This is a genomic window from Klebsiella sp. CN_Kp091 (assembly GCF_040065095.1).
Classification (GTDB): Bacteria; Pseudomonadota; Gammaproteobacteria; order Enterobacterales; family Enterobacteriaceae; genus Klebsiella; species Klebsiella aerogenes.
On record NZ_JBEAIO010000006.1, the window covers coordinates 224,805 to 282,475 of the forward strand.

A 57,671-nucleotide genomic window follows, 5' to 3' on the forward strand; every position below is an offset into this window, starting at 1 on the left:
CGTGCCTCGATGGTGCGGGATATGACGAATGCACGGCAAAACTCATCCTCATGTATGCCGCTGCGCTCATGGCGACGTCTTCCGGTGCCAGGCGAATAAAATCGCAGGGAGCGCCATCAGGAGCGTCACGTTCGTTCGATTATGGCAATGACAGCATCACCTGGTTGCGCGACTCGCTGGCCCGGCTTGATACCAGTGGCTGCACCGGTGAGTTGCCGATCAGCGCCGGTAATAGCGTCGGCCTGTTCATGGTGGTCGGAGGCTGCTGATGAAATGGATATCCGTCAAAGATCGCCATCCGCGGTCATTCGTCCGTGTCTGGGTGATGACCGATACCGGACAGCAAACGACGGCGTACGTGAAAAGCAATGGTGAGTGGTATATCAACTGCGACCGCATACGCGCCACAGGTGCCGTTGTGCTGCGATGGAGGGATGGTTGATGTCTTCGGTTGCCAATTGGTCTTATACCGCGACAGCGACAATCTGGCGGCGCATACGCGATGCTGACGGTAGTGATACTGACGGCGGAGGTCAGCCGTACGGATGGGAAGCGCCGAACGCTATTCTCTGCGACTACCAGGGCGGGCTATCCGCGAAAATCGGTGACCTCGGTCGGGAGATCGTGGTTAAAAACACGATATGGACCGAGTATGCAATGGCGCGGGAGGGCGATTACATCCTGATTGGCGCGTCAACCGATGCGGCGCCACCTGATGAAGCTGATGAGATACGGCAGATCATCCAGTTCGCCGACACCTTCGAGCGGCTGGCGGACGATTTCGCACTGATTACGGGAGTCTGATTATGGGCCTGAAAGTGAGAGGAATCCGCCAGGCCAAGGCCAACCTCGATCGCATCATCAAAGACGTCCAGGGGCGTAAGGCCGTGCGCGCAATCCAGTCGGCGATGCTTATCGGTAGCGCGCAGGCGGCGCTTTATACCCCAATCGACACATCGACGCTGCTTAACAGCCAGTACCGGGAAATCATTGCTCGGGGTGTTCGTGTTACTGGACGCGTCGGCTATACAGCAAACTATGCGGTGTTCGTTCATGACCCGGCAGTGCAACAGACCTTCAGACGTTCAACGGCGAGAAAAGAGTTCTTAACGAAGGGTTTCGAAGACACCCGCAGCCAAATCGACGCCGCGGTTAAGAAGGAGTTGTCCCTATGAATCGAACTATCCATTTCGCCGGAGATGGCCTTGGCCCTCGCAAAGTATTTGTGAATGGTAACGTAATCGAAGGGGGTTTTTTTGCTGATATCCAACGCGGCATTGTCCGATACTACCCAAAGCCACTCAGGGCTCACAAGTGCCGAGAAAACGAGCTCTACGCCCGTACATTAAAGGGATGTGTTGAAGTCGTTCCTTGTGGAGAAGGCCAATGACACCTCCGATGTATATGCGCCTGAAGGATCTGTTTGAGAGCGAAGGTATGACTGCTGGCTTTAAGGTTCAATGGCGGCAGTGGCGTGACACCGGGAAAGATGCTGACCAGTTCATCGTATTCCGGCCTTCCGGCGGCACCGATATTACTTATGACCTCGGCGGCGACTGGTATGTGATGGTCGACGTAATCTCTTCGAAAGCTGATCCGGATGCCGCTGACTCCGTGGTAAACGCCATCGTTGAATATATTAGCGCGCAATCTGGAGCTGATGAGTGCGTCGGCGCGCTTCGGCTTGTCGGCAATGTTCCGGCGGCTATACCAACTGAAGAGGGCCGGTTAGTAACCCGGCTGCTTGTTTCATGTACATACGGCGAGTGATCGCCAGATTCACCCATCAGGCTGCCTTCTGGCGGCCTTTTTTATTTGAGAGGTACACATGCAGGGCTGCCAGAATGATACCGGTAAGCTAATCGGTAAGGTTGCGGTGCTACGTATGGCCTATGGCTGTGCTGACACCGTTCCGGCGCTTTCCGAATGGAAGCGTCTCGGGGCTATGACCACAAAAGGCTTTGACTACTCCATGAATACCGTCAACTCGGAAGCTGACGATACGAAAGGATTGGTTGAGAACCTGGTGAATAACATGGACTTCACCATCTCCGGTGAAGGTGAATTCCGTAAACAGGACAAAACAACTGAGATCGGCGCTATCGCTATTTCGAAATATATTTTCGACGAAGTGCAGGCTGGCCGGCAGCCGACGATTTGGGTGCGCTTTGACTTCACCGGTGAAGACGCAGGCACTTATATCATGGGTTACTTCAACACCACTTCATGGTCTGGCGACTTCGGAACTTCAGATATTTCCACCTTCTCAGGGGAGTGGAAAGTCTACGATGCCGATACTGTCGTCTTTGAGGTTGCTGGCCCGGCGTTGGCTTTCACAACCAACCTGACTGCAACGAAAACGGTCACCGCGGGATCTGCGCTTAATATGTCAGTAGCGGTTGAGGGTGGAACTGCTCCGTACACTTACCTATGGAAAAAAGACGGTTCTGCTGTAAGTGGCCAGACTACAGCGACCTTCAACAAAGCCAGTGCAGCAGCCGGCGATGCTGGGGTTTATACCTGTGAGGTGACTGATTCGGCAGCGACGCCGGCGAAGATCACTTCCACCGCCTGCACAGTGACAATTAACTAAGCGAAAGCCAGTTCGTGAATAGTACAAAGGGCGTTTATGCGCCCTTGATACTGTTTATGGAGCGACTATGACCCCCATTAAAGAATTAGGCGAATGTGTCATCGGCACTGATACCCATGAATACTTCTTTCGCCCTTCCTTCCGAAATATGGCGCGCATCGGCGAGCCGGACGAAATCGTCCAGACGTTCTATGACCTGTGTAACGATGAGGTGACGCCGTTAATTCAACTGGCGGCCCAGGCATATATAAGCGATGAATACAGTCGTCTGCCTGATTGCGTTCTGCGATACATCCAGAGCGGACTTCTTAACCGTAAAGCAGTTATGGCTGCTCATGCCGTTCTTACTGCTTGTTGCGATGACGATATCGGGGAACTGGTCGGATGGATGAAGCCGGGTAAATCACGCAAGCGCGGATTTATGTGGCGGCCTGGCACGATGCCTGCGTCGGAAATGATCATTGTTGCTCAAAATCTGATGATGCATGGAATCATTGGCAAGGCGAAAGTGCGCAAGCTGCAGCGCTACGAGTCGAATGAAACCACATCAGAATTTCGCGCGACAGATTACATCATGGCCGCGCGCAATCATTTCGGTATAAGTCGGGAAGAGGCTGAAAACCTCACAATGACTGAGTTTGCCTTAATGCTTAATGCGAAGTACCCGAACCAGAAAGGTTTTACCCGGGAAGAGTACGATGCAGTTATGGATGATGACGATCGGCGCTGGCAGGCAATGATGCAGCGGGAGTCTCATCGGTAGCACTTAGCTTCTCCTAACTAACAGTGATGATCCCGCCAGGGAAAAGTAGGTCAGTTGTCATCTTTATTTCCAGTCTCAAGATATTTTTTCTTATAGCTGTCACTTAATGGAGTGGATTTTTCAACCATGCCAATAAGCTTATCAACTTGTTTTTTCTGCTTATCGATTATCTCAAACAGTTGAATCATTTGTTTTTTTTGCGATTCAACAATTTCAATCAAATGAGTTGATATCTCAGTCCCCAAACCCGAATCTTGACTATCACCTGAGAGGTAATCCTCTAGTGCTTGGATGATTTCAGAGTTCATTGATCTGCCGTTCTGCTTCGCTCTTTCGGCAATAGCATCACGCATCCCATCCGGGAAGCGGAGCATAAATTTATCGTAATCACGAACCTGTTTTTCTGACATAAGCACCTCTAAATTTTCTTGATGCTATCACATTGACATTATCCGTAAATTGAGTCACAGTGATATCATGTCACGGTGACATTGTTGATAAGGATTGATATGGATACTTTATATACACAGAGAAAAAGCTATAGCTTCCAATTGCGCCTTCCAGAAAGCATGAAGGAAGAGATACGCCGTATGGCTGAAATGGATGGGATTTCGATTAACTCTGCAATTGTGCAGCGTTTGGCAAAAAGCCTGCGTGAGGAGCGTATGAATGGGCAGTAAAAACAGTGAAGCCCCATTGGCGGCAACCTATGGGGCTTCTATCGAAAATAACCGCGAAGGAAATATCGACATGCACAGTGTACAGAACAAAGAAATAAGTTTCCACAATACCAATTTTGCTTACATGGAAATGGGCGGTCAGGTCTGGCTTACGGCTACCGAGGTTGGTCAGGCACTGGAGTATGCCGACGATAAAGCAGTTCAACGTATTTACTCTCGGCATGCTGATGAATTTACAGCGCAAATGACAGGGGTGGTCAAACTGACCACCCCTTCAGGAAAGCAGGAATCACGCGTTTTCTCTCTGCGTGGCGCCCACCTTGTTGCGATGTTTGCTCGCACGCCAAAGGCAAAAGAGTTCCGCCGCTGGGTGCTGGATATTCTGGATCGTGAAGTGGCTCATTCGCCGATTGCGAAGCAGTTCAGTGACGATGAACTTTGCTCTTTGGCATGGTTATGGCGGGCCAGCGACGTCATGCTCAAAGCCTGCAATAGCGTCACACCTTTACTGAGGGTGGCAGAGCATCGCCAGGCAGGACATTTTCATTCGATCGGTCAGGAGTATCCGAGATCGATTAACAAGGCAAGAGAAGTAATTAAGCGCGAGACAGCGCATATCGAATTTCACCCATGGAAGGATGATAACTGGAGCAGGGTATTACCGCACCTGCGTCAGGAGATGTTGCAATGATGCATAAATAGAAAAGCCGACAGTTCGCAGCTGCCGGCTATCCATAAATCTGTCATAAGGGTCCAACCAATGACTTCATTAAATTTACCACCAAAAAGCAGTGTTGTCACCGATAAAACCATTGACAGCCAGTCTTTGCTGATGATGGTTAATCAGGCTCGCAAGCAGTGCGGGGAGCCAGAAGTACGCAACAATAAGTTCATTGAAAAAGTAGTCGACGAACTTGATGGGGAGTTTTACACAAAAAGTGTAAAACCCTCCGGCGCCAATGGCGGCCGTCCTGTTGAGGTAATTGACATGACGATCAAGCAGGCCCTTCGCGTGGCGGCCCGTGAGTCTAAAGCTGTTCGCCGCTCTTTGGTTGATAAGCTGGAAGACATGCAGGCTATCCAGGTGCCGACCAAAAGCACCTCAGGGCTTACTGAATATCGGCTTGCCAAAGCTGAACAACTCAAAGCTCAGGCGCTGGAGAAAAACATCGCATCGGCCCGCGAGCTGATGTCAATGTTCCCGCGGCTTGGTGAATCGGCTAACCAGGTGATCGTAGCCACCCTTGTTAACCCACTTCTCGGTCACGAAGTTGTGCCACTGCCAGCGATTGAAGAGCATTACTCAACGGCGGGTGAAGTAGCGGCGCAGCTCGGTTGTACTGCGAACAAGATCGGTCGCGTGTCTAATAAGCACAACCTCAAAACTGAGCAGTACGGCAAGTTCTTTCTGGATAAGTCGAGACACTCAGATAAGCAGGTTGAAGCGTTCCGCTACAATGCAGAAGGCGTGAAAGCGCTACGCCACCTGATTCACGGCGCTGATGTGGCATAACTCATTGTATTGAAGGCAGAGTGCAAAATTGCATTCTGGTAATTAAACCCGCTTAACTGCGGGTTTTTTGTTAGATGCGAACATCTTCGCATCGTGGTATCCGCTGCTAATATCGTAGCGCTGGTTTTGTCGTTACCCTCTATCCCTGCTAGGATTTGTCCAAACTAATCAATGGGGATAGGGATATGAAAAAAGTAGCGCTGGCATTAATTGCAATTGTTTCTTTTGGTGCTTTTGCATCTGAAGTAATGAAAATTCCCTCAGATCCAAAAGGTACATATACCATTCTTGAAAAAGATATGAATGGCAACATGGCCACTATCGTCACCAAAAGAGAGGGGCCTGCGGGAACTACTTACTCTAAGCGCCTCTATGATTGTTCATCATGGACGGTTAAATATTTAGGGACTGGAGAGTCGTTAGAGCAAATGAACTCCTCAGAGGCGGATAAAGGGATGTCACCGATTGGTGATGAGACAATAGCTTATTATGTCGGGCGAAGAGCCTGCAATTAACATAACCCGCTCCGGCGGGTTTTTTTACGTCCGGAGTAAATGATGTCAGAGAAAGCAGGTGAAATTTATTATGACATAGAGGCTGATGTTTCTGGTCTGATTCAGGCGCAGCAGCAAGTTAATAAACGCCTCGATCAGATGGATGCCAAATTCGAGCAATCATCGAGATCTGTTGGGAGATTCGAAGGCGCACTCAACAAAGTCGGCGTTGCAATAGCTGCCGCTTTTACGATTGATGCCGCGAAAAGACTGATTGCCATTGGCGACGAAATGGTCACTCTCCAAGCGCGCATTACACGATTGAGCCCAAGTATTGATGTAGCAAAAGAAACATTAGCGGCTCTTTCTGCTATAGCGTCACAAACGGGTAATAGCCTGTCAGAGACGGAGCGCCTTTGGGAGTCGTTAACTACAGCATTAAAAGAAACAGGCGCAACAAATTCCCAGATTTTGGGGCTAACCTCAACTTTGCAGAAGATCGGAACCATAGGTGCGTCTTCGACAGAGGAAATGGCGAATGCTTTAAGGCAATTTGGACAGTCAATCTCTGGCGGTATCGTTCGCGCGGAAGAGTTTAACTCTATTCTTGAACAAATGCCTGAACTTGCAAGGCAGATTGCTACCGGACTTGGCATTTCCATAGGGGATCTTCGCAAGAGAATGCTGGAGGGCAAGCTCACAGCGCAGGATGCTTTGAATGCCATTCAGAAGCAGTCTCAATCGGTAAATGAAGAGTTTGACAAGATGCCGGTCAGTATTGACCGTGCAAAAAACAGTCTTGATGTCGCGTTTAAAAATGCCATAAATGACCTGAACCAAGCTATTGGATTGACGTCAACACTGGCAGGTTTGATGCAGACAGTTGCTGACAATCTTAATTACTACAATAACAACGTTGGTGATTCATCCCGAATGCCAAAGTTGATTAAGTTACAGCAAGAACTTAATGGTGAATTAAAGGACAGTCAGCGCTGGTATGAGTCTGATTCTGTCTTCCAGGCTCGTCGTGCTCAAGCAGCTGTGCAGCTTAAACAAATTGAAGGAGAAATTGCGCATATTCGAGCGAAAGCGAAGAATGACGCTAGCAATAACCAGTTCAATGCTCCACCGACAAAAGGCGATGATGCTGCAACGAAAAAGCTTGTTCAAAATTCCGAGCGCCGACTCGCTCTTGCCAAACTAGAGGGAGAGGCCAGGGCTCGCCTACAAGCTCAATATGATGCCGCCGATGCCGGGGTGACTGACCAGAAGCGGATTAAAGCCCTTCAGGATGAGTATGCTGAAACCTACCGAGTCACAGAGGCCAGAAAGGAAAGCAATAAGGCAGGTAAGCAGTCAGAAACTCAGGCTGATTCGATTGCGCAGAAATTAGCGAGCTTGAAACAGGAGTCCGCACTTGCCGCAGACTCTACAGCTGAGTTAAGCCGTGAACAGGCGATCCTCAATGCTCAGCTTTCTCTTGGCAAAGGCGCTACGCAGGAACAAATAGCGCTGGCTGGGCAGTATGCTGCTAAAAAGTGGGATACGGCCAACGCTATCAAGGCGCAAGCCGCGGCTGAGAAACTTCTCCCTGAAGCGCGCGAGAATGCAAGTTACAGGCAGGATGTGCAGGATTTAAATACTGCACTGGCAGCGAAGAAAATCAGCCAGGAGCAATATAACGAGACCTCTGAGAGACTGGAGGCAACTCACCAGGCCAATCTTGCGAAAATCCGCGCGCAACAGGCTGTTACTCCACAGCAGCAGGCGGCCGGCGATGTGGATCCGGTGCAGAACCTGGCTAACCAGCATACCCAGCAGTTGGCACTAATCCAGCAGTACGAACAGCAGGGGGTTATCGCCCATAATCAGTCCTTAGCACTAAAAAAAGCCGCTGATACTCAGTATGAGCAGGAACGAACGGATGCTATGTGGGCATTGTTCACGCAACAGAGCGTAGGGTATCAGGCTCTTGGCGCCGCGGTTGACGCATTCGGCAATCAGGCTTCCAATGCATTAACCGGCATCATTACCGGCAGCATGTCAGCCTCAGATGCATTGCAGTCTATCGGTAACACCATTCTAAACGACGTTATTAATACGTTCGTGCAAATGGGCATCCAGCAAGCCAAATCTGCAATAATGGGCGCAAGTGTACAGCAAGCTACCATCGCAGCCACAACGGCAACCCAGGTGGGAGCCATTGCCACAACGACAGCAGCAAGTACAGCATCTGCAGGGACTACATTAGCGGCATGGCTTCCGGCTGCACTGGTTGCATCCGTTGGTTCGTTTGGCGCTGCCGCTATCATCGGTGGCGCTGCGCTTGTTGGTGCGTTTGCTTTGTCTAAGACGCTCGCTGGCGGCAGGAAAAACGGTGGTCCGGTATCGGCGGGCTCAATGTACCAGGTAGGTGAGGGCGGCATGCCTGAAATCTACCGTGCCAGTAATGGCAGTCAGTACATGATCCCGGGTGATAACGGTTCTGTCATCAGCAATAAGGATTTGCAGGGCAGTGGCGGCGGAGCCCTGCAGGTCGTGAACAACGTTTACAACTATGCAAATGGCGTCAATGTCGATACCCGCAGCAGCCAGAACGGCGGGCAACTGGTTATCGAGACCTTTATCACGGATATGCAGAACGGCGGCCCGATGTCGTCTCAGATGCAGGACACATTCGGACTTCGCCGGCAGGCCAATGGCGATTACTAAAACCAACCCGCTCCGGCGGGTTTTTTATAGGTGGGAATTATGAAAGTAGCGATCGAAGTAAACGGCGAGGTTATATGGTTCCGGAATGGTGAAACACTCGAGGGAATGGCTTGCACCTCTTACGTGAAGGACGGTACACAGCAGAAAATCATTACCGCCCTGGATGATGCCTTAACTCAGGCAAAGAGTGAGATGCTAGTATTTGATAATGTTGATTGAGTATTGAATATTAGCTCGATGTCCAGCAGGAAGAGCTAATACGACATTCCAGTTACCTGAGTGTGGAATGGCGATATTTGCGGGAAACCTTGTATAGAACCCACCGTAATACGTGCATTGTCGCCCAGAGCGATATTTTGAATAGTTAATGTCATCCAACACTAAGACGTTAATTTGATGTGAGCAATTAACGCTAACGACATCACCTTGATCAGCATGTTCTCTGCTGTGAATGTGTGACATAGAAACCCTCTTGCTGTGTGTGGAAAACACACAATATCAGCGAGACGTATCCAGAAACATCCTGATAAAAGATCAGTGCCGCATACGCGGCCTTTTTTATGCCCGGAGGAAACGTGGCAACAGTTTCATACCCGGAGTTTCTACCTCTTCCGCAGCGTCCCAGCCAGAACATGACGCAGGATACCGGCTGGCAGACAACGCAGCCGGCAGTCGGGCCAGCAATATTCACCCCGTTTACAACGGACCTGAAAACGACATGGACGCTTCAGTGGATATTCACTCTTAAACAGGCGGAAGTGTTTAAGTCCTGGCTGCGGTCGCCGACGTACTGTGACCGCGGACGTAACTGGTTCCAGATGAGGATAGACCTTGGCGACACTTACGGGCCGCAGCTACAGACGCTTCACTTCGTCAACATGCCGGTGCAAACCAGCAAAAATGGCGGGGTGGTGACCTGGACGGCGACGGTTTTGTCGAATGGCATGAGCGACTATACCGAGCAATACGACGACTGGATCGTCGGGATGGCTCCTGGTACCGAGTATCTCTATGACCTGCTCGTTACGGAGGTCATGCCGAAATATCCATGGGGGAATTCATGACGACATTGCGCGAATGGAAGGAGCGGCGGCCGGCAAGCGATATCAAACAGACCATCGAGTTCTATCACCCGGCGTTTGGTTATTACCGCGTGGTGAACAAGTTGTTTCGTGAAGCGACGTTCGGCGGAAATCTGTATCAACCTGCTGCGTTTGATATCACCGAGCCCACGCAGAACGGGGCTGCCATCATCACTATGGGGATCACCTTCCTGCAGGGGGCAGAAGAGGTCAGAAACACACTAAAAGCGTGGACAGGTGCCGCCCGGATGACGGCTATCACGTGTAAGTATCAACAATGGAATGCGATCGGTGATGCCGAGCCTCTGAAGACCTGGTCACTGTTTGTGAAGGATGTCGGCGCCGACGGTACAAACGTCACCGTTAATTCCGGCAAGACCAATCCGCTGACGCTGGCCAATCCCATCATTTACACCACGAAAGACTATCCCGGACTGATTACCGTATGACGCAGAACGAATTTATCCGGCTTGTGAATGGCAAGCCGTGGGTTAACCGTGCCTGTTGTTTTGAGCAAATGGATTGCTGGGGGCTGGTGGTGCTGTATTACCGGCATGTGCTCGGTCTGGAGCTGCATCATATCCCCGGCTACGAATCGGGCGCCGACTTCATCACCTGCTACTCAGCGGAATCAGCTCACTGGCGAGCGGTGCCGGTGGCGTCGCCTGGCTGCCTGGCCGTGTTTTATTACGCTGATCGTCCTGTTCACGTGGGCGTAATGCTGGATCCGGTTAAATGCCTGCATTCCCGCGGTGAGTTCGGTTTTGTACGCGCTGACAGCATGGTCATCATGGCGAAGAAATTCAACAAAGTGGAGTATCTGGTTCATGGTTCGATATGAGCTGCAGCGTCTGCCTGGCGCGCCGAAACAGTATGGAACGACGGCACCGGGTACTGAGTTGATAGCATTGCTTGACTCGCTCAGGCTGCACAATAATGTGAAGGTTCGCCTGAATGGACGTGAGCTTAATGATGATTTTGACTTGTCGTTTAAGTTACGCGCCGGCGACGTCGTAGCAGTATTCGACCAGCCTGAAAGCGGCGGACTTTTGAAGACGCTGCTTAATCCTGTAGAGCACCTCAACCCTATCCGTTTTACCAAAAAGGTGATGGCGGGACTCACCGGACAGCAAAATGCATCTGCTCCATCCATTTCGACTGGCGAATCACCGAACAACGACGCCACCGGGCAAACTAACCGCGCGCGCCTGTACAAAGGGCGACCGAACATTTACGGGCAGTGCAGGGTGTTTCCGGATCTGACGCAGCAGGCGTTGTTCGAGTTCATCGACAACAACAAATACATCACTGAATGGTTTGAAGTAGGAATAGGGAAATACACCATTTCCTCTGTCCGGTATTCAGAATCGAATCTGGGTAGTCTGGCCGGCGCCAGTTACCAGATTTTTGAACCGGGCGCGACAATAGGCACCATTGACGTTGGGTATCAGTTCGATGATATCGATAACGAAGAAGTGCCTGGGCTGAATGAGAGTGAGGATTTTCCGGCACAGACAGCGACCACATCCATGCCGACCGCAATAAGCATTGAGAGCAACCAGCTTAAAGCGACGGTACTGTCTAATGACGACAATTTCTCATATTTTGCTGCGCTGGCTGTGCCTCATCCGGTTACATTCGTGATTAATGCAACCTGGAACTCAGGCGGGAGCCCTGTCACCAGGAATGTCACCGGCAGCGGGAATATTGTCTATTCAGAGAGCTTTATTGGCGAGGACACGCAGTCATACACCACGTTTTATCTTGGTGACATGACCGGAGAAATCACCACTTTACCCGTGAATGCGACAATCAATCTGACACTCTTTACACTGAACGATCAGACGCCGCTGGTCATTGGCCCGTCGGTCTCTCCCCTTGAGTCTTCTCAAATCTGGGTTCATGCGATGGTTCAGTTAGGTGCCACGGCGGGTACGACGCGCTATCGGATCCGATTCTGGAAGGTTGACGAGAACAACAACCAGATCCCCGGAACGGCAGAGCAGTATGATTACTTCTTCGATAACGATTATCAGGTCTCGACACGTAACTTCCGAACCACGCATAAATTCACCCCGGCCGCCGGGATAGGGCGCTATGCGGTCACAATTGAGAGGCTGGATAACAGCAACGACAGCAACGTCGTCACGCTGATGGCGATTCACGCGGTAAACACCCGCGTCAATGTTGTATATCCTGACGATACGCTCGCCAGAGTGACCATCAAGGGGAGCAACAACAGTAACAGTAACCGCGAGCAGAAGTACAACATGCTCGCACAGCGCCACACCATCAGCTATGACCGGACGACTGGTCAGGTTGACTACACGCTGCGCCCGAGCCGTTCCTTTGCTGACGCCGTTTTGCATGAATGGGTGGTTATCGGTAAGCAGGATGTGGCCAGCATCGATGTTGCGACGCTTTACGCGATTGCCGACGCGATATCTGTGCCAGAGCTTGGCTATTTCGATTACACCTTTTCAGATGAGAAGTTGTCGCTCGGTGAGCGGATCCGGACTATCTGCAATGCGGCAAGGGTAGATGGAAACAACATCGGCGATGTGTTGACCTTCTGGCGAGATGAAAAGGTCAGCTATCCTGATGCGGTATTTGCGCGCTCAAACATGTTCTTTGACGAATATAAGGTTTCATGGCAGATGTCGCTGCCGGGAGGATATGACGGCGTCACGGTCGATTATGTTGACCCGCTCACCAATAAGAAATCCTATGTTTATCTGCAGATAGACGCCGGCGGCATTCGGGAAGTCGAAGACGCAACGGTTAACGCCAGTAAGATTAGCCTGGATGGTTGCCGCAATCGGGCTCAGGCGTTAGACAGGGCTTGGCTAGAGGCTCAACGTCTTCTGTATTCACGACAGAGCATGACGGTTAAGGTGCTGGAAACTGAACAGGTGGTTCGTGGCGCCGTTGTTCAGTGTCCGGACATGTACGACAACAAGCAGCAGAACGGCTATATCACCGGCCGCAATGGCGACATCTTCACGACTTCAGAGCGCATTGACTTCACTCTTGGCGACATGTGGGTGGTGATGACGGATAACCTTGGAAATTTCCGTGGTCGCTGGCGCGCATATCCTGTAACGGGAAATGCCAAAGCGTTTCAGTCTGCTGCAGATGCCTTTGACCTGAATATCTACAATGGGAGCGATTGCCAGGTTGCCAGCAGGTACTTTATTGCAACTGATTCCGAGCTTAACTCCAGCATCTGGCGTGTAGAAACAGCCAAACCCAATGGCGATTACACCCAGACGCTGACTTTGTCCGAATATTCAGACGCTATTTATCCGTAACACGCAGTAACTCTTCAACCTTCGCGCACACCATCAGATTAACTTCTGAGGCTTTCGTGCGCCATTCATAGGGCGACAAGCACAATGGCAACACCGTTACCGACTCCAACGCAGAATCCCGTTCCAAGTACGGATATCCGGGACGCAGTTTATGCCGGCGCAATGATGGACCTGATTGTTTCCAGTACGGCGAAGATGTACACCGACCGTCTCGGTATTGAGCGTTACACCATTGAAGGCATTCGTCAGAATCTAATCCCTCTTGGGCGCCAGTACATGACGCTGGCTGATGCTCAGGCGGATATTGCCAATATCCCTGATGGTTCTACCACGTATTACCGTAGCCCGGATGATAGCGCACTGGCTATCGAGGTTATCAACAATGCCGGGATGCTTTATGCCACCGGGCGTAGGATGCCTTCACAGGCATTCGTTGCAGGTATCGACCAATTTACCGCAGAGCTTTCTGCACAAATCGCTTCTCTTCAGCTAAAAACAGCAATGCTGTCACAATACAGTTCAGATGAGTGGCAATGGATTTTAACCGGGTTACAGGGGCCATCGGCAACAGCGCTTGCACTGGATAACGATTTCGGGCTATGGCTCGCAGGTCTTAAATCATCAGTGCAGGATTATGTAGAGCAGCTAATCCCCAAACAACAGGCAAATCTTTATCAGGGATTACAACATGTCATTGTGGCCCAAAACGGTGTTGATGGCCTCCTGACTATTAATGACAATGGTGATATACGTATTGTCGGCACTGATGATGTTCTTCAGGACAGGCTTAACGCGCTATGTTCCACTAACTTTTCCCGCACCATTATTGGCTTCCAGCATGTCGTTTTTGCAGCCGATTTAAAAACCGCCATTTTTGCAATAGATGATGATGGCGGGGTGCATATTCCCGGTATCGATGGCCCGTTACAGGACAATCTTGGCGAATCACTGGCGACCATTAAAACCGTTGGCGGTGTACCTGCAGCAGCATGGCGCGGAGAGGTGGTCTGGTCAGAACGTCCCGTACTGACTACGCAAAAACTGACGCCTTCCGGTTTCGTTTTCAGTTATCTACCTGGCGGAGAGGCAGTATCTGGTTCCGGGGTGATGTATGTACCGTCAATACGTGAAATGCCGCTTGATGCACCTGAAATTCAGGGGGGCGGTTCAAGTGGACAGTCTCTGAACATGGAAGCGGATCATGTCGGACAGAATATTGTTAACCGTAATCCCATTTATCGCGGGCGGTTATTGGCCGGGATGAACGGACGGCCTGAAGGTAAAAATATACAGGCGGTGAATGAGGATGACGTATCCACATTGAACGATATGAATTATCCATCATACCGGCAGGGTAATATTTTACCTATGTACGATGTCCTGATGGATAAGGGGGTAGGAAATACCATATTCATTCATGCGCCTTTTGCAGCAGGTGGTCGTTCATTTAAACAAATCAGCAAAGGGACAATCCCATATCAGAACGGGCAGAAATTTGTGCAGATGGGTAAAGATGCCGCTGATGGTGTTGGTAAGCCGTATACATTCCGGTTTCTGACGTTTGAGCACGGTGAAACAGACTCCGATAATGGCGACAATCTTTTACCTGGTGATTACCTTACCAAAGCAAACACCTATTTCTCCGGTCTCCAGTCTGATTTCAAGGCTATTTCCGGACAGACGACCGATTTCGCTGTCATCATCGGTCAGGTGGGAAGCCGATTTTATACAAGGTCACAGCCAGTAGATGAAGCCGGTAATGCCCAGGGGGACCCTGTAATCGTTCAGCCTTACTCTATCCCCGCGGTGGATCAGCTGACTTATGTCCGTCAGAATCCGGATACGGCAATCATGTACGGGCCAAAATACCCGCTTAATTGGCTATATAGCGACGGGTCACTCAGCCACATCAATGCAAAAGGCAAGGTGTTACAGGGTGAATATACCGCGCAGGCAATCTACTGGCATCTGTACGATACCGAAAAGAAAGGAACATGGACGGGATGTAAAATCAGGGATATTACATTAACAGGAAACCTTTTAGAGCTTGCCTGTGATGTCCCATTTCCGCCACTGATCATCGATACAGATTTTATTGCCAACTGTCCGAACTACGGGATAAGCCTGGAGAAAAACTCAGCCACGGTACAGGCTGTTTCTGTTATCAATGGGAACACAATTCACGTTGAACTGAACCAGCCTCCCGCACCTGATGACGTCCTGTTAATCGGATTTACTAATACCACACCACATACCAATGGAAATCTGTATCCGCTGAGCTGTTTCAGGGATTCTTCACAGACCGTGTCACGCTGGGTGACGCTCAATGGCGCACCTTTCCCTCTGTATAACTGGTTATGTCTGGATCGTCTTCCTCTCACTGGAGAAATGTAATGGTTGCTGCAATTAATACAGGTAAAGTCTATTCCGGCGCGCGAGCCGCCCTTGACCTTTCTTCCTCAATCCTTGATCCCGTAGTTCTTTTTCAAAACTATAAAGCACGCATAACTGCTGACGGTGGTCATATTCCTGACGAGGCTGGCTGTCTTGAGCGTTTTCGCTTTTTATTGCTGAATGGCATGTATGAGCGAACAGCCGTTTCTGTCACTCCCGCTTTTGGTATCAAAACCGATGGAAGTGGAAATGTGCAGACCATTTATAACCTGACCGGGGAAAATGGCGATCTTCTGGCCGTTGCTAATGGCGTACCGCCTGAGCAGATGTTATACAACCCGACATCACGCTCGGTTAACGTTCGTATCTCCTCTGCCGGTGGGAACAGGCTACTGAGCCGCGGGCAAATCACGGTACAAAAATCATCAAGCTACCTTATCGCTGGATGTATGAGCGATACCAACAGGACGGACGGCAATGGTTTAACGCTTGGTTATGCTGTAAATGGTTTGGCAATGGCTTATATGCGGACAATGATAGTCAACAATGAAACGACTGCAGAATCCTGGCGTTTTGGTACCCGTGATTCAGGCTGGCCTGCAGGAAATGGCGGTGCTGTACTGGTTAATTCAAATCACTATGAGGATTACGTACCCGCCGCAGGGTTATTTAAAGTTGCTGCCGGCAAAGTTGAAGGTTACGAGAGAGGTAAACTGTCCATGACTGCCAGTTCCGTCACGGGATCTCTTGCGGACCTGAGAGGACGTCAGTTCCAGCTTGTTATAGGTATCGTAGGAAGCGGAAGTGTCGGATGTGAAGGAACGTTCAGAGATGTACTTCAACTGCATACGGCTTCTGAAGCTGATGGGGTACTGACCTCTCGAATTGGAATGTAAAGAAAGAAGTTCGCTTTCATTTTATATTTGTGGATGTACTCAAGATGAAACCCATCCGGTAGCCATATGTAAGAGTTACCGTGTGGGTAATTGCAAATGTTCATGCCAGTGATGGCACTAATATCACGCGGGATGCGTTGATGGGAAGTTACGTAGATACGCGTAGCGATAACATTCACTGGGATCAGTGGGGGCGGCAGTATATGGCCTGGAACTGTCTATACCCTTCTATATCTTGGCCTGCGCTCAGTAACGTATGCACAAGGATGTGCAATTTCATCTGGTTACGTCGATGCATAAAATTGATAGGCGACAGCACTATTGATCGCCACCTCAGATAAAACTACTGTATATAAAAACAGTGTTATTTAGGAGGCGGTTATGCTTCAAAAACCACCAATCTACGAAGCAACCGGCATAAGCCAGTATGCAACATTCGTTGACACACAACGTGGTATCGCCGTAGTAGAGCGCTCATCAGCACCGCTAGCAACCGCAGTATTGCTTATCTCATATTGCGGGGTGCAGCAGTTTGCACGCTTCCTTGGTGGGTCGCTCATTACGGAAGATGGGGAATCCATAGAGGGTGATGTGCTCGCAGATGTTGAGTTGATAGGTGTGGTTACTCACATCATCAGTAAAGCTGGCTTTGATGACTGCCCGGTGATGTGATGTTTGCTTTGGTTGATGTGAACAGCTTCTATGCGAGCTGCGAAACCATTTTCAGGCCGGATCTGAGAGGGAAGCCGGTTGTCGTATTGTCCAATAACGATGGGTGCGTGATAGCGCGTTCTGCCGAAGCCAAGAAACTTGGCATCAAGATGGGGGATCCGTACTTCAAATGCAAAGACCATTTCCGCCGGCATGGAGTGGTTTGCTTCAGTTCGAACTATGAACTCTACGCGGATATGAGCAACCGGGTCATGACGACACTGGAGGAAATGTGCCCTCGGGTAGAAATCTACAGCATCGACGAGGCTTTTTGCGACCTCACAGGTGTGCGTAATTGCCGTGTGCTGGAAGAGTTCGGGCATGAGTTAAAAGATACCGTTTACCGTAATACCAGACTACCGGTCGGGGTGGGGATCGCACAAACAAAGACGCTGGCAAAACTCGCCAATCATGCGGCGAAAACATGGAAAGCCACTGGCGGGGTAGTTGACCTGTCGAATGTGGAGCGGCAGCGCAAACTGATGGCTTTACTTCCGGTTGATGAGGTGTGGGGTGTTGGTCGCCGTATCAGCAAAAAGCTTGAAGCTATGGGGATAAAAACTGTCCTGCAGCTAGCTGATACGGATATCCGCTTTATCCGCAAACACTTCAACGTGGTGCTTGAGAGAACCGTCCGGGAGCTTCGTGGCGAGCCGTGTCTTGAGCTGGAAGAGTTTGCTCCAGTGAAACAGGAAATTGTCTGCAGCCGGTCGTTCGGGGAGCGCATTACCACCTATGAACAAATGCGCCAGGCCATCTGTTCATATGCTGCCAGAGGCGCAGAGAAACTTCGTGGGGAGCATCAATACTGCCGACACATATCGGCGTTCGTGAAGACGTCGCCGTTTGCGCTGAACGAAAAATACTACGGTAACAGCGGATCCATTAAGTTACTGACGCCCACGCAGGATAGCCGGGATATCATCAATGCCGTGGTAAAGTGTCTGGATGCGATATGGGTCGATGGACACCGGTATCAGAAGGCGGGGATCATGCTCGGTGATTTCTATAGCCAGGGCGTCGCGCAGCTGAACCTGTTTGATGACAATGCGCCACGGCAGAACAGCGAGAAACTGATGGAAGTTCTTGACCACCTCAACGCAAAGGACGGGAGGGGGACCCTGTATTTTGCCGGGCAAGGTATACAGCAGCAATGGCAGATGAAGCGTGAAATGCTTTCTCCACGATATACTACGAGATTTGAGGACTTGTTGGTAATTAAGTAAAGTTATTGAAACTGTTCTATTGTGATTGCTTAATAAAAGGAAACGAGAGCCTTAGTAAAAGCCCTCGCTGAGAAATGCTACAATAGAGCAATTTTATTTATGGGATTAGGTCATCAATTAAATCATTGAAACCCGAACCTTGCCGTGAAACAATCTCATATAAATTTATTAAAGTGGAGTCGCAATACCTGCTTTTCCAAAGAACTTCATAATTATCAGTGACTATCGCAAGTTGGGGTTCTTCGGTCCATGCCCACTCCACATCATCAAAGAAATGTTTATATTTTCTCAGGTAGATAGCAAGTTTTTTCCCTTTGTAATCGCAAGTATAAACCGCGCCGATACGATCCTCGTTCGCCTCAGTAAGCGCGATAAAAGTTTTTGAAAGTACAATTTTCCATACAAGTTTATCTTCCGATGTTTCCCTGCTTAATTTGACATAAAGCTTATTTAAATCATTGTCTTTAAACATTAATCCCACCTCATGTCTTTCATTATTTGATCTAAATGTACTGTTAATGAAGATAAATCTTGGTATATATCCCACGCTTTATCTTTATTGCTAATTCTTATTACTTTTCGTCTTCCGAAGAAGCGAGTTTTTGGAGCAATCAAATCTAAAATGTTTATAACCGCATTTTTTTGGTCGTTTTCAACTTTACTTAGCAAATTATCAATTACTGGGTAGCAAGTCTTAACCTCCATAGAAAACCTTCGATTAAACTCAATCCAGTTATTATCAAGTTCACGGCTTGTTAATATGCTAAATATTTTATTGGTAGTTTGAGAAATTTCAGTCTTAATTTCAGGGAGCCTGCCTTTGTTTTTGAATTTTTTTTTCAAGAAATTAGTCGTTCTGATAACCCATAATGTCATGAAAAAACTTACGATGGTTAAAATGGTTGCCGCATCCGTAATCGATTGTGATATATGGAAACCCATACTGCTGCTCCTATGAACATCCCAAGCATATTATGTATAAGATTCATCAAATTGCAATCATTACATAGAGTACATAATGACCATGGTTTGAAGTTACAGCATTTGTTCGTACTAAGTAGGATTTTGTAGTCAATGCAAAATTATCTTGACTTTGCTGTTATTAGAAGGGAAATGGTTCATTCGTTTGCTTATTATATGGATTCTGCAACAAATGTAGCTTCACTTTTGGTAGCATACCATTATCGCTTTGGTCAAGTATCAACCGTTAATTTTCGCGTTTCCTACAAAATTATACGGATGCCACAAGAAATGATCTCCTAGGCTAAAAGTTTGTAAACTATCTCCTTTGGTTCTTTCCCGACCATATTCTGCCGCATCAAATCACGCTCCGCTTCACAAGTTAGCACAACTAGACGTTGACAGCATATCATCAAGATCTTTATCAGCCGCAGATGTGACTAGATGAAAGCCTTCTGCTTAATAACCACGTTTAAACGGCGCGCTTTCCCCAGAGAACAGGATCGATATGCAATTGTTCGTCGCGTTCGCTCAGAAGCAAAACTTTGGTACCGGGCGCGACGTTGTATCTACCAATCGGCTCCGGGTCATATGCGATGTCTCGATCGGCTTCATCGGCAAGATAGGAAAGATAATCTTCACGGGTCATTGACTGGGAAAAGCGTCCGCACATATCAACCTCCAGTGGTCAGACTGAAAGTATAGGCGTCACAAATGAGTCCTGGACGAAGCCGTAAGCTTAAAAAAGAGAGGAATCACGAAAGAGTGGTGCGCACCGAAAATCCATGATTAACGCGAAAGAGGATGCCATGTGATGGGGGGAGAGGTAAACGGCGTTGCTTTTAATCTGGAAAGCTGCTCGCAGAATTTTTAATGGGGCATGTATGGGGCAAAAAATTAGCGCAAAACAACTCAAAACCTCATAAGGCATCGATTCGTCTTGCGCTAATGCATTGCTTACACACTACATCCGCATTACTTCAACGCACCTTGCTTTTAAACTGATGCCTGTTTTAAACAAACCAGACTGGGCGCAGTAAACCCGTCAAAACACTGAACCGGGCATTCCCTGCCTGCGCGGCCCGGTTCTTTATTCGCATTAATATCCCATCATTCTCAATGCCAGCCAGATAATTCCTGCCCACAATAAAGCGCATGGAAAAATAACAACACTAAGAGAACGCCAGCCGTTTCTACTCATCGGAAACCCCACATTTAAGTCATCATCACCAGGTGCGTTTGGCATTTCATCATCGGCGCGGGGGCGGGGAACTTTAGGAATATTTGTAAAGCAGATGTAGATAAAAATAGACCCGGCACGATGGCCGGGCTGAGGGGGCGTTGACGAGCTGCCAGGTCTCCCCGGCGCGATGGCTGCTTGCGGCGATCAGATGGGCAGGAAACTCATCATTAAATACGCTACGACAATGCAGATTAGCGTCATATACCAGACTATGCTCATGGTGACTTATCCCATTTCAGACTCAAGAAAGACGAGCCTTTCGGGTAACGACTTTAAACATCCGGATGTCGATGATCAACCGCTTGCGCATCAGGGGATTAGCTTTTCTTTGCGTGGAACAGGCCGTCTTCGCCGTGGGCTTCATCTTCAACCCAGAAGTTAATGTTGAACTGGGCATCATCGCTGAGCTCGATACGATGCCAATATTGCGGCGGGCTGGTGGCGAACTGACCGGCGTTAATGACGACTTTCACCTCCGGCTCGGTAGCCTGCTCGTCATGAAAACCGTAGTAGGTTACCGTTCCTTCCATAACGCACAGCTGGCCGAAAACGTTAGCGGCAGTATTGTGATGGGTGAGCAGAGCCGCCGGAACATTTTCTTTAGTGAAGAACGGAGTGGAGCGTTTAACTTTCCAGTTAGCTGGGATTCGCAGATGAGACATGGTGAGCTCCTTAGTGGATGCAAATAAGATGCATTTAATATGCAACTTTAAAGAAGCGTCGTCAACTTACAGGCATAAAAAAACGCCCCCGGAGGAGCGTTTACCATTTGGCCGGGTCACTTAACGGCCGAAAAGATCGCGTTTTTTAGCTTTAAATGGCTGAGCGATCAACACCAGCAGTCCGATAACCAGATAAGCGGCAAAGATGCCTACCAGCCACTGCGGCATTTCCAGCGTCAGGAATTCCCACTGGCGCACGGAACAGTCGCCGGTGGCGACGAATACCTGCGGCAACCATTTATCCAGCGGCAGCCACGTCGGGAAACGCGCAGCGAAATCGCAGGTCTGGAACGGGGAAGGATGCAGCTGAATCATGGTGTGCTCCCATGCTAGCTGCAGACCGCGCAGGGCGCTGTACAGCCAGATCAGCAGCGCGACGTAGCGCAGCGGGGTTTTCGGCGCGATAGCGCCCACCAGACCGGCGCCCATGATGCCAAACAGGGCGCAGCGTTCATAAATACACAACACGCAGGGCTGCAGCAGCATCACGTGCTGGAACCACAGCGCCACTAATTCAAGTATAAAAGCGGTTAACGCCATCAAGAGCCAGGCGCCGCGTCCCCTTGAGCACTGGTTTAAGTATTGCAACATAATCATTTCCCTGGAACATGCTAAATCATGGCAGTGTAAACGAAAACTACCGCGACGCCATCCGCTAGTCGGAAAATATTACGTAAATGAATATTCGTTACCCGGGCGAACCCGGGTAACGGGCCGGGCAATTACGGCAGTATCGGCGTGGTCAACCAGCCGTGGCTGAGCATCCACTGGGTGGCCGGCATTAACAGGGTTTCGACGCACAGCAGGCCGACCAGCGTTAGCACGATGGTATAAGGCAGCGCCATCCACACCATTCTGCCATAAGAGAGGCGGATCAGCGGCGCCAGCGCCGAGGTCAACAGGAACAGAAACGCGGCCTGGCCGTTGGGAGTGGCGACGGAAGGCAGGTTGGTACCAGTGTTAATGGCGACCGCCAGCATTTCAAACTGCTGCAGGCTGATAACGCCATGTTCCAGCGCCGCTTTTGCTTCGTTGATATACACCGTACCGACAAAGACGTTATCGGAGATTGACGACAGCAGGCCGTTAAACAGATAGAACAGCGATAGCTGGGCATGCGGCGATGCCTGCAGGACGAACTCAATCACTGGGGCAAACAGATGCTGATCGATAATCACCGCCACAATAGCAAAAAAGACCGTCAGCAGAGCGGTAAATGGCAGCGCTTCGGTAAAGGCTTTACCGATGGCGTGTTCGTCGGTCACACCGGAGAAGGTGGTTGCCAGCACAATGACAGAGAGGCCAATCAGGCCAACTTCCGCCAGATGCAGGGCGAGGGCGGTAATCAGCCACACGCCGATGATCCCTTGAGCGATAAGGCGCATCCGATCCTGACGGCTGCGGCTTTGGCGGCTACGGTCGTCGAAATCCTGCAGGACTTTGCGTACCGGGACTGGCAGCGGCTCGCCGTAGCCAAACAGGCGGAATTTTTCCAGCAGCAGGCAGGTCAACAGGCCGCATGCCAGTACCGGCAGCGTGACCGGCGACATGCGAATGAAAAATTCGCCGAAGTGCCAGCCGGCGGCTTTGGCGATAATCAGGTTCTGCGGCTCGCCGACCATGGTCATCACGCCGCCGAGCGCGGTACCGACGCCGGCGTGCATCATCAGGCTGCGTAAAAAGCTGCGGAACTGTTCGAGCACGTCGCGGTAATGCTGATCGATATGGCTGTCATCAAGCATGTCGTTATCATCAGGGCGCGCGGAGGCGACGCGATGATAGATACCATAGAAACCGACCGCCACGCTAATGACTACCGCCACGACGGTGAGCGCGTCGAGGAAGGCGGAGAGAAACGCGGCGGCAACGCAGAAGGCCAGCGACAGCAGCATCTTGCTGCGGATCCCCAGCAAAAGGCGGGTAAAAATAAACAGCAAGAGCTGCTTCATGAAATAGATCCCGGCCACCATAAACATCAGCAGCAGCAGGACTTCGAGATTATTGGCTATTTCTTCGCGAATATGTTCGGGGCTGGTCATACCGATCACCACCGCTTCTATCGCCAGCAGGCCGCCTGGTAGAAGAGGGTAGCATTTGAGCGCCATCGCCAGGGTAAAGATAAACTCCACCACTAACAGCCAACCGGCCACAAACGGTTGAAGATAAAACGCCAGCGGGTTAACCACCAGGAAGATAATCAGGAGAAGCTTGTACCAGTCTGGCGACTGGCCAAGAAAATTGCGCCACAGGGCGCGGCCATAAGACATTTCCACGACAGAGGTCCTTCCGTCAAACAACATGATTTTATGCGTAACTATTGCAAGATTACCAGTTGAGTAAAAAGGGAAGCAACTTTCTTCGCGGCGCATTACAGGTAATGGAAGGCGTTAAGCAAAAGCTGAAAATGAAACGGCGATCCCCTTTTAATTACTTTCAGATGCTATCTGGCGTATGGCTGCTCTGGTATGATGAGTGCAAATTGCAACGCTGTGTAATGGAAATCTTACTATGGTCATTAAGGCGCAAAGCCCTGCGGGTTTCGCGGAAGAGTACATCATTGAAAGTATCTGGAATAACCGTTTCCCGCCTGGATCCATTCTCCCTGCTGAACGTGAACTTTCTGAACTGATTGGTGTGACCCGAACCACTCTGCGCGAAGTGTTGCAACGTCTGGCCCGTGATGGCTGGTTGACTATCCAGCACGGTAAACCGACGAAAGTGAACAACTTCTGGGAAACCTCCGGACTGAATATCCTTGAGACGCTGGCGCGCCTCGACCACGATAGCGTGCCGCAGCTGATTGATAACTTGCTGTCGGTGCGTACCAATATCTCAACGATTTTTATTCGTACCGCCTTCCGCCAGCACCCGGACAAAGCGCTGGAGGTACTGGCTACCGCGCGTGAAGTTGAAGACCATGCCGATGCTTTCGCCGAACTGGACTACAACATCTTCCGTGGTCTGGCGTTTGCCTCCGGCAACCCGATCTACGGTCTGATCCTCAACGGCATGAAGGGGCTATATACCCGCATCGGCCGTCACTATTTTGCTAACCCGGAAGCGCGGAGCCTGGCGCTGGGCTTCTATCACCAGTTGGCGAAAGTGTGTGAAGAGAGTCAGCACGATAAAGTGTACGAAATCGTCCGTGCCTATGGCCACAACAGCGGCGAGATCTGGCACCGGATGCAAAAAACGCTGCCCGGCGATTTAGCCATCAATATGCGCTAAGCACGGCCCATAATATAAAAATGCCCGGATAATCCGGGCATTTTTTTCAGCCTTACAGCGCGTTCTGCCGCGGCGGCGTGCGATCTAAAAGCTCAACGCTGCCATCGGCATTCTGTTGTTCAAGGATCACGTCAAAGCCCCACAGGCGGTGAACGTGTTTGAGCACTTCGCGGCGGCTCTTATCCAGCGGCACGCGGTTATGCGGCACATAGCGCAGCGTCAGCGAACGATCGCCGCGCAGGTCAACGTTCCAGACCTGAATATTCGGTTCGAGGTTGCTGAGGTTATACTGCGCCGACAGCTTAGAACGAATTTCCCGATAGCCTTCCTCATTATGAATGGCGGAAATCTCCAGGTAATTATTGTGGTCGTCGTCGAGTACGGTGAACAAGCGGAAATCGCGCATCACCTTCGGTGACAGAAACTGGCTGATAAAACTCTCATCTTTAAAATCGCGCATGGCGAAATGCAGCGTCTCCAGCCAATCGGAACCGGCGATATCCGGGAACCAGTAGCGATCCTCTTCCGTTGGCGACTGGCAGATACGTTTAATATCCTGGAACATGGCGAAACCCAGCGCGTAGGGGTTGATCCCGCTGTACCACGGGCTGTTGTAGGGCGGCTGGAACACCACGTTGGTGTGGCTGTGCAGAAACTCCAGCATAAAGCGCTCTGTCACTTTTCCTTCGTCATACAGATGATTGAGGATGGTGTAGTGCCAGAACGTCGCCCAACCCTCGTTCATCACCTGAGTCTGCTTCTGCGGATAAAAATACTGGCTCACCTTACGCACGATCCGCAGGATCTCGCGCTGCCAGGACTCAAGCAGCGGCGCGTTCTTCTCCATGAAGTACAACAGGTTCTCTTGCGGTTCGGAAGGATAGCGGCGGCTCGCCTCGATGGCTTTTTCCTCTTCCCGTTTTGGCAGGGTGCGCCACAGCATGTTCACCTGGCTTTGCAGATACTCTTCTCGGCTTTTCTGCCGTGCCTTCTCCTCCTGCAGCGAAATTTTCTGCGGACGTTTGTAGCGGTCGACGCCGTAGTTCATCAGCGCATGGCAGGAGTCGAGCAATTTTTCGACTTCATCGACGCCGTAGCGCTCTTCACATTCGGTAATGTATTTACGCGCGAATATAAGGTAGTCGATGATTGAGCTGGCATCGGTCCAACTGCGGAACAGATAGTTGTTTTTAAAGAAGGAGTTATGCCCATAACAGGCGTGCGCCATCACCAGCGCCTGCATGGTAATCGTGTTCTCCTCCATTAAATAAGCGATACAAGGGTTGGAGTTAATGACTATCTCATAGGCCAGACCTTGCTGGCCGTGTTTATACGCCTGCTCGGTTTCGATAAATTTTTTGCCGAACGACCAGTGCGGATAATTGATCGGCATCCCGACGCTGGAATAGGCGTCCATCATCTGTTCGGAGGTTATCACCTCGATTTGATGCGGATAGGTATCGAGACGATACAGTTTCGCCACCCGATCGACCTCGGCGAGATAGGTTTCCAGCAGTTCAAAAGTCCAGTCGGGTCCATCGCTTAACCGGGTGGTGTCCCTGTTCATGGAATCAATCGTAGCCATTAGCGCGCCCTCGTTGTTGGTGGTTCTCTCTTTGTGGAGAACCTCTTATCAAGCATAGAACACGCCATAACAAACTGCGTCTGCGGGTAATTTCTTTTCTTCGCGATTTCGCAATCCTAAAGGCCTGAATTTAACATTTACTTAGCATTTTATGCTGAGGAAAAATAAAGCGCAGCACGAGATCGTAAATCTCTGGTGTCAGTGCTGGTGCGGTTTGGTGTGAGATAAGTCACCATAAATAAAGCGTATGTTGAATAATATTTTCATCTGGGTTATCAATTTGTAATTAGATGATTGTTCTTTAACTATTACGGAGTGGCTATGCGAGTCGTCATACTGGGAAGTGGGGTGGTTGGGGTAGCGAGCGCCTGGTATTTAAGCCAGGCGGGACATGAGGTGACGGTTATCGACCGTCAGCCAGGGCCCGCTGAAGAAACCAGCGCCGCCAACGCCGGGCAGATCTCTCCCGGCTACGCGGCGCCGTGGGCGGCGCCGGGCGTGCCGCTGAAGGCGATTAAATGGATGTTCCAGCGCCATGCGCCATTGGCGATTGGCCTTGACGGCACGCAGTTCCAGCTCAAGTGGATGTGGCAGATGCTGCGTAACTGCGATACCCGCCACTATATGGAAAACAAAGGGCGTATGGTGCGCCTGGCGGAATATAGCCGCGATTGCCTGAAAGCGCTGCGTGAAACCACCGGTATCCAGTATGAAGGCCGCCAGGGGGGCACCCTGCAGCTCTTCCGCACCGAAAAACAGTATGAGAACGCCACTCGTGATATCGCCGTGCTGGAAGAGGCCGGCGTGCCGTATCAACTGCTGGAAGCCAACCGCCTGCTGGAAGTTGAACCGGCGCTGGCGGAAGTCAGTCATAAACTGACCGGCGGCCTGCGCCTGCCAAACGATGAAACCGGCGATTGCCAACTCTTCACCACCCGTCTGGCGGCGATGGCCGAGGCGGCAGGGGTGACTTTCCGCTTTAATACTGCCGTCGATGCGCTTCTTTACGAAGGCGATCAAATCGCCGGTGTGAAATGCGGCGAGGAAATTATTAAGGGCGACGCCTACGTGATGGCGTTTGGTTCTTACTCCACCGCGATGCTCAAAGGGCTGGTGGATATCCCGGTCTATCCGCTGAAAGGCTACTCGTTGACTATTCCGATTGCCGAAGAGAGCGGCGCGCCGGTATCGACTATCCTTGATGAGACTTACAAAATCGCGATTACCCGTTTCGATAAGCGTATTCGCGTTGGCGGGATGGCGGAAATTGTCGGCTTTAATAAAGAGCTGCTGAAGCCGCGCCGCGAGACGCTGGAGATGGTGGTTCGCGATCTGTTCCCGCGCGGCGGCTACGTTGAGCAGGCCACCTTCTGGACCGGCCTGCGGCCGATGACGCCGGACGGTACGCCGGTGGTTGGCCGTACGCCGTACAAAAACCTGTGGCTGAACACCGGGCACGGTACGCTGGGCTGGACCATGGCCTGCGGGTCCGGGCAGCTTCTGAGCGACCTGATCTCCGGGCGTACGCCGGCGATCCCTTATGATGATCTGGCCGTGGCGCGTTACAGCCCGGGCTTTACGCCGGCTCGCGCTCAGCATCTGCACGGCGTGCATAACTAAGGAGCCTCCATGTCTCGTCCGGTAAAAGCCAGCATTGATCTGTCGGCTTTACGTCAGAATTTACAGATTGTTCGCCGCGCCGCCCCTGGGGCGCGCGTTTGGGCGGTGGTGAAGGCGAATGCCTATGGTCACGGCCTGGCGCGGATGTGGCAGGCGCTGAACGCCGCAGATGGATACGCATTGCTCAATCTCGAAGAGGCAATCTTGCTGCGGGAAAAGGGCTGGAAAGGACCGATTCTACTGCTGGAAGGGTTCTTTCACGCCGATGAACTGGCGCTGCTTGATAAGTATCGTCTGACCACCAGCGTACACAGCAACTGGCAAATTAAAGCCCTGCAGCAGGCTAAACTGCATGCGCCGCTGGATATCTATCTTAAAGTGAATAGCGGTATGAATAGGCTGGGCTTTATGCCCGAGCGAGTGCATACCGTCTGGCAACAGCTGCGATCGCTCGCCAACGTCGGTGAAATGACGCTGATGTCGCATTTCGCTGATGCGGAAAACCCGGAGGGCATCGTGGAGCCCATGCGCCGTATCGAGCAGGCGGCGGAGGGGCTGGACTGCCCGCGTTCGTTGTCGAACTCAGCGGCAACGCTGTGGCATCCGGAAGCGCACTTTGATTGGGTGCGTCCGGGAATTGTGCTGTATGGCGCATCGCCGTCGGGTCAGTGGCGAGATATTGCCAATAGCGGCTTGAAAGCGGCGATGACCCTCAGCAGTGAAGTGATTGCCGTACAGACGCTGAAAAGCGGCGAACGGGTGGGCTATGGTGGGCTATATCAGGCATCCGGCGAGCAGCGCATCGGCATTGTCGCCTGCGGTTATGCCGACGGCTATCCGCGCGTCGCCCCGAGCGGCACGCCGGTGCTGGTCGACGGCGTACGCACCACCACCGTCGGGCGTGTTTCGATGGATATGTTGGCGGTAGATCTGACGCCTTGCCCGCACGCGGGTATTGGCGCGCCGGTCGAGTTATGGGGACAGGAGATTAAGATTGACGATGTCGCTGCGGCCAGCGGCACCGTCGGTTATGAATTAATGTGCGCTCTGGCGCCACGCGTGCCGGTAGTGACGGTGTAACTTTGTGTGAGGCGGATCACTCCGCCTCATCTTCCGCGACCCGCACACCCACCTTCAGTACGTGATCGTCCTCTTTTTCGGCGACCGTCCACACCATACCGGCAAACTCCACCTGATCGCCAACGACCGGCGCGGCGCCCAACAGCTGCTGAATCACATCGCCCAGCGACTGCTGATGCTCGCGAAACTCTTCACCGCCGTCGAGGCCATAAATCTGCGCCACATCGGTGAATTTAGCTTCCGCATCGAGGATGAAGTCGCCAAAGAACCGCTGATCGAGCGAGACCGGCGGCGACTGGCTGAACATTTTACCCAGCGCCGGCAGGTCGCGCTCGCGGCCGATAACGCAAAGAATATCGCCATCCATCAGCCGCGTGCTGCCGGTAGGATGCAGCAGTACGTTGTCGCGGAAGAGTGCGGCGATACGCGTCTCCGGCGGCATGTGGAGATCGCGCAACGCTGCGCCAACGCACCATTTATCATCACCCAGCTGGTACACAAATTGCTCCCACGGATTTTCCGGATGGATATCCAAACCGACGCGAGAGATAGGCCAGCCGACCGGCGGTACCACGACCTTCGCTTTTTTCGCCGCCCAGGACAGTGAGGTTCCCTGTAATAGCAGTGAAATCAGCACCACGAAGAAGGCGACGTTAAAGAACAGCCGCGCGTTCTCAAGCCCGGCCATCATCGGGAAAACGGCGAGGATAATCGGCACCGCGCCGCGCAATCCGACCCAGCTGATAAACACCCGCTCACGCAGATTAAAACCGCGGAACGGCAGCAGGCCGGCGAATACCGACAGCGGACGCGCGATGAAGATCATCCACATAGACAGCAGTAGCGCCGGAATCGCGATCGGCCACAGGTCGGACGGCGTCACCAGCAGGCCGAGGACGAGGAACATGGCGATTTGCGCCAGCCACGCCAGGCCGTCAAAGTTTTGCAGAATGCCGTGGCGGTTGCGAATAGGTTTATTACCGAGCAGGAAACCGCAGAGATAGACCGCGAGGATACCGCTCCCATTCAGGGAGGTGGTGACGGCGAAAATCATGATCCCGCCGCTTAGCGCCAGCAGGGGATAGAGCCCGGTAGGCAGGACGATGCGATTAATCATCTGCAGCAGCAGATAACCGCCGCCGAGACCAATAGCGATGCCCAGGCCAAACTGTTGAATGATATGCACCACAAACATCCAGCTCAGTCCTGCTTCGTGCTGTTGGATCATCTCAATCAGGGTAATGGTGAGGAATACCGCCATCGGGTCGTTACTGCCGGATTCAATTTCGAGGGTCGAGCCAACGCGCTCGTTAAGCCCTTTACCGCCGAGCAGCGAGAACACCGCTGCCGCGTCGGTGGAGCCGACAATGGCGCCGATCAGCAGCCCTTCGATTAAATCGAGCTTGAACAGCCATGCCGCCATCATCCCGGTAAGGGCGGAGGTTATCAGCACGCCGACCGTCGCCAGCGATAGCGCTGGCCAGAGCGCCACGCGAAACGAACTGGCCTGGGTGCGCATACCACCGTCCAGCAGGATCACCGCCAGCGCGAGGTTACTCACCATATAGGCGAAGGGATAGTTATCGAAAGGAATGCCGCCGATACCGTCAACGCCTGCCAGCATACCGATAGCGAGGAAGATAACCAGAATCGGGATGCCGAGGCGCGAGGAGAAAGAACTCAATAAAATACTGCAGGTTACTAAAACAGAACCCAGGATAAACAGACTAATGACCGCAGCGGCGTCCAATGTTCACGTACTCCTTGTCAGCGTGAAGGGGTGAAAATTACACCATTTTAACAATCCGCGCGTTTTCAGGATACTCGCGGAGAGGAATTTTTATTCCGTCAGCACCGGATGGCCGCTTATCGTTAACGTTGCGACAGAGGCGTTGTTGACCAGCCGTGCCTGTGCGCCGAGAGGCAAAGTCACGGTGCGTTGTTCATGACCGAATTCGAGTCCGGTCAGCAGCGGGATGGCGAGTTGCTGACGTAGCCACGCGTAGACGGTGGGTAGATCGTAACCGTCGTCGTAGTCGTTGGGCTGCGCGCCGGTAAAGCTGCCGAGCACAATGGCCCGTTGGCGCGCAAGGATCCCGCTGTTGAGCAACTGTAGCAGCATACGCTCTACGCGGAACGGGTGTTCGTTGATATCCTCAAGCACCAGAATACCGCCATCAATCTGCGGTAGCCACGGCGTGCCGATGAGCGACGTGACCATCGCCAGATTGCCGCCCCACAGGGTGCCTTCGGCGCGGCAGGCCGGGCCATCGCTTTGCCATTCGAGGGTAAACTCCGGTTCGCGCAGCGCCTGCCAGAAGTGATGTTCAGTAAACGCATTCAGGGTTTCTGCGCCGAAATTGCCCGCTAACATCGGCCCGCTGAAGCTGATAGCGTTGGCTTTAGCCAACAGTCCCATCTGGATGGCGGTGAAATCACTGTGGCCGCAGATAAGCAGCGGATCCTGACGCTGGCGCGCGGACAAGGCCTGCCAGTCGATATGCGATAGTAACCGGGTGGCGCCATAGCCGCCGCGCACCGCCAGCACGATGCGGTTTTTTCCCTTAAGGACCGCAAGTTGGTTAATATCGGCCAGGCGTTCGCTGTCGCTGCCGGCGAAACGCTGCTGTCGACGGGAGATCGCCTGTTGGTTCAGTACCTGATGACCGGCCTCCTGCAGACGGGCCACGCCAAGGGCCGCAGCCTGTTGATTGATACAGTAACCGGAAGGGGCGACCAGATAAAACTGAGACATGGCAATTCCTTGCAAAGAATGAAAGGGTTATCATGCCGCCTGGAACGTGTATTGTCATCTCCGTGCGGCAAACTTCAGCCAATAAGGATAGATGTGTGAAATTGAGATGGTTTGTTTTTTTATTTGTATTGTTGGCCGGTTGTAGCTCAAAGCACGATTACACCAATCCGCCGTGGAACCCGGAAGTCCCGGTGAAGCGGTCGATGCAGTGGATGCCGATTAGCGAAAAAGCCGGCGCCGCGTGGGGAGTAGACCCGCAGCTGATAACGGCGATCATCGCGATTGAGTCCGGCGGTAATCCCTCGGTGGTCAGTAAATCCGGCGCGGTAGGGCTGATGCAGTTGAAGCCGTCGACCTCCGGGCGCGATGTCTATCAACGGATGGGCTGGCGTGGCCAGCCTTCGGTAAGCGAGCTGAAGAATCCGGAACGCAATATCTCGATGGGCGCCGCTTACCTGAGCATTCTGGAAAACGGCCCGCTGGCGGGAATTAAGGACCCGCAGGTGATGCGCTATGCGGTCGTGGTCTCTTATGCCAACGGCGCGGGCGCGCTGCTGCGCACCTTCTCGTCGAATCGCCAGGACGCCATTGACGAGATTAACGATCTCGATGCCGATGAGTTCTTTGAACACGTGGCGAAAAAGCATCCAGCCCCACAGGCGCCGCGCTATATCTGGAAACTGCAGAAAGCGCTGGACGCGATGTAGCGTCTCCTCTCACCCCGCCGGGCAGGATTCGCCTTGCGGGGTGCCTTTCAGATAATCCTAACTCTCGTGGCGAATTGAACTGATGTAGCTGACGGGACCAATCAAAGCTTTGTAATCCCGGTAACTTTCAGGAAGGGACTCGATACCACTAACCGCCACCGCCAGCATAGCCGTGGCCTCATCCATTTCATCGCCAGTCTGGGCTAATTTTTCGCGTAATAATCCGATAAGCGCATGAGAATTATTATGTGAGACCCCATTAAAATCCAGACGATTATGATCCCAGACGTTGCAACCCCATGCCGTGAACCACAACAGGCTGCCTGTAACCATCAATATCCAACAAAAAGTGTTTTCAGCGACATCGACGTAGATAAATATTCGACAAGCTAATATTGCCGCTAAGATGAGTGAGGGGATACTGAACAACAGAAAATTGCATCGGCGGCGTAGCATACTTAAGGTTAACTCTGGGCTTTTATGCTGATCCTGCCAGATGTTAAGGTTGGAGATATGCAGGCTAGTAGGCAGATCTTCATGACATGGTTTTCGTACCTCAAAATGGTCAAATAAAATTCTTTCAATGACGTTCATTTCATTGCTTGCATAGCGTCCGTTAGCCAACATTTGCCCGGGTTCGGGGATCCACAGATATCCTTTATGTAACAAACTGAACATCGCTAACTGAATGACCCGCGTGCCGCCGCCGTCAACCCAGGCAAGAAGCCATGGGTCGTTCCCGGGCGTTAACTGTTGGGCTTTAGCCGCAGGCCGCGTCAGGGCGATAATGATTCCTATAGAAAGATAAATAGCCGGGACGATAACGATAAAACAGCCGAGAAACAGCAGAGGGTGCATATGCATAATAAGAGTCCACATGATGCGTTTCCCTGTTAATCAAGTTTTACGACTGAGCCGGGATAGTTTACTTGCTTGACGATTTTCACATACTCGCGATATCTTTCAGGCAGCAAATTTGTCCTACCGATGGCGATATAATAATCAGCTGTTTCATCCGTTGTTGTCTCTGCGTCGGCGATAAGGGTGTCCTTTAATTTATCAATATATAAATCAAGTATATTAACCGAGATACCCTCCCGATCCAGACGAGTGGCATTTAACGTGGTTATTATCCACAGCAATAACCACAGGCCGGTACCAATAAACATGGTAAGCCAGCTGAATACTCCGGAGTGAATAATGGTATGGTTATTAAAAAGAACTTTCCACGTATAGGTGGCAATTAAAATAATCGATGGCACGAATATCAGGATCATATTCCACGTGTGTTGTGCCGGACTGAGCATCAGGCCTCTACAGTGGGGATCGTCTGACCAATGGTTTTTATCGGCAACGTAAAGAGAAAGGGGTAAATTCTGGGCGCTGGGTTTTGGCGTAGAAAAATGGTCAAAGAGTATTTTTTCTACACAAGTCATCTTGCACTCCGCATACTGCTGATTGCTGTGCAGTTCAATATTCTCAGCGGAATAAATAATGGTTACGTAGTTTTTTCTTAAAAGCCTGAACATGGCTAATTGAATAACGACGGTGGCTTTTCCCCGTAGCCAGGCGAGAAATGACGGTGATAGGGAGTAAGGTGGTGGTATCGGTGTGTTTTTCTCAGAGGGACGAGTGTTTGAGATAATAATTATCACCAGAATATATATCACTATCGTTGATAATATATGGTAACCCATAAAGGACAACGGGTGTAAATTAGAGATAAAATTGATTATATCTTTCACTTTTTATTCCTTGTGATAACCATGGTGTTATATGCTGAAACTATTTATCAAATGCATGAGATTACTATTTTATTAACTATTGGTATATTCGATGGATTGTGGAAGTTGGATAGTCAACGCTATATTATAGTATTCGCGATACTTGATGGGGAGAGTACCGACCGCATTGACAGCGATACTATAATCGACGAAATTTTCATCTAGGAGAAGTGTACGGCATGTTAACGATTGTTTTAAATGTTCAGTGCAAGCGGTAATTACTTTAACTGAGAATCCTTTCCTGTCCAGATTTGTTTTATCTAAGGTATTTCGCGACATGGCAAACCAGCAACGGCTAGAGATTATAAGCATTAGAAGACAATTTATTGAACCGGCATCTGTTTTTTCAAAGGCATAAAATGCTTTCCATAATAGCAGTATAATTAAAATACATGCGGGTATAACTACCAGAAGTTGGTTTATCCTCTGTTGTACGGAACTTAACATAAAGTTTGTATGGCGCACTTCTGCAACCCAATCGTTTTCTGTTGCACGGTAAAGAGTCATGGGTAAATTTTGATTGCTAATTTTCGGCAAAGTAAAATGGTCAAAAAGTATTTTTTCTATCCGACTCATTTCACATTTATAATGCTGTTGGTTGGCACAAAGTTTAACGTTATGCTCTGTATGTATGATAGTTAAATAATTCATTCTTAACAGGCGAAACACAGCCAGTTGTATAACGCCGTTAGTTCCGTTACGTAACCAGGCGAACAACCAAACTGGTACAGTAAATGGAGAGGGTATCGTTTTCATATTTACAGCAGGGCGAGTTTTGCTGATGAGAACCTCCACTGAAATAAATATTATAATGGTGAATGATACGTAATAAATCATAAAGGGTAATAGGGATAAATCAGAGATAAAGCTGATTAAATTGTTCAATTCTCACTCCCTGTGATAGCCGTAACGTAGCGCGTAGACCTTTATCTAGTTTAATAGTGGAGTTCTGGTTAAACAACAAATTTAGTTTGTCTGGCGGCTTTTATTAAAAAACATTAACCAGCTATTTACGTGACTTATTAAACTAAGCCTCCGAATTATTTCAGGAGGCTTATATTGTTGAGGGAAATTAAAAATCGTAACCCACGGTAGCCGTGACGCTGCGTTCAGCCCCCCAGTAACAGTTGCCGGTGCCGTAGCAGCCGGAAAGATATTCACGATCGCCGATATTATTCGCGTTAACCTGAATGTAGGCGCCTTTCATCGCTGTCGACCACGCTCCGAGGTCGGCGCGCGCCATCGCATCTATCAGGGTGACCGAAGGTAAACGTTCGGTATTGGCGTCATCGGCCCACTGCTTACCGATATAGCGCACGCCCGCGCCAAGGGTAATGCCCGCCGGCAATTGATAGCGCGCCCAGAACGAGGCCATCTGATCTGGCGACAGCTGCGGCGTATTACTATCGGTGCCGTCTTTCGTGTCCTGGAAGCGCAGGCGATTCCAGGTATAAGAGGCAATAGTGCTCAATTGCGGTGTAATTTGATTATGCGCTTCCAGCTCTACGCCCTGCGAATGCACTTTTCCGGCGGGAATATAGGTGGCGGTGGCGATGTTCGGATCGCGGGTGGCGACATCCTTTTGCATCAAGTCGTAAATCGCGATGCTATACAAATCGCTGCTGCCCGGCGGCTGGAATTTCAGGCCGGCTTCCACCTGTTCGGCGGTGGTGGGTTTTAATAACGTGCCGTCGGCACCCGGCAGCATCGCCGGGGTAATCGCCTGGCTGTAGCTTAAGTAGGGCGAAAGACCGTTATCGAGCGCGTACAGCAGCGAGGCGCGGCCGCTGATGTGATCGTCGGAGCGGCGGTTTGACGTGCCTGAGGTGTCGCTTACCTGCTGTGAAACGATGCGGTCGTAGCGCCCGGAAACATCAAGATGCCAGCGGTTCCACACCATTTCATCCTGCAGATAAAGCCCGGTCTGGTAATAACGGCGATTATTATTATCGCTGTAGGTGATGGTATGCCCGGTTTGCGGCGTATAGCCGGTGAACGGATTGAGCGGCGCCGCGCCGCCAGCGCCGGTCCACAAATCGTTGCGGAAGCGATGATACTCAGCGCCGAGGATCAGCGTATGCGCCAGTTCACCGGTGGCGAAATCGGCGCGCAGGCGGTTATCGGTTGACCAGGCGTCCAGCGACCCGCGGGAACCGCTGTAGCCGCGGGAAAGCATGTCGCTGTCACCTACCCAGCCAACCTGATAAACCTGATCCAGCGAGACATTCGTATGGGTATAGCTGCCCGCGGAGTAGGCCGACCAGACATCGCTAAACTGGTGATTGAACTCGTAGCTGTAGATCTGTTCGCGGCGCTGGTAGCCATCACCCGGATCGCCTTCATTAGTGCTGGGTGAAAGTTTACGGCCGTTGTGCGCGTAACGGGTGCCATCCAGCGGCAGAGAGCCGTGGTAGCCTCCGGAGGGATCTTTTTGCAGGTAGGCGCGCAACAGCAGCGAAGTATCGCTATCCGGTTGCCACAGCAAGGAAGGCGAAATCGCGTAGCGCTCTTCGCGGGTATGGTCATACTGCGTATCGCTGCTGCGGGTCATGCCGATGAGCCGCCAGGCCCACTGGTCATTGATAGCGTTGGTATAGTCAAAAGCCGCGCCCTTAGTATTTTGCGTACCACCGGTCAGGCGGAAGTGACCCTGCTGGCTGAACTGCGGCCGTTTGGAGGTCAAATTGACCACCCCGCCCGGCACACTCTGGCCGTAAAGGGCGGAAGAGGGGCCACGGATGACGTCGACGCGCTCAATAAACCATGGGTCGATCTGCAGTACGTTATGGCTGCCGCCGTCGCTCATCAGGCGCATGCCGTCAAGGAACAGGTTATCGACATCGCCGCCGTGGTAGCCGCGCAGCGAGATAGTATCAAAGCGCGTCGCGCCGCCGCCAAAACTGGAATAAACCCCCGGCGTATACTGTAGCGCCTGGCTTACGGTATTGGCGCCCTGATCGGCGATTTGCTGGCGGGTGATCACCGATACCGACTGGGCGGTAGTTATCAACGGCTGATCGGTTTTCGTGGCGCCGGTTGACGTTTTGGCGCTATAGCCTTGAGTCTGCGCGCTGGCGGAGTCGTCAGGCTTTGCGGTAACGATTAGAGTATCTTCCGCCTGCGCGGCGAGAGGGAAGGCGGCCGCGAGGGCGCATACCAGCACGGAGCGTTTGAAGTCAACAGAGGAGATCATGCCATAATCCTGAATAGCGCGGTCTGGCACTCCTGTGCGCCGCCGCGGAAATAAACGAAATGCTTTTTCGTTAAAAATAATGCGAATTATTATCGTTTGCTTTTGCATGATCAAGCAAAATAGTCCTCCTCAGAGCAAGAAGACATTTTGCTGGCTGTCGAGCGGATGATGGGGTGATGTCGATGGTAATAGCGCGGCGAAGATATCGCCGCGCGCAGGGGATTATTGGGCTTTTTTCTCCGCAGCCGCCACGGCATCGTTCGCGGCTGGCTGCTTACCGGTGGCGCTTTCTGCCGGCGTCGGACGGGTCGCCGGCAGGGCATCACACGGTTTTTCCTGCGGGCAAACCAGGTCGAGCATTTTCAACGTCACGCCATTGGTCCAGCCAAAGCCGTCCTGCAGGGGATACTCTCCGCCGCCGCCGCCGGTACCCGTTGAACTCACGTCATATTTCTCTACCAGCTTCTGCTTGCTGTCATAGGTGTGCTGTACGTTGCTGAGGAAGCGCCAGGTGACCTCCATGGCCACTTTTTTCTGACCGTAGTTCTGCAGGCCTTCCACCGCTACCCACTGCAGCGGGGCCCAGCCGTTTGGCGCGTCCCATTGCTGGCCGCTATTGACCGTGGTGGTGGTGAGTCCGCCGGGCTTCAGCAGGCGGCTTTCCGCCGCCGCGGCGACTTTCGCGGCGCGTTCGCTGGAGGCCGCTTTGACGTACAGCGGGAACAGCGCCGCGGCGGTCAGCTGATTCCGGACTTTATGGCTCTTCAGATCGTAATCGGCATACCAGCCTTCTTTATCGTTCCACAGATATTTTTCCAGCGCTTTCTGGCGGGCGTTCGCTAACGCATCGTACTGCCCGGCTTTGGCGCTGTCGCCAGCGGCCTTACTGGCGCGGGCGATGGTTTTCTCCATGTGGAACATCAGCGCATTGAGATCGACCGGAATGATGCTGGTGGTGCGGATAGTCCCCAATTGCTGCGGATTATCCATCCAGCGAGAACTGAAGTCCCATCCAGAGGCCGCGGCGGAACGTAGGTCGCGATAGATTTCGGTGGCCGGGCGGTTAGGATTGTTTTTGGCGGTGGTAACATCGTCCAGCCACGATTCCGGGCGAGGCGTATCGTTATCATCCCAGTAGCGGTTAAGCAGCGCGCCATCTTCCAGACGCACCACGCGTTTATTGGCGTTGCCGGGCGTCAGCGCCTCGGCGCCTTCCATCCAGTAGCGATACTCTTTTTCCATCTGCGGCAGCCAGGTCTTTAGCGCCCGATCGCCATCGTGGCTGGCCAGCAGCTCAACCATAAAGGAGAAGAACGGCGGCTGCGAACGACTCAGGTAGTAGCTGCGGTTGCCGTTTGGAATATGGCCCCAACGGTCTATTTCGGCGGCGAAGTTGGCCACCATGTCTTCCACTTTATCCCAGTGCCCGCTTTCGGCGAGACCCAGCATGGTGAAATAGCTGTCCCAGTAATAGACTTCGCGGAAGCGTCCACCGGGCACCACATAAGGTTTCGGCAGCGGCAGCAGCGAATCCCATTTTTCTACCTCGACGGTGCTGCGGGTTAATACCGGCCATAGCCCATCGATGTGTTGACGCAATGTTTGCCCTTTCGGCGGCACGTATTGATCGTTATCACGCGGCAGGGTGAAGTTGATCTCGACGAAATGGCGCAGATCGAAGCTGGCCTGGCTTTTTTGCATCCGATAGTCGGCAAGGATCATTAGCGGATCGCTGTTCGGTACCGCATCGGCGAAGGTTTTTTGGTCAGCGAAGAGTTTCGCGCTTTGCACGTCGTTAAATAGCGGGCCTAAAAGTTCATCAGGCGATTGCGGCACCGGGGCGGGGTTTTCATCAGCCTGAACGGCAAATGTCGCCAGGCTTAACATTGCGCCTCCCAGCGCCAGTTGAATGAGGTATGTCAGGGTTTCCGGGCGACGTAGAACCGATCTCGTCATCGATAATTCTCCATTTTGCGTTTTGCTGACTTCGCGCCACTGCGAACGGCCATCAGAAAACCTTAGCCGAATATCGGCCGCTTCGCGTGTTGGAGTTAACATTTTGGCCGAAAACAGAGTATTTACCTGGTGAAGTATTGTCCCGGCGTTTTGCCGGTCTGGGTACGGAAGAAGTAGATAAAGGCGCTATCGCTGGCAAACTCCAGCGCCTGGGCGACATCCGTGATGCGCTGGCCGCAAGACAGCAATTCTACAGCTTTCATTAGCCGCCACTGTTGGCGCCATTGTTGATATGACATGCCGGTTTCGCGCTGAAACAGGCGGCTGATGGTCTTTTCTCCGGCGCCGCATTGCGCAGCCAGTTGCTGAAGTAGCGGTGGTTGCGCATTGCCGTTGAGATGACGCAGGCGTTTATCCTGCGGCAGCGTTAGCATCATCGGTTCCTGTTTTGCCGCGCCGATTTCCGCCACGCAGAGCGCCGCCAGATGCCGGGCCGGGCTCTGTCGCCAGTCGGTATCCCACGGGCTGGCGCTAATGCGTTCGAGCAACTCGCGCAGCAGCGGCGTAACGTTGAGAATCGCAGGCTGACGGGGCAGCTGCGGGTATGAGGTAGTGGCGAACCACACCGAACGGTAATCAACGATGTACTGCATTTCGGCGCGGTGGGTGACGCCTGCGGGGATCCACGCCGCGCGGGTTGGCGGCAACATACACAATAGCGCGCCATCGTTTAACGTCAGCCGGATACAACCCTGACGGGTAAATAGCATCTGCCCCATTTGATGATGATGCAGACCATCGTCATGATCGCCGTTAAGGGTCGCTTGCACGCCAATCAGCGGCGTATTGAGCGTATCAGGGTCAAAGGATGCATCCGCGCTGAGCCATGCCATGATGTCTGATTCTCGATGTTAAAAGTCATTATATTTATAATCGCCGATTATGCCGCTCCCTACAATGGCGCCTCTGATAAGGGAGGTGGATATGTTAAGTCGTTCGGCGATGGCGCTGGTTACCGCACTACTCATGTTTCCGCAAATCGCGGAAACCATCTATAGCCCGGCGCTGACTGATATCAGCGCACATTTTTCCGTTAGCGCCGCCGATGCGGCGCAGACGCTGGCGGTCTATTTCATCGGCTTTGCCATCGGCGTGCTGTTCTGGGGCTGGTTCAGCGACCGGCGTGGACGACGGCCGGCGTTATTGCTCGGTCTGGCGGTGTATACCGCAGGCTGTATGCTGGCGCTGGCGGCGCCAAATTTTAGCGTGCTGCTGGCGGCTCGCATCGTGGCGGCTTTCGGCGCGGCTATCGGGTCGGTGGTTGGGCAAACGGTGTTGCGCGATGCGTTTGATGGCCGGCAGTTGGCGGCCATCTTTTCCTTCGTCGGCATGGCGCTGGCTATCAGCCCGGCCATTGGCGTTTATCTTGGCGGCGTGCTGGCGGGGTGGTGGGGAATGTATGGCGTCTTCGGGGCGTTGGCGCTGCTGGCGGCGGCATTATTGCTGCTGTGCGCAGTGGTAATGCCGGAAACCCGGCCGCCGCGAACAGGGGATCAGACGCTCTGGCCGTTAATGCTGCGCATGCTGGCGGATGCGAAAATCCGTTTAGCGGTAGTGTTAGTTGCGGTATTGAATATCGGTTTGTTCAGCTATTACAGCCAGGGACCTTTCCTTTTTGCCCGGCAGGGACTGGATGCGCAGGCTTTTGGCTATAGCGGTATGGCGCTGGCGGCAGGGGCGTTAGCCGGCGCGCAGGGGAATCGTCTGTTGCTACGACGTGGAGCCGCTCAGCGGCACATTTTTATCTGTGCCGGTCTGCTGTTACTGCTCTCCAGCGCAGGCGTCGGCCTGTTAACGCATTCATTGTTCTTTTTACTGCCGATGATGGGGGTGGCGGCGGCATATGCCATGGCGATCCCCGTGGTGTTGGGTACGGCGCTTAGCGATTACGCTGATTGTCGTGGTAGCGCCGGAGCGCTGTTCGGCCTGACCTATTATTTGGTTATCGGCTTGGGGCTGGCATTTGTGGGGTGGGGGGAATCGTTGGGTATCACGCTGGCAATCTGCGCGGTGGTTAGCGCGCTAACCGGTTGGCGTTATCTGCGGCACATGCTTGATGAGTTTTCCTGATTTGTGATGATTAGCACAAATCACTATTTAGTAGCTTTGTGGGTAGATGAAAAATCGACATTGATTTTAATCAAGGAATTACCTGCTATAAAATAGCCAAAAAATGAAGTTAAAATAATGTTTAAAATGATAGATTATTGTTTGTTTTTGTTTTCAATTAAATTAATGAAACATATCTTTACATACAAATAACGTGAAAAATTGTGACCTCATCCCGTAATAAATCGAAATAAATACAGTTTTCTCATTTTATTTGATTGTTTACACCTGTGTTTTAATCAGGAATTAATGTGATATATCTCCTTTTATTGCTTGAAAATTACCCCTTCCCTGCTCGCGTTTAGCTTAAAAATTAACCTTTTTTATCCCCATAAATATTTTTTATCCCCTCATATTTCTTTGACTAAAATCATGCTTAATTTCATGTTTTTGATTTTAACTTATTGATTTTAAGTGTTTTAATTTGTTTTTTGGATAAGGTTGATTATAGGTGAAAGGGCTTTGTGAGTAGTCTCACACAACCAGCAGATCATCATTTGATACACTTCCCGCCGTCAACAAAGTCATTAACGTGGATAACCAATATGAATACTATTCCGCTCCCTAAAACTCAGCACCTGGTTGTATTCCAGGAGGTGATCCGAAGTGGTTCGATTGGTTCAGCAGCGAAAGAATTAGGATTAACTCAACCTGCAGTCAGTAAAACAATTAATGATATTGAAGACTATTTCGGTACTGAGCTCATTGTCCGTAAAAATACCGGTGTTACGTTGACTGAAGCCGGACAGGTGCTGTTGAGCTGGTCGGAATCGATTACCCGCGAAATGAAAAATATGGTTAACGAAATGCACAGTATGACCTGCAGCACCGTCGTTGACGTCTCTTTCGGTTTCCCGTCGCTGATCGGCTTCACTTTTATGTCGGACATGATCCATAAATTCAAAAAGTTATTTCCAAAAGCACAGGTCTCGATGTACGAAGCGCAGCTTTCTTCGTTCCTGCCGGCGATCCGCGATGGCCGTCTCGATTTCGCCATCGGCACGCTGAGCGATGAAATGAAGCTGCACGATCTACATGTCGAACCGCTATTTGAATCAGAGTTCGTGCTGGTGGCCAGCAAATCGCGAACGCGTAGCGGCAGTGCCACGCTGGCATCGTTACAACACGAACAGTGGGTATTGCCGCAAACTAATATGGGTTACTACAGTGAACTCCTCGCCACGCTTCAACGCAGCGGCATCAACAATGAAAACATCGTTAAAACAGACTCTGTCGTTACTATTTATAATCTTGTTCTCAATGCTGATTTCCTGACGGTTATTCCTTGTGATATGACCGCACCATTTGGCTCTAATCAATTTATTACTATTCCTGTCGAGGACGCGTTACCCGTAGCGCATTATGCTGCGGTATGGTCGAAAAATTATCGCATTAAAAGCGCGGCCTCGGCGTTAGTCGAATTAGCGAAAGAATATTCAGCCCATAGCGGTTGCCGACGACGACAATTAATCAGTGTGGATTGATTGTCTATTTATATTAATCGAAACTTAAGCTGCGATTTATTTATCAATCGCTGCCCATTAACGCTATTTTTTTAATTCCAGGTTAAGAGGTTCTCATGCATATTACATACGATCTTCCGGTTGCTATTGAAGATATCCTCGAAGCGAAGAAAAGATTGGCAGGTAAAATATATAAAACGGGGATGCCGCGCTCAAATTATTTCAGTGAACGATGCAAAGGCGAAATCTTCCTTAAGTTTGAAAATATGCAGCGCACCGGCTCTTTTAAAATTCGCGGCGCGTTTAATAAACTCAGCTCGCTGACCGATGCCGAAAAGCGCAAAGGCGTGGTGGCGTGTTCCGCCGGTAACCATGCGCAGGGCGTTTCACTCTCCTGCGCTATGCTCGGCATTGACGGCAAAGTGGTAATGCCGAAGGGCGCGCCAAAATCAAAAGTGGCCGCCACCTGCGACTATTCGGCGGAAGTGGTGCTACATGGCGATAATTTTAACGACACCATCGCCAAAGTCAGCGAAATTGTCGAAATGGAAGGGCGTATATTTATTCCTCCCTACGATGACCCGAAAGTGATAGCCGGCCAGGGGACTATTGGTCTGGAGATCATGGAGGATTTATATGATGTCGATAACGTTATTGTGCCGATTGGCGGCGGCGGTTTAATTGCCGGCATCGCGGTGGCGATTAAATCGATTAACCCGACTATTCGTATTATTGGCGTGCAGTCGGAAAATGTTCACGGCATGGCCGCCTCGTATTACGCCGGAGAAATTACCAATCATCGCACTAATGCCACCCTGGCTGACGGTTGCGACGTTTCTCGTCCAGGGAATATTACCTATCAAATCGTGCGTGAATTAGTGGACGATATTGTGCTGGTCAGCGAAGACGAAATTCGCAACAGTATGGTCGCACTTATTCAACGCAATAAAGTCATTACCGAAGGGGCCGGGGCGTTAGCCTGTGCCGCATTATTAAGCGGTAAACTGGACAGCTATATTCAAAACCGAAAAACCGTCAGCATTATTTCCGGCGGCAATATCGACCTGTCTCGCGTATCGCAAATTACTGGTTTAGTTGACGCTTAATCTTTTTGATGAGGAAAGGATATGAGTACTACAGATAGCATTGTATCCAGCCAGACAAAAGAGTCGTCCTGGCGCAAATCGGACACCACCTGGACCCTGGGCTTATTCGGCACCGCCATTGGCGCCGGGGTATTATTCTTCCCGATCCGCGCCGGTTTCGGCGGCCTGATCCCCATCTTACTGATGTTAGTGCTGGCCTATCCGATCGCCTTCTATTGCCATCGGGCGCTGGCCCGGCTGTGCCTTTCCGGCTCAAATCCTTCCGGCAATATCACTGAAACGGTAGAGGAGCACTTTGGTAAAACCGGCGGGGTGGTGATTACTTTCCTTTATTTCTTCGCGATTTGCCCGCTACTGTGGATTTACGGCGTGACGATCACCAATACCTTTATGACCTTCTGGGAAAACCAGCTGCAGCTGCCGGCGCTGAACCGCGGTTTTGTCGCGCTGTTCCTGCTGCTGCTGATGGCGTTTGTCATCTGGTTCGGTAAGGATCTGATGGTGAAGGTAATGAGCTATCTGGTATGGCCGTTTATCGCCAGCCTGGTGCTGATTTCGCTGTCGCTGATCCCTTACTGGAACTCTGCGGTTATCGATCAGGTGAATTTAAGCGAGATCTCGCTGACCGGTCACGATGGTATTTTGGTGACCGTCTGGCTGGGTATTTCGATTATGGTGTTCTCGTTTAACTTCTCGCCAATTGTCTCTTCATTCGTAGTCTCCAAGCGCGAAGAGTATGAAAAAGACTTTGGTCGCGAGTTCACCGAGCGCAAATGTTCACAGATTATCTCTCGCGCCAGCATGCTGATGGTGGCCGTGGTAATGTTCTTCGCCTTCAGCTGCCTGTTTACCCTGTCGCCGCAGAATATGGCGGATGCCAAAGCGCAGAATATCCCGGTTCTCTCTTACCTGGCGAACCACTTCGCCTCGCTGTCCGGCACCAAATCCACCTTTGCTACGGTGCTTGAATATGGCGCGTCAATCATCGCGCTGGTGGCGATTTTCAAATCCTTCTTCGGCCACTATCTCGGCACCCTGGAAGGCCTAAACGGTCTGGTGCTGAAGTTTGGCTACAAAGGCGATAAAACCCGAGTTTCCAGCGGCAAGCTCAACACCATCAGCATGATTTTTATCATGGGCTCAACGTGGATCGTCGCTTACGCCAACCCGAACATTCTCGACCTGATTGAAGCGATGGGCGCGCCGATTATTGCCTCGCTGCTGTGCCTGCTGCCGATGTACGCCATCCGTAAAGCGCCATCGTTGGCGAAATATCGCGGCCGCCTGGACAACGTTTTCGTCACGGTAATCGGTCTGCTGACCATTCTGAACATCGTTTACAAACTGTTTTAATTAAGCTCAGGACGAGCGGAGTGATGACATGAATGAATATCCGGTAGTACTGGTCATTAACTGCGGCTCGTCTTCAATTAAATTTTCAGTACTGGATGCCGCCAGCTGTGAAGTATTAATGGCTGGTATTGCAGATGGCATTAATTCTGAAAATGCGTTCCTGTCAATAAATGGGGGAGAGCCGGCTAAGCTGGCTCACCGCAGTTATGAAGGTGCATTGAAGGCGATCGCATTTGAATTAGAAAAACGCGATTTAATGGATAGCGTGGCGTTAATTGGCCACCGTATCGCGCACGGCGGCAGCATATTTACCGAATCGGCGATCATTACCGATGAAGTTATCGACAATATTCGCCAGGTGTCGCCGCTGGCACCGCTGCATAATTACGCCAATCTCAGCGGTATTGAATCAGCGCAGCAGTTATTCCCGGGCGTACAGCAGGTGGCGGTCTTTGATACCAGTTTTCATCAGACGCTGGCGCCAGAGGCATTTCTCTACGGCCTGCCGTGGGACTATTACCAGCGATTGGGCGTGCGTCGCTACGGCTTCCACGGCACTTCGCACCGTTATGTGTCTCAGCGCGCGCTAGCGCTGCTTGATTTACCCGAGCAGGATAGCGGGCTGGTCATTGCCCATCTTGGCAACGGCGCGTCGATTTGCGCGGTACGCAACGGCCGCAGCGTCGACACCTCGATGGGCATGACGCCGCTGGAAGGCCTGATGATGGGCACCCGCAGCGGGGATGTCGATTTTGGCGCGATGGCGTGGATTGCCGGCGAAACTAACCAGACGCTCAGCGATCTGGAGCGCGTGGTGAATAAGGAGTCCGGCCTGCTGGGGATATCCGGATTGTCATCCGACCTGCGGGTGCTGGAAAAAGCCTGGCATGAGGGGCATGAACGCGCGCGGTTGGCGATTAAAACCTTCGTGCATCGTATTGCCCGCCACATTGCCGGCCATGCCGCCTCGCTACACCGCCTTGACGCGATTATTTTTACCGGCGGTATCGGCGAAAATTCGGTATTAATCCGCCAACTGGTGATTGAGCATTTAGCGGTATTCGGCGTCAGCCTGAATGATGCGCTAAATAAACAACCCAACTCCGCCGGTGAACGCGTTATTTCTTCCCGCGAGGCACGCGTGATATCTGCAGTCATCCCCACCAATGAAGAGAAGATGATTGCGCTCGATGCTATTCATTTAGGCAAAATTAACACATCCCTGGAATTTGCTTAATTACGTTGTGGTCCTGTAGAGAGATTATTTTCATGAAGGTAAATATCGATACCAGCGATATGCTGTACGCCGAAGCATGGCACGGATTTAACGGTACGGACTGGAAAGAAGAAATTAATGTCCGTGATTTTATTCAGCACAACTATACGCCATATACCGGGGATGAATCGTTCCTTGCGGAGGCGACGCCGGCGACGACCGCGCTGTGGGAAAAAGTGATGGCCGGCATTCGCGTAGAGAACGCTACCCACGCGCCGGTTGATTTTGATACCAATATCGCCACCACCATTACCGCCCATGATGCCGGCTATATTGAGCAAGCGTTGGAGAAAATTGTCGGTCTGCAAACGGATAAACCGCTCAAGCGCGCGCTGCATCCGTTTGGCGGCATTAACATGATTAAAAGCTCGTTTGATGCCTATGGCCGGGAAATGGATAGTCAGTTTGAATATCTATTTAGCGAGCTGCGTAAAACCCACAATCAGGGGGTATTTGACGCCTATTCGCCGGATATGCTGCGCTGCCGTAAATCCGGCGTGTTGACCGGGCTGCCGGACGGCTATGGCCGCGGGCGTATCATTGGCGACTACCGCCGGGTGGCGCTATACGGCATCCGCTATCTGGTGCGTGAACGTGAGCTGCAGTTTGCCGATCTGCAGGCAACGCTCGAGCGCGGGCAGGATCTGGAAGCCACTATTCGTCTGCGTGAAGAGCTGGCGGAGCACCGCCGCGCGCTGCTGCAAATGCAGGAGATGGCGGCGAAATACGGCTGCGATATCTCCCGCCCGGCGCGCAACGCCCAGGAAGCGGTACAGTGGTTATACTTCGCCTATCTGGCGGCGGTGAAATCGCAAAACGGCGGCGCGATGTCGCTGGGGCGTACCGCCTCTTTCCTCGATATCTATATCGAACGCGACTTCCACGCCGGGATCCTCAATGAACAACAGGCGCAGGAGCTGATCGACCACTTCATTATGAAGATCCGCATGGTGCGTTTCCTGCGTACGCCGGAATTCGATACGCTGTTCTCCGGCGATCCCATCTGGGCAACCGAGGTGATTGGCGGGATGGGGCTGGATGGCCGCACGCTGGTGACTAAAAACTCCTTCCGCTATCTGCATACGCTGCACACCATGGGCCCGGCGCCGGAACCCAACCTTACCGTATTGTGGTCGGAAGCGCTGCCGATTGCCTTTAAGAAATACGCCGCCCAGGTCTCGATCGTCACCTCCTCGTTGCAGTATGAAAACGATGACCTGATGCGCGCCGATTTCAACAGTGATGATTACGCCATTGCCTGCTGCGTCAGCCCGATGGTTATCGGCAAACAGATGCAGTTCTTCGGCGCTCGCGCCAACCTCGCCAAAACGCTGCTGTACGCAATCAACGGCGGGGTGGATGAGAAACTCAAAATCCAGGTCGGGCCGAAAACCGCGCCGCTGATGGACGAAGTGCTGGATTACGACAAAGTGATGGCCAGCCTCGATCATTTCATGGATTGGCTGGCGGTGCAGTACATCAGCGCGCTGAACATCATTCATTACATGCACGATAAATACAGTTATGAAGCCTCGCTGATGGCGCTGCACGACCGCGACGTATACCGCACCATGGCCTGCGGGATTGCCGGGTTGTCGGTGGCGGCGGATTCGCTTTCGGCTATTAAGCACGCGAAGGTGAAACCCATCCGCGACGACAGCGGCCTGGCGATCGATTTTGAGATTGAAGGCGATTATCCGCAGTACGGCAATAACGATCAGCGCGTCGATAGTATTGCCTGCGATCTCGTTGAACGTTTCATGAAGAAAATTAAGGTGTTGCCGACGTACCGTAACGCGGTGCCCACGCAGTCGATTCTGACTATCACCTCCAATGTGGTGTACGGCCAGAAAACCGGTAATACCCCGGATGGCCGCCGCGCCGGTACGCCGTTTGCGCCGGGAGCAAACCCGATGCATGGCCGCGATCGCAAAGGGGCGGTCGCTTCGTTGACTTCCGTGGCGAAGTTGCCGTTCACCTACGCGAAGGATGGAATCTCTTATACCTTCTCGATCGTCCCGGCGGCGTTAGGCAAAGAGGCGAGCGTCCGACAAACCAACCTCGTCGGTCTGCTGGACGGTTACTTCCACCACGAAGAGCGGATCGAGGGCGGCCAGCATCTGAACGTCAACGTGATGAACCGCGAAATGTTGCTGGATGCCATTGCTCATCCGGAAAATTATCCGAACCTGACCATCCGCGTCTCTGGCTATGCGGTGCGCTTTAATGCGCTGACCCATGAACAGCAGCAGGATGTCATTTCGCGAACCTTCACCCAGGCGCTGTAACGCAACGGGGCGACGATCATGGTCGCCCCATTTTTTATCATCGGTGTGAAACCTGGTCTTCACTGCACGGTAAACCGAGGTGTAGATATGATTAGCGCTTTCGATATTTTCAAAATTGGTATTGGCCCTTCGAGTTCCCATACGGTGGGGCCGATGAATGCAGGAAAAAGTTTTATCACTGAGCTGGCGAGCAGCGGCGACCTGACGCAGACTTCGCGCATTGTCGTCGATCTGTACGGTTCGCTATCGCTGACCGGCAAAGGGCATGCGACCGATGTCGCCATCATCATGGGGCTGGCGGGCAATAGTCCGCAGGATGTCGATATTGACGCCATCCCGGCTTTTATTCAGCAGGTGACCGCGAGCGGCCGTCTGCCGGTGGCGAAGGGGAGTCGGCAGGTCGATTTCCCGCTGCCGGAGAGCATCGTATTTCATGATAGCGCGCTGGCCCGCCATGAGAACGGTATGCGTATCAGCGCCTGGGATCATCAGCAGCCGCTACTCAGCAAAACCTATTACTCAATTGGCGGCGGGTTTATCGTTGAGGAAGCGCGTTTTGGCCAGACTCACGATGTCGCAACGCCGGTCCCCTTTGATTTCCGCTCCGCCCATCAACTGCTTCAGCTGTGCGAGCATAATGGTCTTTCCATCTCTGGCCTGATGATGCAAAACGAACTGGCGCTGCGCGATAAGGGACAAATCGAGGCCGGTTTCGCCGCCATTTACGCGGTGATGCATAACGGTATTGAGCGGGGAATGAATACCGAGGGCGTGCTGCCGGGGCCGCTCAACGTACCGCGCAGAGCGGCTGCGCTGCGCCGACAGCTGGTGGCCAGCGACAGCCTCTCCCGCGATCCGATGAACGTCATTGACTGGATCAATATGTTCGCGCTGGCGGTGAGCGAAGAGAATGCCGCCGGTGGCCGGGTCGTCACTGCGCCTACCAATGGCGCATGCGGGATTATCCCCGCGGTTCTGGCCTATTACGACAAGTTTCGCCGTCCGGTCAATGCCAACTCGATTGCTCGCTATCTGCTGGCTGCGGCGGCTATCGGTTCACTGTATAAGATGAATGCCTCTATATCTGGCGCAGAAGTTGGCTGCCAGGGAGAAATTGGCGTGGCCTGTTCCATGGCGGCGGCGGGGCTGACGGAACTCCTTGGCGGCAGCCCGGCGCAGGTATGCAACGCCGCGGAGATTGCGATGGAACATAACCTCGGTCTGACCTGCGACCCGGTGGCCGGGCAGGTGCAAATCCCCTGCATCGAACGCAATGCTATCAATGCGGTGAAGGCGGTTAACGCCGCGCGGATGGCGCTCCGCCGAACCAGCGAGCCGCGGGTCTGTCTCGACAAGGTCATTGAGACGATGTATGAAACTGGCAAAGACATGAACGATAAATATCGTGAAACTTCGCGCGGCGGGCTGGCGATAAAAGTGATTTGCGACTGACGAATCAGAAAGGAGTGGGCTGGCGCGCCGCTATCGCTTCACCGCTGACCGGATGGTGAAAATGCAGTTCGCTGGCGTGGAGCATCAGGCGTGAGGCCTGATGTGCCGCCAGCCCTCCGTAGAGATCGCAGCCGAGAATCGGATAGCCGAGATGCTGGCAGTGGATGCGTAGCTGATGGGTGCGTCCGGTTTCCGGTTGCAATCGTACGCGAGTTACCGCCAGCGAACCACTGGCTATTGGCAACCATTCCCGTGATAGCACCTGATAGCGCGAGCGCGCCGGTTTACCGTTACGCGCGCTAATCGCCATCCGTGGAAACAGCGCCGGATCTTTGGCAATCGGCGCGTCTATCACCCCTTCATCTTCCTCTGGATGCCCACACAACAGGGCGTGATAAACCTTGCTTACCGCCCGCTGGCTGAACTGCTGGCACAGCGCGGCGTTGATCGTTTTGTTACGCGCCACCACCATCAGCCCGGAAGTCCCGAAATCGAGCCGATGCACCAGCGTGCACCCCGGAAAATCCCGCACCAGGCGATGATGGACTGAATCCAGGTTCTGCGGGTTCTTCCCCGACAGGCTGAGCAGACCGCTGGGTTTGTCGATCAACAACAAGTGTTCGTCCTCGTAGAGGATGTTAATCTGCGCGGAACAAGGTGGGGCGATAAAGGTATCAATGACGGTAGGCATGGGCAGGCGCTGCTTAAGGGTGAGGGCGGATGATAGCGAAATTACCGGCCACAGGCGAATGAATTTGATGGTTATCAAAGGAGATTGGATCGGCTAACAATTCGGATTGCGCTCACGGGTATTATTAGATATTCAACTTGCAGCGTAAATATTTCGCGGTAAATGAAAAGGATTATTCATGATATTGCTAATTAAGGATGGTATTTATTCTTGCGTTAAATGGTTACTATTATTAATTAGCCTTACCGCAGGATTATCCGCTGCGGCAAGCGAAAATATGCCGGATAATTTTTATCGCGTCACGCCTGAGTTGTATCGTTCGGCGCAACCCAATCGACTGCAGATGCAGAGCCTGGAGCGTATAGGAATACGCTCAGTGTTAAATTTGCGCCAGTGGCACAGCGATGTTCACGAAGCGCAGGGCACGGGGCTTATTTTGTATAGGGTGCCGATGAACGCGGCTGCGATTAACGACGATGATGTGGTGATTGCGCTGAGCCTTTTACATCGTGCGGCAAAACCGGCGCTGGTGCACTGCTGGCACGGCAGCGATCGCACCGGAATGATTGTCGCGCTTTACCAACTGCTGTTTAGCCATGCGACAAAGTCAGAAGTGCTGGCGGAACTGCACCGCCCGGAATATGGCTATCACCAACAGTATTATCCCGACATTGCCCGCTATATTGAGTCGATCGATGTAGAACAATTGCGAGCACGGGTGCTGAGTTTATCCGCAGGAAAATTTTAGCGAGCCGTAATTTTTAACGCACAAATTATCGTCATAAAGATTGTTATCGCCATATAGCCAAACCATAGTGCGGCAGTTATCCCTGTGATTATGGTGAGGAATAGTTATTGTTATGTTTAATGAGTAAATAAGGGCTGCCAACAGGCGATACAGCGAAAAAAGCCTGATCGAAAATTTAATTTGTCATTATTTTAGTGTGGGTATATTCCTCGAATCGTTAGTAAAAAATCCACAGGCGCGGAATTGCAGTTGGTAGGCGAACGTGGTACAACAATTGTTATGTTATAACATATCTTATGAATCATATGAACGAACCTGCGATCCTGCACGTTGACGGGATAAGTCTTAACGCCCGGCGTGGTACAACGATACTTGATGATATCCAGTTCACGCTCCATACCGGCGAAAAGCTGGCGGTCATTGGCCCCAACGGCAGTGGTAAATCAAGCCTGCTGCGGACGATCATTGGCGACGCTCGCCCGGATAAAGGAACGCTGTACTGGCAGGGGTGTCCACTACGGCAACTGTCGCCACAAGCGCGTGCGCGGAATATTGCTTTCCTGTCACAAAACGATACCCCTGATTTGCGCCTGACGGTGGAAGAGTATGTTCAATTGGGGCGTTTACCGTATCGTGAATCACCCTCCTCGGCACAGGGACGGCGCATCGTGGATAGCGTGATTAGCGATACGGGGCTGCAGCCTTTACGCCATCGCCCGCTTGGCAACCTCTCCGGCGGTCAGCGCCAGCGCGCCGCGCTCGCCCGCGCGCTGGCACAATCACCCGCATTACTCCTGCTGGATGAACCGACCAATCACCTCGATCCGCTGGCGAGGAGCGAGTTGCTTACCCTGGTAAAGCGCACAGAGGTTGCGGTGATTGCGGTGTTACACGATCTTGCCGCGGCTGAAGCCTTTGCCGACCGAATGCTGGTTATCCACCACGGCAAGCAGATGATTTGCGACGTACCCGAGGCTGCGCTGCACCCCACCGTAAGCTATCCGGTTTTTGGCATGACCAGTTTTCGCGTGGCGCATCCCGTTAGCGGTAAAGCGCTACGCATTTTTGAAGTTCCTCATCGCGCTTAATGATCTCGAGTAAATATGAACAGACTTTTAACTATCTTATGGCTGCTGTTAAGTAGCCCGTTAGCGTTAGCTAATCCCTTTCCCGTTACCGTGGACAGCTGCGGTAAGCCCATCACCTTTAATCAACCCCCGCAGCGTGCGGTGATTAACGATCTTAATATGGCGGAAATGGCCTTTGCGCTCGATCTCCAGGAGCGTATTGTGGGGCTAACCGGCATCACCGGCTGGTACAAACTTACGCCACATTTCAAAGCAGCGATGGGGACCATCCCCGAGCTGGCGCCTAAATACCCGTCGCTGGAAACGCTGCTGGCGGTTCGGCCGGACTTTTTCTTCGCCGGCTGGAACTACGGCATGAAAATCGGCGGCGATGTGACGCCGCAGACGCTGGCGCCATATGGGATTAACACGCTGGTACTCAGTGAAAGCTGCGTCCAGGCCGGCGGGCGCGGGAAGAAAGCCGATATGAGCTTGCTGTACAACGATGAACTCAAGTTGGGCAAGATTTTTGGCAAGCAACAACAGGCCGAAGCGCTGGTGGAAGGGTGGAAGCGTCGCCTGGCGAATCTGCCAGCCAGGGCAGCGGATATGCAGCCGCTGCGGGTCTTCGTCTATGACTCCGGCGAAGATAAACCTTTTACCAGCGGCAAGTACGGGATGCCGACGGCCATTATCGAGGCGGCCGGGGGACGCAACGTGATGGATACTCTGGACGCGAACTGGACCACGACGACGTGGGAGGCGGTGGCGGCCAGCGAACCACAGGTGATTATTCTGCTCGATTACCAAACCGGCACGGGAACCGAGGCGCTGCAGCACGTGCTGGAATCTCATCCACTGATGAAATTGACGCCCGCCGTCCGGCAGCAGCGTTATCTTAAGCTACAGTATGCTGAATTGACTCCGGGTCCGGCGAATATTGCGGCGGTTGAGAAGCTGGCGCACCTCTTATATGCCACGGACGTGAAATGAAGCCGTCAGTGCAACGTTTTCTTCTGTGGACGGCGCTGGCATCCGTGGTTTTATGCGGCTTGATGATTTCGAGCCTGCGGTTGGGGAGTGTGGAACTCTCATGGCAACAAGTGATATCAGCGTTAGGGATATCATCCGCTCCCGTTCCCGAGATTTTGAAAACTATCGTCATTGACTTACGCCTACCACGGAGCCTGCTGGCGGCGTTGACCGGCGCAGGACTGGCGATCGCCGGCTTGCTGTTACAGACCACGACACGTAACGAACTGGCCGATCCATTTTTGTTTGGTCTCTCTTCAGGCGCTTCCGCCGGCGCGGTGCTGGTGATCACCCGCTTCGGCGATGTACTGGGGGCGTTTACGCTGCCGGTCTCGGCCTTCGTCGGCGGGATATTATCCGCGCTGGCGGTGATGATATTGTTTCGCGTCAATCAGCTAAGGCGGGCGGAACAGTTAATTATCTGCGGCCTGGCGGTGTCGTTTCTTTTCAGCGCGCTGACCAGCTATCTGGTCTTTTCCGGCGACCAGCGAGCGGCCGGTTCGTTGCTATTCTGGTCATTGGGCGGTCTGGGACTGGCGCGATGGGACAACTTGTTCATTCCATTATTGAGCCTGGGGTTGTTGAGCGGATTTACCCTGCGTCGCTGGCGGGCGTTGGATGCACTGCTGACGGGGGAGCAGACGGCCTGGTCGCTGGGCGTCGATGTGCAGCGTTTGAGAAGCGAAACCTTTCTCTGCTGCGCGTTGGCTACCGCTTTACTGGTCTCTTTAACCGGGGTCATTGGTTTTGTCGGCCTGATGGTTCCTTATCTGGCGCGTCGGGTCGTTGGCGTCAGGCACCGGCTGGCCGTACCAATGTGCGGTCTGCTGGGCGCGATATTGCTCATTGGCGGCGATATACTTAGTCGAAGTCTGATAGCGAATCAAGAATTACCGATTGGTATTATTACTGCCGGGCTTGGCGGCGCGTTTATTGTTAGTCTGCTAATGCGGGCAACACGATAAGCCGAGCCACCGGAAAATAGCGGTTGACCCATTATTGCGCGCAAATAATGGGTTCTATTATTTAAATGAATGTGACTCGCCGATTATAAAGGCACTCTCCGTCGTTGAAGGGGGAACTTTTCTGGATAGAGCGCTTTTGGACGAGGTGGATTTTTTTAAATGATTCGCCAAAAATATAATTGGACAGAAATTTTTTTCAGGCCACGATTGTTGCGGCATGGCGGTAAGTAATGATTTAAATCAATGAAACAAACATCATTGGCGCATGACCCGTTAGTTGGTAAGTTCCTGGTTTAATTCCCTGCTCAAAGCGCATGAGGCCACGCGATATATTGAGATATCGCAATTGCTGGTTATTTTATTCGTTATTCCCGTGATGAATATTCTTGATATCAATCTAAATATAGTTCATTAATTCGGGTGGTTAACGGTAACCAGTGATTCATTCTGATGTGGTTCAGATATATAAGGGGTGTAATGAACAGCGCTTTCCCAGGTGAGCGACTCAATACCCGTATTCCTTCACTGTTGTCACTGCATATCGAAATTGAACAGAGGGCCGTCAAACTGACGCTTAAATCCCTGGCCGTCAGTCGTTCCGGTAATATTAAAGCCCACCCAATATTCGTTCAAGAAAAAATAAATACCAATAACAATAATTCAAGTTTTTCTGTTTCTGAGTGCCGTTCGCCAGTGAGTTAGCAAGGTGAAATTAAATTTGGAGTTTAAGAACACCTTATTAGAGAAGCGAGAGTAACGCACAGGAGGTGCGATGAAGACATTACGACCACTGTGGGGCAGGGGTCAGATGATCTCCCCACAACATTTTCAACAGCAGGTGAACCAGGCGGCCTGGCAAAGCGAATGTATCGCCCGTCTGGGAGTGATGAATCCCTGGGGCGTCATCCGCGTCGAATTTGACGCCGCTCTGCTAAAGCAAGGGACACTGAAAGCCAGCCACCTGTACGTGCGCTTTCCTGATGGAACGCTAATTGACAGTGATAATGCTGATGCGCTGCCTGAAGCCATGGTCTTGCCGCAAGCGGACTGCCATGAATTAACGGTGGTGCTGGCGCTGCCCCATGAGCATGGCAACGGCGGCAACTGCCTGCAGGTGGAGCAACGTGCAGAGCGTCCGGTACGTTGGCGCCAGGCCTGGCGAGAAGTGCGCAACAGATATGGCGAAGACAGTCGACAAATTGCGGTGATGCTTGCGCAACTGACGCTGCGCGCTGCGGATGACGATAACGGCGATTATCAAACCGTCGGCCTCGCCAGGCTACGTCGCGACAGTCAGGAGTGCTGGTCGCTGGATGAGGACTTTATCCCACCGCTACTGAAAGTGTTAGCCAGCCGCTGGCTGCACGAACAGACGGAACAATTGACGAATCAGCTGCGCACGCGCCTGCAACGTCTGATGGCCATGCGCCGGGAGAGCAACGCCAGGATGGCGGATTTTGCGGTGGCGGATGTATCACTGTTCTGGTTGCTGAACGCGCTCAACAGCGCGGAGCCGGTGTTGAGCCATTTTCTGCGTCATCCCCAGGTACATCCGGAACGGCTGTATGAAGCGCTGGCCAGCCTGGCGGGCAGCTTGCTGACTTTCTCCCTTGACCACACCACGGCGGATATCCCGCCCTATCGCCATCAGGCGCTGACCGAAGTCTTTCCACCGCTATTCAAATTACTCGGCGTACTGCTCGAAGCCAGCCTGCCATCCCGGGTTGTGGCGATTGAAATGACGCACGATGACCGGCGTAAGCGCTGGCATGCCCGCCTGCACGATCCAAGGTTGCGCGAAGAAGCCGATTTTTATCTCTCGGTGCGTTCCGCGCTGCCTGCGTCGCAACTGCTGGAGCAATTTCCGCAACAGTGTAAAACCGGCAGCCCCGATGAGGTTGACCGGGTGGTCAACGGTTCGCAGCCGGGCATTCCGCTGAAAGCCATGAGCCATGTTCCCGCCGCTATTCCGCTGCGCCTTGAGAATCAGTATTTCACCCTTGATATGACTCATCCGGCGGCGCAGGCGATGCTGGCGGAAGGGAGTTGCGTCTTTTACGTGCCCGGCCTGCTGGGCGATCCTGAACTCGAACTGTATGCGGTGCTGCGCTCATGACCCAGGATATCAATATTGATGCTCTGCTGGCGGATAGCTGGCTAACGGTGACGGAACTGCGTCTTGGCGCCAAACTGGCCGAGGGGGAGGGGAAACTTCTTTGGCAGCGTTGTGTAGATAACATTGAACAGGTGATGGCGCAGCTGGTCGCCGCTGATGTCAGCGAGACGAACCGCCAGCACATCCTCTATGCGTGGTGCGCGCTGCTGGATGAAACCGCGAAAGGCCGCAAAGAGGAAGATGACGCCTGTATCGCCTGGTACGACCGGCCGCTTGAGGTCAAATATTTTGGCGGCATGGAAGCCGGAGATGCGCTCTATGAGCGTATACGCCAGACGTTGCGCGAACCGGCGCCGGATATAGTTGTACTGACCTGTTTTCATCGGGTACTGGCGCTGGGCTTTAAGGGGCGCTATAGCCTCAATGATCCGGCGCGCGCAGCGCTTGTCAGCGCGCTTGGCGAGCGCGTACCGCCGTTTGCGTGCGACCCGCATCTGCCGATACTGGCCTCCCTCTCCGGGCGCCGAGGCATGGCTGACTGGCTGCGCCGTTGGCCGGTTTGTCTTGGATTGTCGCTGGCGGCGGTAGCCGCGTTGTGGTTGGGATTAAACTACTGGCTGGATACCCTGGTGGCGGCGTTGCGACTGGGAGGCGGACAATGAGCGCGCGCTATCAGCGCCTGCTATGGCTGTGGGGCGGGCTGCTGGCGGTGTTGATGATCCTGCTGTTTCTGCCGT

General features: G+C 52.2%; 56 protein-coding genes and 1 pseudogene (2 of these 57 cut by a window edge). 39 read left to right on the top strand and 18 right to left on the bottom strand.

The features are described 5' to 3' along the window. The 6 genes from ABLV17_RS07505 to ABLV17_RS07530 form a co-directional block, all read left to right on the top strand. Window positions 1-269, top strand: partial view of a hypothetical protein gene (locus ABLV17_RS07505; protein WP_348854187.1) — the 3' portion only. The gene continues 112 nt to the left of window position 1, outside the view; 269 of the gene's 381 nt are visible here — the last part of the coding sequence; its start codon lies beyond the left edge, outside the window; the stop codon is at window positions 267-269. Window positions 270-441: 172 nt separating this feature from the next. Continuing rightward, window positions 442-804, top strand: coding sequence for a hypothetical protein (locus ABLV17_RS07510; protein WP_343558258.1), 363 nt, complete (start codon window positions 442-444; stop codon window positions 802-804). Window positions 805-806: 2 nt separating this feature from the next. After that, window positions 807-1,175 carry an HK97 gp10 family phage protein gene (locus ABLV17_RS07515; RefSeq protein WP_348854188.1) on the top strand — a complete coding sequence of 123 codons (369 nt, stop codon included), beginning with the start codon at window positions 807-809 and terminating at the stop codon, window positions 1,173-1,175. A 211-nt stretch (window positions 1,176-1,386) separates the two neighbouring features. Then, window positions 1,387-1,770, top strand: a complete 384-nt coding sequence (locus ABLV17_RS07520) for a hypothetical protein (protein ID WP_348854189.1) — start codon at window positions 1,387-1,389, stop codon at window positions 1,768-1,770. Between the two features lie 58 nt (window positions 1,771-1,828). Further along, on the top strand, window positions 1,829-2,593 hold the full coding sequence (locus ABLV17_RS07525; protein WP_348854190.1) for an immunoglobulin domain-containing protein: 765 nt from the start codon (window positions 1,829-1,831) through the stop codon (window positions 2,591-2,593). A 67-nt stretch (window positions 2,594-2,660) separates the two neighbouring features. Then, window positions 2,661-3,356 carry a DUF6246 family protein gene (locus ABLV17_RS07530; RefSeq protein WP_348854191.1) on the top strand — a complete coding sequence of 232 codons (696 nt, stop codon included), beginning with the start codon at window positions 2,661-2,663 and terminating at the stop codon, window positions 3,354-3,356. A gap of 50 nt (window positions 3,357-3,406) precedes the next feature. Here the strand turns inward: ABLV17_RS07530 and ABLV17_RS07535 are convergent, their stop codons facing one another. Beyond that, the gene (locus ABLV17_RS07535; protein ID WP_348854192.1) at window positions 3,407-3,766 is read right to left on the bottom strand and encodes an Arc family DNA-binding protein; all 360 of its coding nucleotides are present in this window, start codon (window positions 3,764-3,766) and stop codon (window positions 3,407-3,409) included. 99 nt (window positions 3,767-3,865) lie between these two features. Here ABLV17_RS07535 and ABLV17_RS07540 point away from each other — a divergent pair, with 99 nt between their 5' ends. The 6 genes from ABLV17_RS07540 (at window position 3,866) to ABLV17_RS07565 (ending at window position 8,974) form a co-directional block, all read left to right on the top strand. Then, a complete protein-coding gene (locus ABLV17_RS07540; protein WP_348854193.1) occupies window positions 3,866-4,036 on the top strand; it encodes an Arc family DNA-binding protein in 171 nt (56 codons plus the stop codon). Beyond that, complete coding sequence (locus ABLV17_RS07545; RefSeq protein WP_348854194.1) at window positions 4,026-4,727, top strand: P22AR C-terminal domain-containing protein; 702 nt, start codon at window positions 4,026-4,028, stop codon at window positions 4,725-4,727. Before ABLV17_RS07540 ends, ABLV17_RS07545 begins: the two co-directional genes overlap by 11 nt. Before the next feature lie 69 nt (window positions 4,728-4,796). Next, entirely contained in the window at window positions 4,797-5,549 is a 753-nt protein-coding gene (locus ABLV17_RS07550; protein WP_348854195.1) for a hypothetical protein, read from the top strand. Window positions 5,550-5,734: 185 nt separating this feature from the next. Then, window positions 5,735-6,064 carry a hypothetical protein gene (locus ABLV17_RS07555; RefSeq protein ID WP_032708473.1) on the top strand — a complete coding sequence of 110 codons (330 nt, stop codon included), beginning with the start codon at window positions 5,735-5,737 and terminating at the stop codon, window positions 6,062-6,064. A gap of 42 nt (window positions 6,065-6,106) precedes the next feature. Further along, the gene (locus ABLV17_RS07560) at window positions 6,107-8,755 is read left to right on the top strand and encodes a tape measure protein (protein WP_348854207.1); all 2,649 of its coding nucleotides are present in this window, start codon (window positions 6,107-6,109) and stop codon (window positions 8,753-8,755) included. A gap of 39 nt (window positions 8,756-8,794) precedes the next feature. Further along, complete coding sequence (locus ABLV17_RS07565; RefSeq protein WP_101862699.1) at window positions 8,795-8,974, top strand: Rrf2 family transcriptional regulator; 180 nt, start codon at window positions 8,795-8,797, stop codon at window positions 8,972-8,974. Here the strand turns inward: ABLV17_RS07565 and ABLV17_RS07570 are convergent. Beyond that, window positions 8,951-9,217, bottom strand: a complete 267-nt coding sequence (locus tag ABLV17_RS07570; RefSeq protein ID WP_101862700.1) for a DUF1883 domain-containing protein — start codon at window positions 9,215-9,217, stop codon at window positions 8,951-8,953. The two genes, ABLV17_RS07565 and ABLV17_RS07570, sit on opposite strands and share 24 nt — an antisense overlap. Window positions 9,218-9,330: 113 nt before the next feature. Here ABLV17_RS07570 and ABLV17_RS07575 point away from each other — a divergent pair, with 113 nt between their 5' ends. The 8 genes from ABLV17_RS07575 to ABLV17_RS07610 all read left to right on the top strand — a co-directional run bounded on the left by ABLV17_RS07575 (window position 9,331) and on the right by ABLV17_RS07610 (window position 18,375). Then, window positions 9,331-9,819, top strand: coding sequence for a hypothetical protein (locus ABLV17_RS07575; RefSeq protein WP_348854196.1), 489 nt, complete (start codon window positions 9,331-9,333; stop codon window positions 9,817-9,819). Beyond that, window positions 9,816-10,286: a hypothetical protein gene (locus ABLV17_RS07580; RefSeq protein ID WP_348854197.1), complete on the top strand. Its 471-nt coding sequence runs from the start codon at window positions 9,816-9,818 to the stop codon at window positions 10,284-10,286. The genes ABLV17_RS07575 and ABLV17_RS07580 overlap by 4 nt, the downstream gene beginning before the upstream one ends. Next, window positions 10,283-10,678, top strand: coding sequence for an NlpC/P60 family protein (locus ABLV17_RS07585; protein WP_348854198.1), 396 nt, complete (start codon window positions 10,283-10,285; stop codon window positions 10,676-10,678). Before ABLV17_RS07580 ends, ABLV17_RS07585 begins: the two co-directional genes overlap by 4 nt. After that, the gene (locus tag ABLV17_RS07590) at window positions 10,665-13,148 is read left to right on the top strand and encodes a host specificity factor TipJ family phage tail protein (RefSeq protein WP_348854199.1); all 2,484 of its coding nucleotides are present in this window, start codon (window positions 10,665-10,667) and stop codon (window positions 13,146-13,148) included. Before ABLV17_RS07585 ends, ABLV17_RS07590 begins: the two co-directional genes overlap by 14 nt. 84 nt (window positions 13,149-13,232) lie before the next feature. Then, on the top strand, window positions 13,233-15,542 hold the full coding sequence (locus ABLV17_RS07595) for a hypothetical protein (protein WP_348854200.1): 2,310 nt from the start codon (window positions 13,233-13,235) through the stop codon (window positions 15,540-15,542). Beyond that, a complete protein-coding gene (locus tag ABLV17_RS07600) occupies window positions 15,542-16,438 on the top strand; it encodes a hypothetical protein (RefSeq protein ID WP_271031536.1) in 897 nt (298 codons plus the stop codon). Before ABLV17_RS07595 ends, ABLV17_RS07600 begins: the two co-directional genes overlap by 1 nt. A gap of 381 nt (window positions 16,439-16,819) precedes the next feature. Then, window positions 16,820-17,110, top strand: a complete 291-nt coding sequence (locus tag ABLV17_RS07605; RefSeq protein ID WP_271031537.1) for a hypothetical protein — start codon at window positions 16,820-16,822, stop codon at window positions 17,108-17,110. Continuing rightward, the gene (locus tag ABLV17_RS07610) at window positions 17,110-18,375 is read left to right on the top strand and encodes a Y-family DNA polymerase (protein ID WP_271031538.1); all 1,266 of its coding nucleotides are present in this window, start codon (window positions 17,110-17,112) and stop codon (window positions 18,373-18,375) included. The genes ABLV17_RS07605 and ABLV17_RS07610 overlap by 1 nt, the downstream gene beginning before the upstream one ends. 97 nt (window positions 18,376-18,472) lie before the next feature. On the opposite strand, the gene ABLV17_RS07615 is transcribed toward ABLV17_RS07610, so the two are convergent. The 6 genes and pseudogenes from ABLV17_RS07615 to nhaB form a co-directional block, all read right to left on the bottom strand. Further along, the gene (locus ABLV17_RS07615) at window positions 18,473-18,847 is read right to left on the bottom strand and encodes a hypothetical protein (protein ID WP_271031539.1); all 375 of its coding nucleotides are present in this window, start codon (window positions 18,845-18,847) and stop codon (window positions 18,473-18,475) included. After that, on the bottom strand, window positions 18,847-19,317 hold the full coding sequence (locus tag ABLV17_RS07620) for a hypothetical protein (RefSeq protein ID WP_348854201.1): 471 nt from the start codon (window positions 19,315-19,317) through the stop codon (window positions 18,847-18,849). Before ABLV17_RS07620 ends, ABLV17_RS07615 begins: the two co-directional genes overlap by 1 nt. A gap of 480 nt (window positions 19,318-19,797) precedes the next feature. Continuing rightward, a pseudogene (locus ABLV17_RS07625) lies at window positions 19,798-20,008 on the bottom strand (SOS response-associated peptidase family protein); the annotation flags it as partial. A gap of 887 nt (window positions 20,009-20,895) precedes the next feature. Continuing rightward, window positions 20,896-21,240, bottom strand: coding sequence for a DUF1971 domain-containing protein (locus ABLV17_RS07630; protein WP_087860627.1), 345 nt, complete (start codon window positions 21,238-21,240; stop codon window positions 20,896-20,898). 120 nt (window positions 21,241-21,360) lie between these two features. Next, window positions 21,361-21,891: a disulfide bond formation protein DsbB gene (gene dsbB, locus ABLV17_RS07635; RefSeq protein WP_015705844.1), complete on the bottom strand. Its 531-nt coding sequence runs from the start codon at window positions 21,889-21,891 to the stop codon at window positions 21,361-21,363. A gap of 131 nt (window positions 21,892-22,022) precedes the next feature. Next, entirely contained in the window at window positions 22,023-23,573 is a 1,551-nt protein-coding gene (gene nhaB / locus ABLV17_RS07640) for a sodium/proton antiporter NhaB (protein ID WP_087860628.1), read from the bottom strand. Between the two features lie 235 nt (window positions 23,574-23,808). On the opposite strand from nhaB, the gene fadR reads away from it, so the two are divergent. Further along, a complete protein-coding gene (gene fadR / locus ABLV17_RS07645; protein WP_045390428.1) occupies window positions 23,809-24,528 on the top strand; it encodes a fatty acid metabolism transcriptional regulator FadR in 720 nt (239 codons plus the stop codon). A gap of 52 nt (window positions 24,529-24,580) precedes the next feature. On the opposite strand, the gene ABLV17_RS07650 is transcribed toward fadR, so the two are convergent. After that, window positions 24,581-26,113 carry a SpoVR family protein gene (locus ABLV17_RS07650; protein ID WP_015705842.1) on the bottom strand — a complete coding sequence of 511 codons (1,533 nt, stop codon included), beginning with the start codon at window positions 26,111-26,113 and terminating at the stop codon, window positions 24,581-24,583. A 321-nt stretch (window positions 26,114-26,434) separates the two neighbouring features. Between ABLV17_RS07650 and ABLV17_RS07655 the strand changes: the two genes are divergently transcribed. Beyond that, entirely contained in the window at window positions 26,435-27,733 is a 1,299-nt protein-coding gene (locus ABLV17_RS07655) for a D-amino acid dehydrogenase (RefSeq protein WP_213794550.1), read from the top strand. Between the two features lie 9 nt (window positions 27,734-27,742). After that, window positions 27,743-28,813: a catabolic alanine racemase DadX gene (gene dadX / locus ABLV17_RS07660; RefSeq protein WP_213316888.1), complete on the top strand. Its 1,071-nt coding sequence runs from the start codon at window positions 27,743-27,745 to the stop codon at window positions 28,811-28,813. A 16-nt stretch (window positions 28,814-28,829) separates the two neighbouring features. Here dadX and ABLV17_RS07665 read toward each other — a convergent pair whose 3' ends face one another. Both ABLV17_RS07665 and ldcA read right to left on the bottom strand, forming a co-directional pair. Beyond that, window positions 28,830-30,563, bottom strand: a complete 1,734-nt coding sequence (locus tag ABLV17_RS07665) for a potassium/proton antiporter (protein ID WP_213794551.1) — start codon at window positions 30,561-30,563, stop codon at window positions 28,830-28,832. Window positions 30,564-30,653: 90 nt separating this feature from the next. After that, a complete protein-coding gene (gene ldcA, locus ABLV17_RS07670) occupies window positions 30,654-31,568 on the bottom strand; it encodes a muramoyltetrapeptide carboxypeptidase (protein WP_213794552.1) in 915 nt (304 codons plus the stop codon). Window positions 31,569-31,663: 95 nt separating this feature from the next. Between ldcA and emtA the strand changes: the two genes are divergently transcribed. Continuing rightward, window positions 31,664-32,275 (top strand): membrane-bound lytic murein transglycosylase EmtA, encoded by a 612-nt coding sequence (gene emtA, locus ABLV17_RS07675; protein WP_015366071.1) that lies wholly within the window; start codon window positions 31,664-31,666, stop codon window positions 32,273-32,275. Window positions 32,276-32,332: 57 nt separating this feature from the next. Here the strand turns inward: emtA and ABLV17_RS07680 are convergent, their stop codons facing one another. The 6 genes from ABLV17_RS07680 to ABLV17_RS07705 form a co-directional block, all read right to left on the bottom strand. After that, window positions 32,333-33,154, bottom strand: coding sequence for a TIGR04222 domain-containing membrane protein (locus ABLV17_RS07680; protein ID WP_213316890.1), 822 nt, complete (start codon window positions 33,152-33,154; stop codon window positions 32,333-32,335). Window positions 33,155-33,168: 14 nt separating this feature from the next. After that, a complete protein-coding gene (locus ABLV17_RS07685) occupies window positions 33,169-34,020 on the bottom strand; it encodes a hypothetical protein (protein WP_308959084.1) in 852 nt (283 codons plus the stop codon). Between the two features lie 72 nt (window positions 34,021-34,092). Then, window positions 34,093-34,944 (bottom strand): hypothetical protein, encoded by an 852-nt coding sequence (locus ABLV17_RS07690; protein WP_308959083.1) that lies wholly within the window; start codon window positions 34,942-34,944, stop codon window positions 34,093-34,095. A gap of 187 nt (window positions 34,945-35,131) precedes the next feature. Continuing rightward, the gene (locus ABLV17_RS07695) at window positions 35,132-37,252 is read right to left on the bottom strand and encodes a TonB-dependent siderophore receptor (RefSeq protein WP_183269059.1); all 2,121 of its coding nucleotides are present in this window, start codon (window positions 37,250-37,252) and stop codon (window positions 35,132-35,134) included. A 222-nt stretch (window positions 37,253-37,474) separates the two neighbouring features. Beyond that, window positions 37,475-39,208: an alpha,alpha-trehalase gene (locus tag ABLV17_RS07700; protein WP_308958633.1), complete on the bottom strand. Its 1,734-nt coding sequence runs from the start codon at window positions 39,206-39,208 to the stop codon at window positions 37,475-37,477. 122 nt (window positions 39,209-39,330) lie between these two features. Then, entirely contained in the window at window positions 39,331-40,101 is a 771-nt protein-coding gene (locus tag ABLV17_RS07705) for a helix-turn-helix transcriptional regulator (RefSeq protein WP_308958632.1), read from the bottom strand. A 91-nt stretch (window positions 40,102-40,192) separates the two neighbouring features. Here ABLV17_RS07705 and ABLV17_RS07710 point away from each other — a divergent pair, with 91 nt between their 5' ends. From ABLV17_RS07710 to tdcG, 7 genes are all read left to right on the top strand, one after another. Then, window positions 40,193-41,338, top strand: coding sequence for an MFS transporter (locus tag ABLV17_RS07710; protein ID WP_308958631.1), 1,146 nt, complete (start codon window positions 40,193-40,195; stop codon window positions 41,336-41,338). A 584-nt stretch (window positions 41,339-41,922) separates the two neighbouring features. Next, window positions 41,923-42,861 (top strand): transcriptional regulator TdcA, encoded by a 939-nt coding sequence (gene tdcA / locus ABLV17_RS07715; protein ID WP_087860638.1) that lies wholly within the window; start codon window positions 41,923-41,925, stop codon window positions 42,859-42,861. A 95-nt stretch (window positions 42,862-42,956) separates the two neighbouring features. After that, window positions 42,957-43,946 carry a bifunctional threonine ammonia-lyase/L-serine ammonia-lyase TdcB gene (gene tdcB, locus ABLV17_RS07720; protein ID WP_015366079.1) on the top strand — a complete coding sequence of 330 codons (990 nt, stop codon included), beginning with the start codon at window positions 42,957-42,959 and terminating at the stop codon, window positions 43,944-43,946. Between the two features lie 21 nt (window positions 43,947-43,967). Further along, window positions 43,968-45,299, top strand: coding sequence for a threonine/serine transporter TdcC (gene tdcC / locus ABLV17_RS07725; RefSeq protein WP_045390456.1), 1,332 nt, complete (start codon window positions 43,968-43,970; stop codon window positions 45,297-45,299). A gap of 28 nt (window positions 45,300-45,327) precedes the next feature. Next, a complete protein-coding gene (gene tdcD, locus ABLV17_RS07730) occupies window positions 45,328-46,536 on the top strand; it encodes a propionate kinase (protein WP_308958630.1) in 1,209 nt (402 codons plus the stop codon). Window positions 46,537-46,568: 32 nt separating this feature from the next. Beyond that, window positions 46,569-48,863 (top strand): formate C-acetyltransferase, encoded by a 2,295-nt coding sequence (pflB, locus tag ABLV17_RS07735; protein WP_087860640.1) that lies wholly within the window; start codon window positions 46,569-46,571, stop codon window positions 48,861-48,863. A gap of 87 nt (window positions 48,864-48,950) precedes the next feature. After that, entirely contained in the window at window positions 48,951-50,315 is a 1,365-nt protein-coding gene (tdcG, locus tag ABLV17_RS07740; protein WP_087860641.1) for an L-serine ammonia-lyase, read from the top strand. A gap of 4 nt (window positions 50,316-50,319) precedes the next feature. On the opposite strand, the gene ABLV17_RS07745 is transcribed toward tdcG, so the two are convergent. Continuing rightward, window positions 50,320-51,006, bottom strand: coding sequence for an RluA family pseudouridine synthase (locus ABLV17_RS07745; RefSeq protein WP_308958629.1), 687 nt, complete (start codon window positions 51,004-51,006; stop codon window positions 50,320-50,322). 178 nt (window positions 51,007-51,184) lie between these two features. Between ABLV17_RS07745 and ABLV17_RS07750 the strand changes: the two genes are divergently transcribed. From ABLV17_RS07750 to ABLV17_RS07785, 8 genes are all read left to right on the top strand, one after another. Then, on the top strand, window positions 51,185-51,754 hold the full coding sequence (locus ABLV17_RS07750; protein WP_308958628.1) for a tyrosine-protein phosphatase: 570 nt from the start codon (window positions 51,185-51,187) through the stop codon (window positions 51,752-51,754). Between the two features lie 296 nt (window positions 51,755-52,050). Next, complete coding sequence (locus ABLV17_RS07755; RefSeq protein WP_271031552.1) at window positions 52,051-52,842, top strand: ABC transporter ATP-binding protein; 792 nt, start codon at window positions 52,051-52,053, stop codon at window positions 52,840-52,842. Window positions 52,843-52,857: 15 nt separating this feature from the next. Further along, window positions 52,858-53,814 (top strand): ABC transporter substrate-binding protein, encoded by a 957-nt coding sequence (locus ABLV17_RS07760; protein ID WP_271031553.1) that lies wholly within the window; start codon window positions 52,858-52,860, stop codon window positions 53,812-53,814. Then, the gene (locus tag ABLV17_RS07765; RefSeq protein ID WP_348854202.1) at window positions 53,811-54,818 is read left to right on the top strand and encodes an iron ABC transporter permease; all 1,008 of its coding nucleotides are present in this window, start codon (window positions 53,811-53,813) and stop codon (window positions 54,816-54,818) included. The genes ABLV17_RS07760 and ABLV17_RS07765 overlap by 4 nt, the downstream gene beginning before the upstream one ends. A gap of 477 nt (window positions 54,819-55,295) precedes the next feature. Next, a complete protein-coding gene (locus tag ABLV17_RS07770; protein WP_271031554.1) occupies window positions 55,296-55,520 on the top strand; it encodes a hypothetical protein in 225 nt (74 codons plus the stop codon). A 70-nt stretch (window positions 55,521-55,590) separates the two neighbouring features. After that, window positions 55,591-56,934, top strand: coding sequence for a type VI secretion system baseplate subunit TssK (gene tssK / locus ABLV17_RS07775; protein ID WP_271031555.1), 1,344 nt, complete (start codon window positions 55,591-55,593; stop codon window positions 56,932-56,934). Continuing rightward, on the top strand, window positions 56,931-57,596 hold the full coding sequence (gene tssL, locus ABLV17_RS07780) for a type VI secretion system protein TssL, short form (protein WP_271031556.1): 666 nt from the start codon (window positions 56,931-56,933) through the stop codon (window positions 57,594-57,596). Before tssK ends, tssL begins: the two co-directional genes overlap by 4 nt. Further along, on the top strand, window positions 57,593-57,671 hold the 5' portion of the coding sequence (locus ABLV17_RS07785; protein ID WP_348854203.1) for an OmpA family protein. The gene runs 1,601 nt beyond the window's last position; 79 of the gene's 1,680 nt are visible here — the first part of the coding sequence; the start codon lies at window positions 57,593-57,595; its stop codon lies beyond the right edge, outside the window. Before tssL ends, ABLV17_RS07785 begins: the two co-directional genes overlap by 4 nt.

Coding starts and splice junctions, on each gene's coding strand:
- ABLV17_RS07585 (WP_348854198.1), top strand. CDS start 10,283: ATGACGCAGAACGAATTTATCCGGCTTGTGAATGGCAAGCCGTGGGTT.
- ABLV17_RS07540 (WP_348854193.1), top strand. CDS start 3,866: ATGGATACTTTATATACACAGAGAAAAAGCTATAGCTTCCAATTGCGC.
- ABLV17_RS07655 (WP_213794550.1), top strand. CDS start 26,435: ATGCGAGTCGTCATACTGGGAAGTGGGGTGGTTGGGGTAGCGAGCGCC.
- ABLV17_RS07770 (WP_271031554.1), top strand. CDS start 55,296: ATGAACAGCGCTTTCCCAGGTGAGCGACTCAATACCCGTATTCCTTCA.
- ABLV17_RS07765 (WP_348854202.1), top strand. CDS start 53,811: ATGAAGCCGTCAGTGCAACGTTTTCTTCTGTGGACGGCGCTGGCATCC.
- ABLV17_RS07610 (WP_271031538.1), top strand. CDS start 17,110: ATGTTTGCTTTGGTTGATGTGAACAGCTTCTATGCGAGCTGCGAAACC.
- ABLV17_RS07595 (WP_348854200.1), top strand. CDS start 13,233: ATGGCAACACCGTTACCGACTCCAACGCAGAATCCCGTTCCAAGTACG.
- ABLV17_RS07630 (WP_087860627.1), bottom strand. CDS start 21,240: ATGTCTCATCTGCGAATCCCAGCTAACTGGAAAGTTAAACGCTCCACT.
- tdcG (WP_087860641.1), top strand. CDS start 48,951: ATGATTAGCGCTTTCGATATTTTCAAAATTGGTATTGGCCCTTCGAGT.
- ABLV17_RS07545 (WP_348854194.1), top strand. CDS start 4,026: ATGGGCAGTAAAAACAGTGAAGCCCCATTGGCGGCAACCTATGGGGCT.
- ABLV17_RS07530 (WP_348854191.1), top strand. CDS start 2,661: ATGACCCCCATTAAAGAATTAGGCGAATGTGTCATCGGCACTGATACC.
- ABLV17_RS07760 (WP_271031553.1), top strand. CDS start 52,858: ATGAACAGACTTTTAACTATCTTATGGCTGCTGTTAAGTAGCCCGTTA.
- ABLV17_RS07615 (WP_271031539.1), bottom strand. CDS start 18,847: ATGTTTAAAGACAATGATTTAAATAAGCTTTATGTCAAATTAAGCAGG.
- ABLV17_RS07520 (WP_348854189.1), top strand. CDS start 1,387: ATGACACCTCCGATGTATATGCGCCTGAAGGATCTGTTTGAGAGCGAA.
- ABLV17_RS07650 (WP_015705842.1), bottom strand. CDS start 26,113: ATGGCTACGATTGATTCCATGAACAGGGACACCACCCGGTTAAGCGAT.
- ABLV17_RS07535 (WP_348854192.1), bottom strand. CDS start 3,766: ATGTCAGAAAAACAGGTTCGTGATTACGATAAATTTATGCTCCGCTTC.
- ABLV17_RS07710 (WP_308958631.1), top strand. CDS start 40,193: ATGTTAAGTCGTTCGGCGATGGCGCTGGTTACCGCACTACTCATGTTT.
- ABLV17_RS07745 (WP_308958629.1), bottom strand. CDS start 51,006: ATGCCTACCGTCATTGATACCTTTATCGCCCCACCTTGTTCCGCGCAG.
- ABLV17_RS07580 (WP_348854197.1), top strand. CDS start 9,816: ATGACGACATTGCGCGAATGGAAGGAGCGGCGGCCGGCAAGCGATATC.
- ABLV17_RS07600 (WP_271031536.1), top strand. CDS start 15,542: ATGGTTGCTGCAATTAATACAGGTAAAGTCTATTCCGGCGCGCGAGCC.
- ABLV17_RS07750 (WP_308958628.1), top strand. CDS start 51,185: ATGATATTGCTAATTAAGGATGGTATTTATTCTTGCGTTAAATGGTTA.
- ABLV17_RS07525 (WP_348854190.1), top strand. CDS start 1,829: ATGCAGGGCTGCCAGAATGATACCGGTAAGCTAATCGGTAAGGTTGCG.
- dsbB (WP_015705844.1), bottom strand. CDS start 21,891: ATGTTGCAATACTTAAACCAGTGCTCAAGGGGACGCGGCGCCTGGCTC.
- ABLV17_RS07510 (WP_343558258.1), top strand. CDS start 442: ATGTCTTCGGTTGCCAATTGGTCTTATACCGCGACAGCGACAATCTGG.
- ABLV17_RS07570 (WP_101862700.1), bottom strand. CDS start 9,217: ATGTCACACATTCACAGCAGAGAACATGCTGATCAAGGTGATGTCGTT.
- ABLV17_RS07555 (WP_032708473.1), top strand. CDS start 5,735: ATGAAAAAAGTAGCGCTGGCATTAATTGCAATTGTTTCTTTTGGTGCT.
- ABLV17_RS07515 (WP_348854188.1), top strand. CDS start 807: ATGGGCCTGAAAGTGAGAGGAATCCGCCAGGCCAAGGCCAACCTCGAT.
- tssK (WP_271031555.1), top strand. CDS start 55,591: ATGAAGACATTACGACCACTGTGGGGCAGGGGTCAGATGATCTCCCCA.
- dadX (WP_213316888.1), top strand. CDS start 27,743: ATGTCTCGTCCGGTAAAAGCCAGCATTGATCTGTCGGCTTTACGTCAG.
- pflB (WP_087860640.1), top strand. CDS start 46,569: ATGAAGGTAAATATCGATACCAGCGATATGCTGTACGCCGAAGCATGG.
- ABLV17_RS07695 (WP_183269059.1), bottom strand. CDS start 37,252: ATGATCTCCTCTGTTGACTTCAAACGCTCCGTGCTGGTATGCGCCCTC.
- ABLV17_RS07700 (WP_308958633.1), bottom strand. CDS start 39,208: ATGACGAGATCGGTTCTACGTCGCCCGGAAACCCTGACATACCTCATT.
- ABLV17_RS07565 (WP_101862699.1), top strand. CDS start 8,795: ATGAAAGTAGCGATCGAAGTAAACGGCGAGGTTATATGGTTCCGGAAT.
- tdcD (WP_308958630.1), top strand. CDS start 45,328: ATGAATGAATATCCGGTAGTACTGGTCATTAACTGCGGCTCGTCTTCA.
- ABLV17_RS07590 (WP_348854199.1), top strand. CDS start 10,665: ATGGTTCGATATGAGCTGCAGCGTCTGCCTGGCGCGCCGAAACAGTAT.
- ABLV17_RS07560 (WP_348854207.1), top strand. CDS start 6,107: ATGTCAGAGAAAGCAGGTGAAATTTATTATGACATAGAGGCTGATGTT.
- ABLV17_RS07550 (WP_348854195.1), top strand. CDS start 4,797: ATGACTTCATTAAATTTACCACCAAAAAGCAGTGTTGTCACCGATAAA.
- fadR (WP_045390428.1), top strand. CDS start 23,809: ATGGTCATTAAGGCGCAAAGCCCTGCGGGTTTCGCGGAAGAGTACATC.
- tdcB (WP_015366079.1), top strand. CDS start 42,957: ATGCATATTACATACGATCTTCCGGTTGCTATTGAAGATATCCTCGAA.
- ABLV17_RS07620 (WP_348854201.1), bottom strand. CDS start 19,317: ATGGGTTTCCATATATCACAATCGATTACGGATGCGGCAACCATTTTA.
- tdcA (WP_087860638.1), top strand. CDS start 41,923: ATGAATACTATTCCGCTCCCTAAAACTCAGCACCTGGTTGTATTCCAG.
- ldcA (WP_213794552.1), bottom strand. CDS start 31,568: ATGTCTCAGTTTTATCTGGTCGCCCCTTCCGGTTACTGTATCAATCAA.
- ABLV17_RS07755 (WP_271031552.1), top strand. CDS start 52,051: ATGAATCATATGAACGAACCTGCGATCCTGCACGTTGACGGGATAAGT.
- tdcC (WP_045390456.1), top strand. CDS start 43,968: ATGAGTACTACAGATAGCATTGTATCCAGCCAGACAAAAGAGTCGTCC.
- ABLV17_RS07705 (WP_308958632.1), bottom strand. CDS start 40,101: ATGGCATGGCTCAGCGCGGATGCATCCTTTGACCCTGATACGCTCAAT.
- ABLV17_RS07605 (WP_271031537.1), top strand. CDS start 16,820: ATGCTTCAAAAACCACCAATCTACGAAGCAACCGGCATAAGCCAGTAT.
- tssL (WP_271031556.1), top strand. CDS start 56,931: ATGACCCAGGATATCAATATTGATGCTCTGCTGGCGGATAGCTGGCTA.
- ABLV17_RS07680 (WP_213316890.1), bottom strand. CDS start 33,154: ATGTGGACTCTTATTATGCATATGCACCCTCTGCTGTTTCTCGGCTGT.